Origin of the sequence: Paenibacillus sp. yr247, from assembly GCF_900103825.1 — a bacterium.
Lineage (GTDB): Bacteria > Bacillota > Bacilli > Paenibacillales > NBRC-103111 > Paenibacillus_E.
Genome location: NZ_FNIF01000005.1, coordinates 229,001 through 278,233 on the forward strand (window position 1 = coordinate 229,001; position 49,233 = coordinate 278,233).

The 49,233-nt window shown below is 44.0% G+C and carries 58 protein-coding genes, 1 tRNA gene, 1 riboswitch and 1 other annotated feature (1 of these 61 running past the window's edge); of the genes, 5 read left to right on the plus strand and 54 right to left on the minus strand.

What is annotated here, in order from left to right:
* From BLT91_RS13490 to BLT91_RS13615, 27 genes are all read right to left on the minus strand, one after another.
* Positions 1–814, minus strand: partial view of a phosphatase PAP2 family protein gene (locus tag BLT91_RS13490; RefSeq protein ID WP_254776925.1) — the 5' portion only. The gene continues 113 nt to the left of window position 1, outside the view; the window shows 814 of its 927 coding nt (coding positions 1–814); it begins with the start codon at positions 812–814; its stop codon lies off the left edge, out of view.
* Positions 815–909: 95 nt separating this feature from the next.
* Positions 910–983, minus strand: a tRNA-Pro gene (locus tag BLT91_RS13495).
* Between the two features lie 157 nt (positions 984–1,140).
* The gene (locus BLT91_RS13500; protein ID WP_090821660.1) at positions 1,141–1,413 is read right to left on the minus strand and encodes an HU family DNA-binding protein; all 273 of its coding nucleotides are present in this window, start codon (positions 1,411–1,413) and stop codon (positions 1,141–1,143) included.
* Between the two features lie 248 nt (positions 1,414–1,661).
* Positions 1,662–3,140, minus strand: a complete 1,479-nt coding sequence (spoIVA, locus tag BLT91_RS13505) for a stage IV sporulation protein A (RefSeq protein WP_090821662.1) — start codon at positions 3,138–3,140, stop codon at positions 1,662–1,664.
* Positions 3,141–3,440: 300 nt separating this feature from the next.
* Positions 3,441–4,190: a hypothetical protein gene (locus tag BLT91_RS13510; protein ID WP_254776926.1), complete on the minus strand. Its 750-nt coding sequence runs from the start codon at positions 4,188–4,190 to the stop codon at positions 3,441–3,443.
* Positions 4,191–4,214: 24 nt separating this feature from the next.
* The gene (locus tag BLT91_RS13515) at positions 4,215–4,586 is read right to left on the minus strand and encodes a 2Fe-2S iron-sulfur cluster-binding protein (RefSeq protein WP_254776927.1); all 372 of its coding nucleotides are present in this window, start codon (positions 4,584–4,586) and stop codon (positions 4,215–4,217) included.
* A 7-nt stretch (positions 4,587–4,593) separates the two neighbouring features.
* Positions 4,594–5,148 carry a nucleotidyltransferase family protein gene (locus tag BLT91_RS13520; RefSeq protein ID WP_175532287.1) on the minus strand — a complete coding sequence of 185 codons (555 nt, stop codon included), beginning with the start codon at positions 5,146–5,148 and terminating at the stop codon, positions 4,594–4,596.
* Positions 5,149–5,208: 60 nt separating this feature from the next.
* Complete coding sequence (locus BLT91_RS13525; RefSeq protein WP_090821668.1) at positions 5,209–5,502, minus strand: 2Fe-2S iron-sulfur cluster-binding protein; 294 nt, start codon at positions 5,500–5,502, stop codon at positions 5,209–5,211.
* Positions 5,503–5,523: 21 nt separating this feature from the next.
* Complete coding sequence (locus BLT91_RS13530; protein WP_090821670.1) at positions 5,524–5,703, minus strand: DUF2768 family protein; 180 nt, start codon at positions 5,701–5,703, stop codon at positions 5,524–5,526.
* 103 nt (positions 5,704–5,806) lie between these two features.
* On the minus strand, positions 5,807–6,073 hold the full coding sequence (locus tag BLT91_RS13535) for a stage VI sporulation protein F (protein ID WP_254776933.1): 267 nt from the start codon (positions 6,071–6,073) through the stop codon (positions 5,807–5,809).
* A gap of 92 nt (positions 6,074–6,165) precedes the next feature.
* On the minus strand, positions 6,166–7,209 hold the full coding sequence (locus tag BLT91_RS13540) for an NAD(P)H-dependent glycerol-3-phosphate dehydrogenase (protein WP_090821674.1): 1,044 nt from the start codon (positions 7,207–7,209) through the stop codon (positions 6,166–6,168).
* 90 nt (positions 7,210–7,299) lie between these two features.
* Entirely contained in the window at positions 7,300–7,908 is a 609-nt protein-coding gene (gene plsY, locus BLT91_RS13545; protein ID WP_254776928.1) for a glycerol-3-phosphate 1-O-acyltransferase PlsY, read from the minus strand.
* Positions 7,909–7,921: 13 nt separating this feature from the next.
* Positions 7,922–9,247 carry a ribosome biogenesis GTPase Der gene (gene der, locus BLT91_RS13550; protein WP_090821676.1) on the minus strand — a complete coding sequence of 442 codons (1,326 nt, stop codon included), beginning with the start codon at positions 9,245–9,247 and terminating at the stop codon, positions 7,922–7,924.
* A 131-nt stretch (positions 9,248–9,378) separates the two neighbouring features.
* A complete protein-coding gene (locus BLT91_RS13555; protein ID WP_090821678.1) occupies positions 9,379–9,558 on the minus strand; it encodes a capping complex subunit for YIEGIA in 180 nt (59 codons plus the stop codon).
* A 7-nt stretch (positions 9,559–9,565) separates the two neighbouring features.
* Positions 9,566–10,471, minus strand: a complete 906-nt coding sequence (locus BLT91_RS13560; RefSeq protein ID WP_090821680.1) for a YIEGIA family protein — start codon at positions 10,469–10,471, stop codon at positions 9,566–9,568.
* Positions 10,471–11,097: a YphA family membrane protein gene (locus tag BLT91_RS13565; protein WP_090821682.1), complete on the minus strand. Its 627-nt coding sequence runs from the start codon at positions 11,095–11,097 to the stop codon at positions 10,471–10,473. Before BLT91_RS13565 ends, BLT91_RS13560 begins: the two co-directional genes overlap by 1 nt.
* 134 nt (positions 11,098–11,231) lie before the next feature.
* A complete protein-coding gene (gene fni / locus BLT91_RS13570; RefSeq protein ID WP_090821684.1) occupies positions 11,232–12,290 on the minus strand; it encodes a type 2 isopentenyl-diphosphate Delta-isomerase in 1,059 nt (352 codons plus the stop codon).
* A gap of 32 nt (positions 12,291–12,322) precedes the next feature.
* On the minus strand, positions 12,323–13,633 hold the full coding sequence (gene rpsA, locus BLT91_RS13575) for a 30S ribosomal protein S1 (protein WP_090821686.1): 1,311 nt from the start codon (positions 13,631–13,633) through the stop codon (positions 12,323–12,325).
* A 150-nt stretch (positions 13,634–13,783) separates the two neighbouring features.
* On the minus strand, positions 13,784–14,365 hold the full coding sequence (locus BLT91_RS13580; RefSeq protein WP_090821687.1) for a lysophospholipid acyltransferase family protein: 582 nt from the start codon (positions 14,363–14,365) through the stop codon (positions 13,784–13,786).
* Position 14,366: 1 nt separating this feature from the next.
* On the minus strand, positions 14,367–15,050 hold the full coding sequence (gene cmk, locus BLT91_RS13585; RefSeq protein WP_090821689.1) for a (d)CMP kinase: 684 nt from the start codon (positions 15,048–15,050) through the stop codon (positions 14,367–14,369).
* Between the two features lie 139 nt (positions 15,051–15,189).
* Positions 15,190–15,414, minus strand: coding sequence for a hypothetical protein (locus tag BLT91_RS13590; RefSeq protein ID WP_090821691.1), 225 nt, complete (start codon positions 15,412–15,414; stop codon positions 15,190–15,192).
* A gap of 110 nt (positions 15,415–15,524) precedes the next feature.
* Positions 15,525–16,187 (minus strand): flagellar brake protein, encoded by a 663-nt coding sequence (locus BLT91_RS13595; RefSeq protein WP_368086802.1) that lies wholly within the window; start codon positions 16,185–16,187, stop codon positions 15,525–15,527.
* A 95-nt stretch (positions 16,188–16,282) separates the two neighbouring features.
* A complete protein-coding gene (gene ypeB, locus BLT91_RS13600) occupies positions 16,283–17,659 on the minus strand; it encodes a germination protein YpeB (RefSeq protein ID WP_090821695.1) in 1,377 nt (458 codons plus the stop codon).
* A gap of 108 nt (positions 17,660–17,767) precedes the next feature.
* A complete protein-coding gene (locus BLT91_RS31585) occupies positions 17,768–17,923 on the minus strand; it encodes a hypothetical protein (protein ID WP_175532288.1) in 156 nt (51 codons plus the stop codon).
* A 69-nt stretch (positions 17,924–17,992) separates the two neighbouring features.
* Positions 17,993–18,688 carry a glutamic-type intramembrane protease PrsW gene (prsW, locus tag BLT91_RS13605; protein ID WP_090821697.1) on the minus strand — a complete coding sequence of 232 codons (696 nt, stop codon included), beginning with the start codon at positions 18,686–18,688 and terminating at the stop codon, positions 17,993–17,995.
* A 381-nt stretch (positions 18,689–19,069) separates the two neighbouring features.
* Entirely contained in the window at positions 19,070–19,675 is a 606-nt protein-coding gene (locus tag BLT91_RS13610; RefSeq protein WP_090821699.1) for a genetic competence negative regulator, read from the minus strand.
* Between the two features lie 246 nt (positions 19,676–19,921).
* The gene (locus BLT91_RS13615) at positions 19,922–20,233 is read right to left on the minus strand and encodes a hypothetical protein (protein WP_090821702.1); all 312 of its coding nucleotides are present in this window, start codon (positions 20,231–20,233) and stop codon (positions 19,922–19,924) included.
* 177 nt (positions 20,234–20,410) lie between these two features.
* Here BLT91_RS13615 and BLT91_RS13620 point away from each other — a divergent pair, with 177 nt between their 5' ends.
* Positions 20,411–21,256 (plus strand): polysaccharide deacetylase family protein, encoded by an 846-nt coding sequence (locus tag BLT91_RS13620; RefSeq protein WP_090821704.1) that lies wholly within the window; start codon positions 20,411–20,413, stop codon positions 21,254–21,256.
* A gap of 56 nt (positions 21,257–21,312) precedes the next feature.
* Here BLT91_RS13620 and BLT91_RS13625 read toward each other — a convergent pair whose 3' ends face one another.
* The 3 genes from BLT91_RS13625 to BLT91_RS13640 form a co-directional block, all read right to left on the minus strand.
* Positions 21,313–21,501 carry a stalk domain-containing protein gene (locus BLT91_RS13625; RefSeq protein ID WP_090821707.1) on the minus strand — a complete coding sequence of 63 codons (189 nt, stop codon included), beginning with the start codon at positions 21,499–21,501 and terminating at the stop codon, positions 21,313–21,315.
* A gap of 230 nt (positions 21,502–21,731) precedes the next feature.
* Positions 21,732–21,935 (minus strand): hypothetical protein, encoded by a 204-nt coding sequence (locus BLT91_RS13635; protein WP_090821711.1) that lies wholly within the window; start codon positions 21,933–21,935, stop codon positions 21,732–21,734.
* On the minus strand, positions 21,932–22,540 hold the full coding sequence (locus BLT91_RS13640) for a CPBP family intramembrane glutamic endopeptidase (protein WP_090821713.1): 609 nt from the start codon (positions 22,538–22,540) through the stop codon (positions 21,932–21,934). The genes BLT91_RS13635 and BLT91_RS13640 overlap by 4 nt, the downstream gene beginning before the upstream one ends.
* An 89-nt stretch (positions 22,541–22,629) precedes the next feature.
* Here BLT91_RS13640 and BLT91_RS13645 point away from each other — a divergent pair, with 89 nt between their 5' ends.
* On the plus strand, positions 22,630–23,550 hold the full coding sequence (locus BLT91_RS13645) for a hypothetical protein (protein ID WP_090821715.1): 921 nt from the start codon (positions 22,630–22,632) through the stop codon (positions 23,548–23,550).
* Positions 23,551–23,588: 38 nt separating this feature from the next.
* Here the strand turns inward: BLT91_RS13645 and BLT91_RS13650 are convergent, their stop codons facing one another.
* A complete protein-coding gene (locus BLT91_RS13650) occupies positions 23,589–23,915 on the minus strand; it encodes a rhodanese-like domain-containing protein (protein WP_090821717.1) in 327 nt (108 codons plus the stop codon).
* Positions 23,916–24,157: 242 nt separating this feature from the next.
* Positions 24,158–24,390, plus strand: a binding site (T-box leader).
* Between the two features lie 72 nt (positions 24,391–24,462).
* Here BLT91_RS13650 and serA point away from each other — a divergent pair.
* Positions 24,463–26,043 carry a phosphoglycerate dehydrogenase gene (gene serA / locus BLT91_RS13655; protein WP_090821719.1) on the plus strand — a complete coding sequence of 527 codons (1,581 nt, stop codon included), beginning with the start codon at positions 24,463–24,465 and terminating at the stop codon, positions 26,041–26,043.
* A 134-nt stretch (positions 26,044–26,177) separates the two neighbouring features.
* Here the strand turns inward: serA and BLT91_RS13660 are convergent, their stop codons facing one another.
* From BLT91_RS13660 to BLT91_RS13770, 23 genes are all read right to left on the minus strand, one after another.
* Positions 26,178–28,064, minus strand: coding sequence for an ATP-binding protein (locus BLT91_RS13660; protein ID WP_090821721.1), 1,887 nt, complete (start codon positions 28,062–28,064; stop codon positions 26,178–26,180).
* Between the two features lies 1 nt (position 28,065).
* Positions 28,066–28,779, minus strand: coding sequence for a response regulator transcription factor (locus tag BLT91_RS13665; RefSeq protein ID WP_090821722.1), 714 nt, complete (start codon positions 28,777–28,779; stop codon positions 28,066–28,068).
* A 37-nt stretch (positions 28,780–28,816) separates the two neighbouring features.
* Positions 28,817–30,076, minus strand: coding sequence for a cytochrome c biogenesis protein CcsA (gene ccsA / locus BLT91_RS13670; protein ID WP_090821724.1), 1,260 nt, complete (start codon positions 30,074–30,076; stop codon positions 28,817–28,819).
* Positions 30,073–31,734, minus strand: a complete 1,662-nt coding sequence (locus tag BLT91_RS13675) for a cytochrome c biogenesis protein ResB (protein ID WP_090821726.1) — start codon at positions 31,732–31,734, stop codon at positions 30,073–30,075. Before BLT91_RS13675 ends, ccsA begins: the two co-directional genes overlap by 4 nt.
* 35 nt (positions 31,735–31,769) lie before the next feature.
* Positions 31,770–32,303 (minus strand): redoxin domain-containing protein, encoded by a 534-nt coding sequence (locus BLT91_RS13680; protein WP_090821728.1) that lies wholly within the window; start codon positions 32,301–32,303, stop codon positions 31,770–31,772.
* Positions 32,304–32,388: 85 nt separating this feature from the next.
* Positions 32,389–33,135, minus strand: coding sequence for a pseudouridine synthase (locus BLT91_RS13685; RefSeq protein WP_090821730.1), 747 nt, complete (start codon positions 33,133–33,135; stop codon positions 32,389–32,391).
* A 71-nt stretch (positions 33,136–33,206) separates the two neighbouring features.
* A complete protein-coding gene (locus BLT91_RS13690) occupies positions 33,207–33,740 on the minus strand; it encodes a spore maturation protein (protein WP_090821732.1) in 534 nt (177 codons plus the stop codon).
* 6 nt (positions 33,741–33,746) lie between these two features.
* Positions 33,747–34,346: a nucleoside recognition domain-containing protein gene (locus BLT91_RS13695; protein WP_090821798.1), complete on the minus strand. Its 600-nt coding sequence runs from the start codon at positions 34,344–34,346 to the stop codon at positions 33,747–33,749.
* A gap of 139 nt (positions 34,347–34,485) precedes the next feature.
* Positions 34,486–35,679, minus strand: coding sequence for a D-alanyl-D-alanine carboxypeptidase family protein (locus tag BLT91_RS13700; RefSeq protein WP_090821734.1), 1,194 nt, complete (start codon positions 35,677–35,679; stop codon positions 34,486–34,488).
* A 165-nt stretch (positions 35,680–35,844) separates the two neighbouring features.
* A complete protein-coding gene (ytfJ, locus tag BLT91_RS13705; protein WP_090821736.1) occupies positions 35,845–36,345 on the minus strand; it encodes a GerW family sporulation protein in 501 nt (166 codons plus the stop codon).
* Positions 36,346–36,462: 117 nt separating this feature from the next.
* Positions 36,463–37,164, minus strand: coding sequence for a DUF2953 domain-containing protein (locus BLT91_RS13710; protein WP_090821738.1), 702 nt, complete (start codon positions 37,162–37,164; stop codon positions 36,463–36,465).
* A gap of 131 nt (positions 37,165–37,295) precedes the next feature.
* On the minus strand, positions 37,296–37,901 hold the full coding sequence (gene scpB / locus BLT91_RS13715) for an SMC-Scp complex subunit ScpB (RefSeq protein ID WP_090821739.1): 606 nt from the start codon (positions 37,899–37,901) through the stop codon (positions 37,296–37,298).
* Positions 37,885–38,676 carry a segregation and condensation protein A gene (locus BLT91_RS13720; protein ID WP_090821741.1) on the minus strand — a complete coding sequence of 264 codons (792 nt, stop codon included), beginning with the start codon at positions 38,674–38,676 and terminating at the stop codon, positions 37,885–37,887. Before BLT91_RS13720 ends, scpB begins: the two co-directional genes overlap by 17 nt.
* 15 nt (positions 38,677–38,691) lie before the next feature.
* Positions 38,692–39,333, minus strand: a complete 642-nt coding sequence (locus BLT91_RS13725; RefSeq protein ID WP_090821742.1) for a site-2 protease family protein — start codon at positions 39,331–39,333, stop codon at positions 38,692–38,694.
* Positions 39,333–39,803, minus strand: coding sequence for a 6,7-dimethyl-8-ribityllumazine synthase (gene ribE, locus BLT91_RS13730; protein ID WP_090821744.1), 471 nt, complete (start codon positions 39,801–39,803; stop codon positions 39,333–39,335). The genes BLT91_RS13725 and ribE (BLT91_RS13730) overlap by 1 nt, the downstream gene beginning before the upstream one ends.
* Positions 39,804–39,854: 51 nt before the next feature.
* The gene (locus BLT91_RS13735; RefSeq protein WP_090821746.1) at positions 39,855–41,081 is read right to left on the minus strand and encodes a bifunctional 3,4-dihydroxy-2-butanone-4-phosphate synthase/GTP cyclohydrolase II; all 1,227 of its coding nucleotides are present in this window, start codon (positions 41,079–41,081) and stop codon (positions 39,855–39,857) included.
* Between the two features lie 66 nt (positions 41,082–41,147).
* Positions 41,148–41,819 (minus strand): riboflavin synthase, encoded by a 672-nt coding sequence (gene ribE / locus BLT91_RS13740; RefSeq protein ID WP_090821748.1) that lies wholly within the window; start codon positions 41,817–41,819, stop codon positions 41,148–41,150.
* Positions 41,820–41,835: 16 nt separating this feature from the next.
* Positions 41,836–42,945 carry a bifunctional diaminohydroxyphosphoribosylaminopyrimidine deaminase/5-amino-6-(5-phosphoribosylamino)uracil reductase RibD gene (ribD, locus tag BLT91_RS13745; RefSeq protein WP_254776934.1) on the minus strand — a complete coding sequence of 370 codons (1,110 nt, stop codon included), beginning with the start codon at positions 42,943–42,945 and terminating at the stop codon, positions 41,836–41,838.
* A 229-nt stretch (positions 42,946–43,174) separates the two neighbouring features.
* A riboswitch (FMN riboswitch) is annotated at positions 43,175–43,355 on the minus strand.
* A gap of 319 nt (positions 43,356–43,674) precedes the next feature.
* A complete protein-coding gene (locus tag BLT91_RS13750; protein WP_090821750.1) occupies positions 43,675–44,106 on the minus strand; it encodes a peptidylprolyl isomerase in 432 nt (143 codons plus the stop codon).
* 187 nt (positions 44,107–44,293) lie between these two features.
* On the minus strand, positions 44,294–45,625 hold the full coding sequence (gene lysA / locus BLT91_RS13755) for a diaminopimelate decarboxylase (protein ID WP_090821752.1): 1,332 nt from the start codon (positions 45,623–45,625) through the stop codon (positions 44,294–44,296).
* A gap of 160 nt (positions 45,626–45,785) precedes the next feature.
* A complete protein-coding gene (locus BLT91_RS13760; protein ID WP_090821754.1) occupies positions 45,786–47,459 on the minus strand; it encodes a spore germination protein in 1,674 nt (557 codons plus the stop codon).
* Positions 47,444–47,866 (minus strand): stage V sporulation protein AB, encoded by a 423-nt coding sequence (locus tag BLT91_RS13765; RefSeq protein ID WP_090821756.1) that lies wholly within the window; start codon positions 47,864–47,866, stop codon positions 47,444–47,446. Before BLT91_RS13765 ends, BLT91_RS13760 begins: the two co-directional genes overlap by 16 nt.
* A complete protein-coding gene (locus tag BLT91_RS13770) occupies positions 47,863–48,528 on the minus strand; it encodes a stage V sporulation protein AA (RefSeq protein ID WP_254776929.1) in 666 nt (221 codons plus the stop codon). The genes BLT91_RS13765 and BLT91_RS13770 overlap by 4 nt, the downstream gene beginning before the upstream one ends.
* 139 nt (positions 48,529–48,667) lie before the next feature.
* Here BLT91_RS13770 and BLT91_RS13775 point away from each other — a divergent pair, with 139 nt between their 5' ends.
* Positions 48,668–48,877: a DUF378 domain-containing protein gene (locus BLT91_RS13775; protein ID WP_090821760.1), complete on the plus strand. Its 210-nt coding sequence runs from the start codon at positions 48,668–48,670 to the stop codon at positions 48,875–48,877.
* 130 nt (positions 48,878–49,007) lie between these two features.
* On the plus strand, positions 49,008–49,233 hold a 226-nt coding region (locus BLT91_RS13780), incomplete at its 3' end, for an HTH domain-containing protein (RefSeq protein ID WP_368086800.1).

The following is a 49,233-nucleotide window of genomic DNA, read 5'->3' on the forward strand; positions in this document are numbered from 1 at the left end:
CCGTTGCGTAGGCAAACAGCATGCCGGCGAATACATCGACAAGCCAATGAATTTGTAAGTACAAGGTTGAGAAAATAATTGACGCGCAATAGGTAACCATCATCGTTTTGAAAATGCGATCCTTCTCTCTCAGGGCCAGGAGAAGCATAGCAAATGAAATGGATGTATGCATACTAGGGAAACAATTCATCGTAGCCACAAGTAACGAATTTTGATCAGCGAATACACGGTGTAACAAATCCGGCTGCTTATTGACATACCATACTTCATGCAACAAAATTAAATTGTAAAAAGGTAAAATAAGTGGAAATTGCAGCATATGACCGGATAATGCGTAGGAAAGCATTTTCTTAATACTGCGTGTCCAAAAGCTTCTCACAATACAAATCCATAAAGATAAAACAAAGCCATAATTATAAATCCACACCATTGCTTTATCTAGAGAAGGAGTGGCAATCCATCTCGCCCATCCGCCAGTGTTCAGTGGGATCGCATTCATATAGTCATCCCAATGCCATGGATGACTATTATTTTCAAACATCCAATTGGCGATCCTCCACCAGAAGCTATTTCCGCTTCCGTAAAAGTAATAAAAAACACCAAGCAGTGGAATACCAAAAATGAAGAATCGTTTCCAATCAACGTCAACCTGATCCTTACGGACACCTAGCAAACAAATCAGCAGCAAGATCCAACATTCTTTACTCCAGTTCCCGACAACACCGATACGCCAAACCAAGTAAATGGAAGCAATTATGCCGAACATCGCCCAATCCTGAGATTTCACGAGCTCGTTTAGTTTTAACTTATTCAAGACTGTTCCCCCTAAATCATCTAAGAAGTGCTATCTTTTTTGGAACAAGCCTCTTCAAGAGAAAAAGACATCGGCTGACGATGTCTTTTTCATAATCGGAGTAACACGATTCGAACGTGCGACCTCACCCACCCCAAGGGTGCGCGCTACCAGGCTGCGCCATACCCCGTTCGTAGCATAGGCTAACTTATTCACTTTTGTAATTATAGTAGGAGAATTTCGAATTGTAAAGGCATTTTATCTCATCAATTAAGAAAGCCGCGACGGCTGTTTAGCGGTCACGGCTTTGTTGTTATATAACGTTCAATAGTATGTAAAAAACGCAATTATTGAATGCCTTCTTTAAGTGCTTTACCAGGTTTGAAAGCTGGAATTTTGCTTGCTGGAATTTCGATTTCATCACCAGTCTGTGGATTACGTCCTTTACGAGCAGAACGTTCACGAACTTCAAAGTTACCGAAACCAACTAATTGTACTTTATCTCCGCCTTGCAGCGCTTCGGAAATTGCATCAAAAACAGCATCAACTGCTTTAGTTGCATCTTTCTTGGAAAGCTCAGAGGTTTCAGCAACCTTGTTAATCAATTCAGATTTATTCATGCCATTCACCTCCCCCCAAGATTTCTCACTTCCGTTACTTCCTGTTTTCACCGTTTCCTCAGAAAATATACATTATCCAATGAAAAATCGTTGATTTTCTTAGCAAAAATGAACTTCGAAAGCAGACGAATAAATTCATAGTAATACACTCCGACAGCAATTTCAAGTATCGTTTTCCATTTTATGTGGGTATTTTTGCTAATAAACGACAAAAAACACTCTTTCGAGTGTTTTTCTTGTCTGCTTTTCTACAAAATTATGGCAATTAGGCCACCAGAGCCTTCATTAATAATTCGGCCAAGTGTTTCTTGGAGTTTATAGCGTGCATTGTCCGGCATCTGGGCAAGTTTCCCTTGAATCCCTTCACGAACAATCGAATGAAGCGATCTTCCGAATATATCGGACTCCCAAATTTTAAGCGGATTATCTTCGAAATCCTGCATGAGATAACGGACCAGCTCTTCACTTTGCTTCTCAGTACCAATGATAGGTGAGAACTCCGACTCCACATCCACACGAATCATGTGAATAGACGGTGCTGTAGCCCGTAAACGGACACCGAACCTTGAGCCTTGACGTATTAACTCCGGTTCATCCAGCGCCATCTCAGCGAGCGTCGGAGGCGCTATGCCGTAGCCTGTCGTTTTGACCATTTCCAGCGCTTCCGCAAATTGATCATATTCTCGTTTCGCATGAGTGAAATCCTGCATCAACTGGAGGAGATGATCTTTGCCGCGAATTTCGACCCCGACAACTTCGACCAGGATGCGATCATAGAGTTCATCCGGCGCAAATAGGTCAATCTCCGCAACGCCTTGCCCCATATTAAGTCCAGCCAAAGCGGCTTTATCAATGAACTCATATTCGGCAAACTGGCTGACGACACGATCCACATCGCGTAAACGTCTGATATCTTGAACCGTATCACGTACGGAATTTTCGAATTGCGTGCGCAGCCAGTGATTCTCATCAAGAACCATCACCCAGCTTGGTAAATTCACATTCACTTCATGGACAGGGAACTCGTAAAGCACTTCACGCAGGACAGAGACCATTTCCTCTTCACCTGCACTAGCTACACTCATTGTCACAACAGGCACGTCATAGCGGCTTTGCAGTTCACTGCGCAGCTCAAGCGCCGGCTCACTATTCGGTTTCTGTGAGTTAATGATGACAATGAATGGTTTGCCTACTTCTTTCAGCTCATTAATGACTCTTTCTTCTGCAAGTACATACGAAGACCTCGGAATATCAGAAATTGTTCCATCGGTAGTTACAACCACGCCGAGTGTAGAATGTTCCTGAATGACCTTCCGTGTTCCGATTTCAGCAGCTTCCTGGAAAGGAATCGGTTCATCGAACCAAGGGGTATTGATCATACGCGGGCCGTTCTCGTCTTCATAGCCTTTGGCGCCATCGACTGCATAACCTACACAATCAACGAGGCGAACATTCACATTCAGCCCTTCGGCCACGGAAATTTGAACCGCCGTATTCGGTACGAATTTCGGCTCCGTTGTCATAATCGTGCGGCCAGCAGCGCTCTGCGGGAGTTCATCGGTAGCCCGGATCCTATCCGCTTCACTTTGAATGTTAGGAAGCACTACAGATTCCACAAAACGCTTAATAAAGGTTGATTTTCCTGTTCGGACCGCTCCGACAACCCCCAGGTAAATGTCCCCTCCCGTTCGTTCTGCAATGTCCTTAAAGATATCCACTTTCTCCAAGAGAATCCCTCCTACAGTTTGGTCGTCAACTGACTCTTCTGACGGTAACAATTGACTACTCGTACATTCATTTGGACTAGTAAGAAATATATGTACTTTCGATAGAAATATGATAGATGCGTAGATCTTTTTTTGCCGCTCATATTTTATGAAGCACATACGGCTTTCCTTATAGAACCATATAGGGATCTTTGACACTAGATCAAAGTCTCACCACATTGAAAAAATATATGATTGACTGGCATTGGTTATTCTGAAAAATCAAAAAAACCTCTTACAAGTTTCTGTAAGAGGTTACGTTTATGATTTGTTTTGAGGCATAGGTTGATTATTTTGCCATAAATACGCATTACTGCGTATCGGCACGAAGTAGGATTTATTCACGAGAATCTCTCGCAAATCCTGATCAGACTTTAAGGAACTCGCTAACGAATTACTTTGAATAAGCTGCATGATGTCCATCGCATAATCAATGGCAACTTCGCCTGTTTGCTTATTCACCAAGTAGGTTATGAAATTCTTGCGATTGTAAACAGACTTGATTTCAGGTAATTTCATACCCAGTTTATCAAAATCCACATAGTCAAAAGCTTCATTAATAGCAATACCCGGAGGAAGCTTCCCATCATGCTTCACTTTGTAATCATTGATCTTCTTCTGGACATCTTCAACACTCTGATAAGCGGACAAATCCATCAACTTAACCGTTGGCTTTGTTTCCACATCGACAAGCACATAGATGAAAATACCGCCGCTTTCGAAAGCATTAGCCGGAACCGTACTAAGCAGGTTCGTTTTTTTCAATTTAGGAAAATCAATCACATATTTCTCATAGAGTGGTGTTGTCATATCGCTATTCTTGATCGGCAGCACACCGGTCTTCTCGTGGTAGAGAACAATGGCCTGTTGAACGACAGTAATGAACTCCGCAGGGTTGATTTGATTCTCTTTACGCATTTCCTGCGGATATGCACAACCACCGAGCAGCAAGACTATACAAATGGCGATGAATACCCATCTACCATGTAAAAGGCTTAGAGCTATTTTCACGAATCAATCATCCTATCTTTTTTTCTAAAATAAATCGTCTTCTTCCGCCTGTCTTGCAAGCTGGGCGCGAATGACTGCCTTTAATGGATCTTCAGGTACCGTAACTTGAACAGAGCCAATCACACGGGCCTGGCAAGCAAGCCGATAGCCTTCATCAGCTTGAGAGCCAAGCTTTAAACGTTCGTTCACATTCATAGGTGCAAGACCGCTAGGTTCGCTTACCTTCACCTTACACATGAGACAAGCTGCCTTGGCTCCGCAGCGCGTGCGGATGTGAACCTTGGCTTTGCGCCCTGCATCCAGCAATGTCGTTCCAGGGCGGACCGATATTTTTTTGTCATCCGGCCAAAAATACACTTCTGGTCCATCCATCGCTTTCACCTTCTTATATGCCATCTTCCTGCTATCTGGGTGAATCTATCAATTGTTCAAGCTTCCTTTGGAACTCTGTTCCCCAGCTATTTCTAACCACTAAATCGTTTAAAGCTTGCATGTGAAGCTCTGGATAAGCTTGCATGGTTTTCATAATCGCCATATAGCGATCGGGCCGATTACGAAGTAAATTAAATAGGAGTTCATGGGCTAATGGCATAACTTTGACTTCCTGCTCGCTTATCCTAAACGAATGGCTGTGATTTTCCCACAGATAAGCCGCTTCAACTTGATAGGAAGAATGTAGGGCCTTAACTCTGAAATCACCAACCACTTCAACGGCATTTCCATCGATATGATAGTGACTTAGGATCGAAGCATATATGGGTGTTTCGCTATAATTCGGCATGTCCACTGAATAATCTCGTAAGGAAGCATGGACAGCAGTTACATCGTTGTCATCCACATAGATATCGAGGTCTCTTGGACTTCTTCCAATATCAACGTCTTGTAAAAGTAGTCCGCAGCTTCCACCGATGAGCCACCGTGCGCCAGGAGCTTGCAATAATTGTGTATGAATGGTCATAATTGTTGGTAGTAACGGCTCCAGCAGGACCAAGATGCCCACACCTTTCAGGCAGATATTTTAGAAATAAGGCTTATGTGTAACCGAAATGGAACCGGATTGCTTAACGATACACTGACAAGCTAACCGATAGCCCTGAGCAATCTCCTCAGGTTCCAATCGGCTTTCTTCCTCATCCGAAGGTACTGACAGCAGTTCCCGACCTGTTGCTACATAACACCGGCATCTGGCGCAGGTTCCACGTGTACAAGAAAATCCCCAATCCATATCTTCCTTAAGCGCATGGTCCAGAATAGTTAATCCGAATACCGCCTGTATCGTTTTCTGTGTTTTGCGTGTTTTCAATTCTAACATCGATATCTCGCCTCCCAGTTGTTAAAACAAAGATAGCAGCATATAAAGTAAAATGGGAATAAATAAGAAAAAAGCAATAAGGGATAACACGACACGAAGAACCCCTTGAGTTCGATTTCTTGCATAAGAAATTAATAATGACGCGACAACCATTAGTCCAATCGCCACGAAAGACGCCCACATTTTGTCCAAACTTGACATTTTCATAACTCCTTATGTACAAAACATTAAAATTGATCACCAGTAAGTATAGCATAGGATGAGAAAAAAAGCATGAAGGGCGGCAAGCTCCCCTTCATGCTTTTTATTTTTTACCCATCATCATGCTCATTAATTGCTGCATGTTATTGGTATCGAGTTTGCTGCTTTTGACCGCCTGAATGATATCGTTGATCGTCTCTTCCGATACCTTGACGTTCACTAAACCAGAAACTTGTTTGATAAGTTGCCGAAGTTGAGCTTCACTTTGCAGGGTAGAAGGTTTCACACCGCTGGCTATTTTCTCAATATCTTTAGATGTAACAGACTTACCCGTTTTCTTCTTTACCACATTTAATACGTCCTTCGACATATCCTTATTCGACAAATGTGCCGCCTCCCTATACCTCATAATGACTAGAGTTTATAAGATATAGTATGAATGCGGGCAGGATGTGGTGTAGGCTACTTCAACACTTTTGTTGCTAAGTCACTGGCTACCTCTTCAATCTCGTGGGTTCGGACTCTTCCCATCAAATCTTGCGCAGCTAACTGAGGTGATTTCCCTTCGAAAAGTACATTATATAGCTCATTAGTAATCGGCATTGTCACTTCAAATCTACGGGACAACTCATAGGCCGCTTTCGTTGTCTTCACGCCTTCTACGACCATTCCCATCTCGTCCAGCACCTCGTCTAAAGGTATGCCCTTCGCTAATTTATTGCCGGCACGCCAATTCCTGCTGTGTTGACTTGTACAAGTCACAATCAGATCGCCAATCCCTGCTAAACCAGCAAATGTCAGTGGATTGGCTCCCATAGTTGTACCCAAACGAGCGATCTCGGCCAATCCTCTCGTTATAAGAGCAGCCTTTGCATTATCGCCAAAGCCTAGACCATCTGTTAGACCAGCGCCTAGCGCAATAATGTTTTTCAGCGCCCCTCCAACCTCCACACCCGCAACATCAGGGTTTGTATATACGCGGAAGTAGGAATTAATCATTAAATCCTGAGCCGCTTCAGCCGCTCCCAAATCTTGGGCTGCGACAACAACAGTCGTCGGACATTTACGGATAACTTCCTCTGCATGACTAGGGCCGGAAAGGACGACGAGCCGCTTGGCATCGATTTCAGGGAGCTCATCGGCAAGAACCTCGGTCATACGCTTAAGCGTTCCGGTTTCAAAGCCTTTAGTTGCATGAATAACTAGCGTATCCTTTTTCAAAAAAGGTCGTATTCGTGACGCTACCTCGCGCATGCCGGAGGAGGGTACGACCAAAATGATCGCATCGGCATCCTCAACCGCCTCCTGCAGCGAGTTTGTAGCAACGATCAACGGCGATAGCACCATATCTTGGAGAAAACGGCTATTACGGTGTTTCTCGTTGATTTCTTGAACCTGCTCCTCATTGCGAGACCATAACAGCACTTGCTTTCCATTATCCGCAAGTACCGAGGCGAGTGCCGTTCCCCAACTTCCAGCTACTAGAACCGATACTTTGTTTGACAAAGTGACCCCTCCTAAGAGTTTTCGTAAGAAAACTGGCTTCGTAAGCATTGCTGAGTTTTGCTTTAGCAAAACTGGCTTCGTAAGCATTAGCTAAGCTCTTTTCTGACCCAGCTTGTTCTCTTTGCCTTGTATGAGCTTCACAATATTCGTACGATGACGCATAAAGGCAAATGCACACAGCAAAATGCTAATCCACAAAATCGGTAAAGGTCGGTCCATCCCCCAAATAAGAAAAGGTAAAAGTGCAGTAAGTATAAGGGAGCCGAGCGATACAAATCTGGTAATAGCAATGATGACTATGGCAGCTAAACCTGCAATTAATGTCGGAATGAAGCAGAGTGTAGCCATAACGCCGATCGTGGTTGCAATTCCTTTACCACCTCGAAAGCCGAAAAAGACTGGCCAATTATGACCGACGATAGCTGCTAGCCCACACAATACGCGAATCCAGATGTTATCAGGTTCGGGAGCTGCCCAAATCCCAATACATACCGCAGCAACTCCCTTCAAGGCATCAAGCAAAAGAACTAGGATGGCAGGACCCTTACCAAGAACGCGAAGCGTATTTGTCGCCCCCGCATTGCCACTGCCGTGCTTACGGATATCGATGCCTTTGAACCATTTCCCGAATAAATAACTAAAGCTTATGGAGCCTAATAAATATCCCACTACAATTGTTATTATGGAAATTGAAAGCAATCTACAACATCTCCTATTCTTTGTCCGATGATTTCCTACGGCTTAAGATACGTATTGGTGTTCCTTCAAATCCGAAGGCAGCACGAATTTTGTTATCCAGGTACCGTTCATATGAAAAGTGCATGAGCTCAGGCTCATTCACGAAGAGTACAAAGACAGGAGGCTTAACAGCTACTTGTGTAACATAATTGATCCGCAGGCGTTTACCTTTATCCGTTGGAGGTGGGTTGTAAGCTACCGCATCCGAAACAACATCGTTAAGGAGATGCGTCTGAACACGAAGGGCATGATTCTCAGCGACTTGAATGACGACCGGCAACAGCTTATGTAAACGTTGCGTCGTTTTAGCTGAAACAAACACAATCGGTGCGTAACTCAAGAATAAGAAATGATCGCGAATGGTTTGTGTAAAATGCTGCATCGTTTTATCGTCTTTATCCACGGCATCCCATTTGTTTACGACAATAACAATCGCTCTTCCTGCTTCATGCGCATATCCGGCAATGTGCTTGTCCTGCTCGATAATACCTTCTTGACCGTCAATGACAACCAGCACAACATCAGCACGTTCGATCGCCTTCATTGCACGCATGACACTATATTTTTCCGTGTTCTCGTAGACACGGCCTCTCTTACGCATACCAGCCGTATCTATGATAACGAACTTCTGTCCATCCCGTTCAAATGGCGTATCGATCGCATCACGCGTCGTTCCTGCCACGTCACTAACGATGACCCGCTCTTCCCCAAGAATGGCATTCGTCATCGAAGATTTTCCGACATTCGGGCGACCGATAAGAGCGAATTTAACGACTTCCTCGCCATACTCATCATCCTTTTTGTCGGGAAAAAGTGCACAGACAGCTTCGAGCAAATCGCCGATACCAATTCCGTGTGAACCTGAAATGCCGATAGGATCACCAAATCCAAGAGAGTAGAACTCATAAATATCGTCCTGACGCGCAAGGTTATCCACTTTATTAACGGCAAGTACGATAGGCTTTTTGGAACGGAATAGCAATTGGGCAACCTCTTCATCCGAAGGTGTTACTCCCGCTTTGGCATCAACCATGAAAATAATAACATCCGCTTCTTCAATTGCAAGCTCTGCTTGAATACGAACGGATTTGAGGATAGCATCCTCCCCATCAATCTCAATACCACCTGTATCAATGACGCTGAATGACGTATTGAGCCATTCACCCACGCCATATAATCGATCACGTGTAACACCCGGTTTATCTTCCACAATCGCAAGGCGATCGCCTACGATCCGATTGAAAATGGTGGACTTGCCGACATTCGGTCGGCCTACAATTGCAAGAATAGGTCTAGCCACTACTCATTCACTCCTTCGAATTCCATGATCAGCCATGGAAAAATACGCAACTTACATCATAACAAAAAAGACACGAATTGGCTAATCTCATTTGAGATTCCGCTTGGTAGAATGCGGGCACACCGGCTATTTCAGGTATGCTTGACCAAAATCATCGTGCCATTTTTCAAATCGTGAGCATTCGCATCCAATATTTTTTCTAATGAGAAAGAAACCCTCTGGAGTTCATCTTCCTTGTCCACCACAAAGATTGGAGCACCTCCAGCTATTCGTTCCTTCGTTAAAGTCACGATGGCAATGATTTGCGACATCGATAATTCAGGCCTCCTTCCTTTTATTTACTCCGGCTTCAGACGGCATACGCACAGCACTTTCCAGCACTGGTACCCGATGAAGAGCGACAAATGCTTTCTCTACATCCCTCTCCTGTGGAAGAAACAGAACGCCTATTGTACCGTTGTTCATATCCAGTTTGGCCATTGGCCGCAAAGAAGGCTCGCCTTCATCTCGGAATACGCCAAATAAGGTTGAAATATCATGAAGAATAGCCTGTCTTTGGCCTAAATTAGCTAAGGTCACGCGTGCATTGCGATTTTTGGGTTTAATTAAGAAGCCAAGTCCGTGTTCAAGAATCTTGTTACGGCTATCCGTTAGCCCAATGTTCATGATATAGATAGAACCAACAAACAGATCCGGACCATCCATTCGGATAGGAATGTGTTCGATATCTGCAATAGCAGCTAGCTTTTTACCCGATTTAAAACAGTTAGCAATCCATATTGAGAAAATACCAGCAACAATCCCCCAATACCAAGCAAACAAAATACTGAATAAAGAAGCAAGAAAGGACGAGAAAATAACTAGATAATTTCTCCCCTCGAACACCATCGCTATCCCTTCAATATATGCCGCGCCTCTAGGGACTAGTTCTAATTCATCAATCTTGGATAAGCTTTGTCTTTCCATATTGCGTACATCTCGAAACTGTTGGGCAGCAAGCGATAAGAATGTGACCGCTGTATAATTTTTCTCGAGCAAAGCAGGAACAGCAACTGCACCTAATGCTGCAGCAATGACACCTAGGGATATATGAATGATTTTACCATGAGGATAGGTAGGATATTGCCGATAGTCCGTTCTGAGCATATTGAGACGCGCAAGAACACCAAAAGTAACACCCACGACGACGCCTATCGTATAACGATGCGAATACAACCAGTCCATTACTTCCTCCAGCCTCCTTTTCGTTCCATCCAACTTCTAATGACGCTTCGGAAACCGTTATAAACAGTTTGAAGGATAATCGTCATCGTACGAGCAGCAAAGACAGACAACCACCATTGATCTTGAAAAGTCCCATTACCCAGATGATGATAGCCATCCTTAGGATGAATACCTGCCTGATACATATCTCCGAGTAAGTACCCAATCGAGAGCGCCGCGATCTGCTCCAAGGCATTTCGCTGTAAAATAACGGCTACTAAAGCAAGCAATAAGGCCGTATCCCATTCCGAGTCACGCACAATGAGTATAGGATCCATTTCTAGCAGCTGCTGCAATAAGAAGTGCAAAGAACCAAGTAGAAGACCAATGGAGAGCAAATGGAGTTTATGTATGAATCCTTGCGTGACATAGAGAATACCCAAGCTGATAAGAAAAACAACGACATAGACGAGCTGAACTTGAACCTGCTTTACGGTTACCGTTAACCTGGAAAAAACAATCCATGAGACAAAAAAAAGAAGCATGCCCTTGTGCGATATACTTCTGAGGTACAGCTCCTTCCATCCGCTGGCGAACAAAATCAACGTGATACAAAGAAGAATTAGAGACAAATAACCGGAATTCATAATCTAACCACCCTAGAATGCATAGGAGAGCAGGTGACACGCGTCACCCGACCTGCCTGCGGATCTTCTCAGGCTTCCTCTTCGAAATGATGAGGGAAGCACCGCCTGTGATCCTTAGTATGGCAATAATTCGATTATTTACTCCGATTGGCTCTTTCTGCATATGAAGTTAAGTTAATTCCTCTAGCAAGACACCATTCTGCCGTTTCTCCCATGATGACAACCGGGCAGTCCGCTAAAGCTTGAACCGTTTTCGCGCCTAACGCTGTCATAATAAGAATAAGTCCTTGATGAAGCTCGTCCGTAAAATGATGCAGCGCATCCACACCATCGCTGCGCAGCACCTTCAAAAATGCGCCTGCCATGCCTACGGCCGAGGCGCCGAGAGAAAGCGCTTTGGCTGCTTCCAAAGCGTTCGTAATACCACCCGAGGCAATTACCGAGCCTCGCGAATAAACCGAGAGCGCCTCCAAGAGCGCGATGCTTGTCGGTGTCCCCCAGTCGTTCAGCCACTCCATGGCGACTGGACGTCTGGCATTCTCAATAGCGGCGAAATTCGTGCCGCCAGACCCGCCGACATCCAATATGCGCACGCCAATGCTCTGCAATTGTTTGGCGTTATCCTTGAGGATACCGAAGCCAACTTCCTTCACAATGACCGGTACTTGGACATGACGGACAATAGCCTCAATGCGGTCGAGCATACCCACAAAGCTGCGATCCCCTTCTGGCATGATTAATTCTTGCATGACATTCAAATGAATTTGAAGCCCGTTCGCTTCAATCATATCTACAGCGCGGAGCGCCTGCTCAACGGAAGCCTCGCTGCCTAAATTCGCAAACACGATACCTTGTGGGTTCTCGCGCCGCACAACTTGATAGCTCGCTGCTACCTCGCTGTTTTTAATAGCAGACATCTGGGAGCCAACGGCCATAGCCATGCCCTTCTCCCTTGCTAAAATAGCTAGTTCGCGATTGATGCTTTCTGTCTCCTGAGCGCCGCCCGTCATGGCATTAATTAAAATCGGCGAACTCATAATGAGATCGCCGATTTCGGTTGTTAATGCAATGTGATCCGTCGAAGTCTCAGGTAAACAGTTATGCACAAGCTTGATATCCGACAGCCCCTGCTGCCGTGATTGTCCAAGCTCCAGCGCATAATGGACATGCTCCATTTTGCGTGAGATGCGCATTCTTATGCTCCCCCTAGAGATGTGGTATCACTTTATTTTTTAAATTTAGAAAGTTTGTCGCCAAAACGCTCGCCTAATGTCATAGATAACCCTTGATTGCTCAAGGACACGTTCTCATTACCAGCAATCTCTTTTTGATGACTTGCGCTGTTCCCGCGGTCACGATCGCCTCTTGGTTGTCTTTCTCTATCAGGTTTACCTGCAGATGGAGCAGCTGCACCAGCTGGAGCCTCAGGAGCTTCTTCTGTGTCTTTGATGCTTAAGCTAACGCGTTTCTCAGCCGTGTTGATTTCCAAGATTTTCACTTGAACTTCTTGGCCTTCTTTCAATACTTCATGTGGAGTACCGATGTGACGGTGTGCAATTTGGGAAATATGCACTAGACCTTCAACACCTGGAGCCACTTCAACGAATGCACCAAAAGCTGCAAGACGTTTCACTGTACCTGTTATAATATCTCCAGCTTTGAATTCACGCTCAACATTGGACCAAGGACCTTCTTGTGTAGCTTTGATGCTTAAGCTGATTTTATCATTAGAAGGATCAAGTTTAAGGATTTGAACCTTTACTTTATCGCCTTCTTTAACTACATCGGAAGCTTGTTCAACATGGTGCCAAGCCAGCTCGGAGATGTGCACGAGACCGTCGATACCACCGATATCAATAAACGCACCAAATTGTGTCAAGCGTTGAACTGTACCTTCCAGTACTTGACCCACTTGAAGACCTTCGATGATTTTCTTTTTGTTAGCTTCGAATTCTTCATCCAAAACATCTTTTTGAGAAAGGATCACTTTGTTTTTCTCACGATCGATTTCTTTTACACGAAGACGCAACGTGCGGCCTTTGTAAGAGGAGAAATCTTCAACGAATTGACGCTCAACCATGGAAGCAGGCACGAAACCGCGTACGCCAATATCCACAACAAGACCGCCTTTTACAACTTCAGCTACTGTAGCTTCAAGAATTTCTTTGCTCTCAAGCTGACCTCGCAAAGTATCCCAAGCTTTTTCACTGTCTACTACACGTTTGGACAGAACCAAAGTTTCTTTCGCATCGTTAATAGAAACGACCTTTAGTTCAACTTCTTGACCCAGTTGAACAGCTTGGCCTGCATCGTCTAAGCTTACGGAAGAAAGTTCGCGAACAGGGATAACACCATCGTATTTGTAACCGATATCCACGAAGGCTTGATCTGCGTCTACCTTAACGATTTTGCCTTTCACGGTAGCGCCTTTCTTCAGCACAGCAACGTTGTTAAGAGCGTGCTCAGCTTCTGCTTGCGATACGGCTGTTTCTTGTGCTTCTTGCGATTGATCTTGAACTTTTACTTCATCTGACATGGGATTACCCTCCTCTTATTACAACCAACAATAAATAATTTATAAGTCACAAAGCAGTATGTAAGCTTCTACTCTGTTTCAAACAAAACAATAACTTCCATTCGCTTTAACGATAGTATAATTCCAAGCTTTCGATTCCATACATGATCATTAACCTTTGCTATAAGCGGTATGTAACCGGCGAATTTCATTCATAATGGCTTCAGTGGCAAGCTCTAAGTCTTCGGAACTTGCACCTGCGTATGCGCTTAGATCAAGCGGCTTTCCATACACGATCGTCATGCGTCGGAATAAGGAATAATTACCAATAATAGCAACAGGAACAACTGCAGCTCCTGATTTCAGTGCAAGACTGGCTGCGCCCTTCTTGCCCATTCCCCCGGCGTTGTTACGCGATCCTTCCGGGAAAACGCCCAACATATTACCGTCACGGAGCAATTGTACTGCGAGTCGGATAGATTCTCTGCTGACGCCTCCGCGTTTAACAGGAAAAGCGCCTACCTTAGAAATTATTGAACCCAGCACAGGAATGTCAAACAGCTCTGCTTTCGCCATGAAATGAACCATACGCTTAAGCGGAGTTCCTAATAATGGCGGATCCAGCAGACTCGTATGATTCCCGCAAAGCACGACCGCACCATGTGTAGGGACATTCTCCGTACCTAAAGCCCGCATACGGTAAAACATAGTGAAAATAAAACGAAATAAGGCCCTGCCGATGCGATATAGCATCTTATTTGCCACCTCCGACTTTGTCTTTGCAAAGCCCAAGTATTTCGTCCACAACTTCTTCAATGGTCATTGAGGTACTGTCCATTAACACAGCATCATGAGCACGTCTAAGCGGTGAAATCTCTCTATCTTGGTCAAGTTGATCGCGACGAGCAATGTCCTGTTCCAGTTCGGAGAGCGTAAAGGTACAAGTGCCGCTGTTTTGCATCTCTTTGAATCGACGCTCTGCTCGTTCCTTCACGCTAGCTGTCAGAAAAACCTTGATTTCCGCATCCGGCATAACATGAGTACCGATGTCTCGTCCATCCATGACTACGCCTTTGGATATGGCCATTTGCTTCTGAAGTGTTACAAGCAGCTGGCGGATAGCTCCATAGCTAGCGATTTGGGAGACATGGTTCGTGATGGCTGTCGTACGGATTTCTTTGGTCACATCGACACCATCTACGATAACTTGTTGTCCTTCCTCACGAGGAATAAGCTCAATCTGCATGCGATTCGCCAAAGCAGCCACTTCTGTTTCTTGATCAGGTTGCAGCCCTTCTTGCTGTACTTTCCACGTTACTGCCCGATACATGGCTCCTGTATCCACGTAAACGAAACCAAGTGCTCCGGCAACTAACCGAGCAATGGTGCTTTTACCGGCTCCAGCAGGACCATCTATGGCAATATTGAACTTTTCCAAGCTGCTGTTCCTCCCAACAATACATCACAGTACCTTACGAACAAAAAAGCAGGCACTGCCTGCTAATTAATTCAAATTATACCACACTAAAAAGGCATATGCAAAACTTGGACGCATAATAAATTACGTTCAGATGTGCCTAAGAGCGCTCTCCCTTCCCATTTTGAGGCAGTATATAGGGCTTACCTTCTAATGGTTCTACACGGGTAAAATGCTTTCGTATGTAGGGAATTTGGAGCAGTGCTTGGACGCAAATAAGTAAAATCAAAAATACGAGCGTTGTCCGAATGATCACCTTTTCTACTTTCGCAGAGAAGAGGATAAACAGCTGCTCGTATGACTTATGTTCTTGATCTGTTGACATGAGATGCCTCACCTACTCGCATTGACATTTTGTTTGGTAGTATGCCCATACGAGGAAAATCTCATGCTTACAAGCAGAGTGACTTTTGACTTCGACAAAAGATCCCTATATTATCTTTTCCGAAAATCCATTTGTCTCTCAAAGCAAAAACGGATTAATTTCTGACGTTCCCGGTCAGCAATGTCAACAAACCTTACCATAGCCAATTGTTTGCCCGAGTCCAGCTGTTTAATGCGCACAACCTCACCATTAAAAGGAATATGCTCTATATTGCCGTTCTTATACGGAGCAAGAACCCAACATGAAATAGCGGCATTCATTCCAAGCGGAATATGACCATCACAGATAAACGATATGCCACCGCCGCCAACATCATCCGTTACACCAATGAATTGAATTTGGTCCGACAATTTCACGGCGATTTCAAGTTCCGCCAACACCCTTAGAAAGCTTCTGCGTTGAACATGCGTAATGGCTTCAGGTTCTGGCTTACGCAATTCCACTAAGCGAATCACGTCTTCTCTGAAACCAGTAACAGAAGTTGTAAAGTAATGCTTCACCCCGCCCTGACCTAAGAAAAATGTGCTTAATTCATCACCATGATACAACTTTTTAAGTCGACCTGTTTTCTCATTCAATGGAATCTCTATGACAATTGAGCTATTCGTCACGTCAGCGATTCTGGACTTGTACTCAATTTTGGATTCTTCTTCATCAATACTATTCACTTGTATATGTAATATCTGGTTGACCTTAGGAAGCAATTTCTGCACCTCCGAGAGATAATATGACACAATTATACCACGACCTATTAATTAAGATAGCAAAAAAAAAGAAGCTAGGATTGGATCCTGCTTCTTTTCTACAATTATTTTGCTGCTTCAGAAGCAGCTTTTGCCTGTTCGGGGCGAATTGTCTCAATTTTCTCTTCTGTACCTAACTCACTATTCACATAAACACGATAAATATTATTGTTCATGGTACCGATAAATTCGTGGCAAAGTACTTCTTCGTCTAATTCATTTTTGATAACCGCCAAAGATTCACCGGTTACTTTCATTTTTGGACTAAGCTGCTTGCGTGCTTCGGCCGCAGTTATTTTTGGCTGTCCTATTGTGCGGTGTTTTTGGCCAAATATATAGTCTGTAGCCTGCACGCCAATGACTTCTAAGGTGTCCAAAGCAACTTTTACGCTTACCTGCTGCGGATAAATTATAACATCCTTTTCGCGTTTTGCGAAAATAATGTTGGCGATGTTTTGATATTGATCGTAGCTAGCCGCACTCATGTCTTTATAGTCGTGTTGATCTAAGAACTCATTTGCTATATCTCGCGCTTGTCTGAGGTCAAACTTAGCTGCTTGAACGGTTCGAGGCTTCATGAAGTAAAGGAGCAGACCGCCTTTTTTGGTAAAATCCATATGGATATCATTCTCGCCGCCTTTACCTCCTCCAGGTACCACAACACTGAAACTTTGATATTCAGGAGCACTGCCTCCATTCTCAACGACCTGCATAGTGGAAGAATCTTTCAGCCCAAGAAATTGAGCAGCTTTCTGCTTAATTTGTTCAGGAGTCATGTCATTTCCGGAAAGGGCACTCACATCATTTTTGGAGAGAATATTCAAATTTCCGGGTCCCCAATTTAAGTCTTTATAGGCCCCCACTTTTTTGTCGACAGTTGAAAAACCGTCTATGATCGCGTTATCGTGCATTTCCTTTTCAGAAGCTAACGCAACCTCAACATCCATCCACCGCAAATTTTTGGAAATAACTTTATCTTGGACACCGCGTATTTCCTTTGTAATCTCTGTGGAATGGTCATACAAAGCATTCAATGTTTTGATTTCACCTTCATTTAGAGGCTGTTTCGTCATGTCACGAACAGACATCCGATAAGAAAAATTAGCCATATTGGCTAAGAAATCCTCGGTTTTGTTGAATGGCAGAAGTGTCAACGGAAGTTGAGTAATATCGCTCTGTGCCTGGCTTGTAAGGCGCCAAACATTCACCAAACCCTTGCGATAAGAAGGTTCAGAAGTTGCATTAACAGCCAGTGTATTACCAAGTTCCGTATGGAGCTTGTCCACATGGAAGGAGAGATCATGAAACGCCCGCTGGTATTGGTTCTCTGCTTTGATCAAAATCGTGTTCTTCTCCTGATGTTCTAAATACCCCCACACCGAAGCGCCTATCAAGGCCAGCAAAAGAAAAGGAAACATGACAATACTTAATCTTTTATACACGCGATTACTCCTTTCATTCCCAAACTTGCGCTTAGTTTTTACGTGGAAAGACAGGTTTATACAAGATTGACAACAAAAAGAGGCCTATTCTTTGAGAATGGCCTCTCGTTAATCATCGGTCTCCATGTCAAAATCATGCTCATTACTACAGATGCATTGACGGAATCCCGTTTCAATTTTACCTTTTTCCTTTTTGCCTTTCAGAACAAACTTTTCACCGCATCTCCGACAGCGGATCTTCACTTTCACTCGTGTTGTGGACATGTACACCCTCCCGGTAGTTCCCGGCCAAAAGCCAAGAATTGCCATCTATACAGTCCATTATGACCCATTTCAACTCATTTTAATCTTCTCGTCTGTTGCCGCAACTCGCAGTGGGGAATGCGCATTCGCACGGTCAACCCGCCATATGGTACGAATCCATAGAAAGGCCATGACGGGAATCATAATCCAAATCCAATTTGATTTGAAAAAAAGCAAAATATAATCAAATAATCCATGCCAGAAAATAGGCAGCAGCAACGAGATCCATAGATACCTTTGTGCTTTGAGCGGAATAAACTTTGCTTTCCCCATGTAGTAGCCCATTATGACGCCGAACAGCGCATGCCCAGAGACAGGCAGCAAAGCGCGAATCATAAGTGCAGAGAAAGATGTTGCATTAAGGAAAGCATAAATAATATTTTCCAATGTCGCATAACCTAAGCTTACCGCTACTGCATATACAATCCCATCATAGGGCTCATCAAAGGCTTCATGCCTGTAAATTAAATGATAAATGACAAACCATTTCAGAAATTCTTCAATGCCACCAGAAAGGAAAAAGGCCGAGATGAACGTTCCCTCTCCAATCTCTTTAATCAACGACTGCTGAAGTACCATTGTAGGATAAACGAGCAGAAAACCGAATAAAAACATGCGGATAACTAAGTGAATCGGTTCCGTTTCGTATCGATCCTTTAAATAAAAGTACGTGAGCAATGAGAGACCTGGGGCTATGGCTGCCAGTACAATCGGCAGAATTTGCAAATGCGGCTCCCCCTTTTTGTCCAATCACATAAGAACCGCAAGGCGATTACATGTGTAATATGAATATTATAGTAGTTTTATAATGACTTTTCTATGATTTATTCGATGAACAGCGCACGATCATTATGGAAAATGAGAGGGATATTCCCTATTATGCCAATCTGATTATTCGTTAATACGAGCAATGCTGATAATCAATCGTTGTATCCATCGTACATTCAAGCCTCCGAAGAACATCATGTCCAACTTAATGAAGTCTCGTTCAGGGCAAACTAAAACTATACGTTTCATTTCCCTGTTCAAACTAAAAAAAGCATCCACAAAAACGGTCGTTTTTGAAGATGCTTGTTTCATTCAACAACAAAAAGTAAGAAAGAGGCCTTATTTGAAGTGTCGGCAGAGCACCTTTACTGCATCATCTGCAATAATCGTCTTTCCGTATTCTTCGAGTACAGCTTGAGTAACTGAAGCGGCTTCTCCAAATTCGGATAGAACAGCGATCAACGCTTGATACTTCGATTCTTCGAGGTCAACAGGCTCAAGCTGTAAAATATATTTCCCTTTATAGGAATACAGAGTACCGCCTTCCATAAGAAGCGGATTAATTACTTTGGATACACGCAGCAGATCTTCAAAATCACGGAAAGCATAGGAGACTAAATCGCTTTGTTCAAGCGTTACTTCCATTTCATACACTTCTTCGGCTTCATGATCGTCATATGCATCAGAACTCGCATACAAATCAAGCTTACCTCTGGTTACAATGACAACCATACCTTGTGCCGGAAGCGCAAACACCTCGACAGCAAGAGGGCCGGACGGGTCAAATCCGAGCTCTGAGTAGGCTTGATCCATCATTTCACTGAATAATTCGTGCACTTTGGGAATTTCTCTCCACATGTCATCCTTTTGAATTCCGCGTTCAGTTAAGTCATCGAATGTTAGGAAAATCCGTATCTTATCCTGACTTAAGCGTTCTATTTTCATGATAGGATCCTCCTTTGAGCTTTCCGACAGGAAAGCTTGCATCGAAAGCATGGTCATCTTATTAAAACAGAATATGATAAAAAAAGAAAAAGGTGAAGCTTTTAGAACGAATTGGACATGTATCTTCTTACGTTTTCACCTACCATGTTAACATTAATTGAAAGCAATTGCACGCTCAAGTTATGTATATTAAGAAAAAGCACAGCCGGCCCCGTGGATATGCCTGACTGCGCTTATATCTTATCATTATTGGAGAGTCGATGTATTTTCCTTGTTATCGCTCAATATTTCATTAACCGTAGCTTTCAAATGCGGGTCTTCTTTCACAATTTTTTCCACTTGGTTCAGACTATTTGTGCTTGTATTTGAAGAACTTTTGGCAGCTGAATTACCAAATGATTTGTTCACAAATGTGTCCTTCGCTTTATCAACAACTTTACCCATCGATTCGCTGGTTGAGCTAAACGCTGAGAACAACATCGATTTACTTTTGCGATTGAGATATATGACCGCTGCAGCGCCAGCAATACCGCCGAGCAAAAATGTACCTATCTTCATTGAGTCTCCCTCCATGTCAATTAGTATGATTCCTCCATAGGTTGTGCGAGTTTCTTAGAGGGCATACGTGAACTTGAGAGGAAAACTAAGGAGAAATGTTATCAACGAAAAGTGGTGTGAAATGTGGTAATATAAGTAGGGACCAACAAGTTGAGAACCTGAGGAGAACGAAGAAGGATGAACAAAAAAGCCAGTGTACTGCTGATTAGTGTCATGATGTTATTAGCTGCATGCAGCGAGACTCAAACAAACACAAGCCCTATTTCCACCACAAGCTCTACACCAGTAGCCGTTGCCACAACATCACCGAGCCCGGCACCTTCGGCTACAGCAGTTCAAACCCCTGCACCGGAACCAACAAAACCAATTCAAGAAGCGGTCAAGAAGGAATATCATATGAACAAAAATTATGATATCGTTCCTAATGACCCAAATGCAAACAAGAAAATCGTTCTTTTAACCTTTGATGACGGTCCTAAGGAACAAGCTATGAATCAAGCTTTAATTGATACGCTTAAAAAACATAACGCCAAGGCGATCTTCTTTTTGAATGGATACCGGATCAAACAGAAGCCTGAGCTAGTCAAGCTAATTCATGACAGCGGCAACATCATAGGCAATCATGCTTGGGATCATGATAATTTGAAAGATATGACCAATGCAAAAATTGACCAACAAGTTGATGACGTACAAAAAATCGTAAAAGAATTAACCGGACAAGCGCCGCAATTTTTCCGACCTCCTTTTGGTTCAGGGAATGACTACTTGAAAGCAAAAGTGAAGGACAATAAGATGCTGTATATGACATGGTCCAACGGATCATTAGACTGGGATATGACCAATAAAAACAATGACTCTGGCAAAGTCATCGAAAACGTGATGAAGCAATTACATGGTGGGAGTAATATCTTGATGCATGAACTCCCCTGGACAGTTAAAGCTTTGGATACACTTCTTACCCAACTTGAGGAAAAAGGATATTCTTTCGTAGATCCGAATGCTATCGAGCTTGAAATGAAATAATAAATAAGAGCCATACAAACCCACATTTCAATGCGGGGTTGCATGGCTTTTTCTTTTTAATAACTAATATACACTGTTCTTGTGCTATGCTCTACCCTATTCCAGCTATAAGCATTACGGTTCGTGTAGAAGATAATGGTCTTATCTTTTTTCTTGTAGACAGCAGCCTTCTGCTTGTCGTCCCATTCAACCGTTGCGCCTAATGCCGCGGCGAGATCTCTAAATGTAAAGATACGAAGTTCCATCTTGAATATATGGCTTTTGCTTCATTGGATAAGGAATCTGATCAAGCATATACTTATCTTCGGTTTAAACCGGATGATACTAGATTTACTAAACGAGCAGTATAGTTCCCAGGCAGCAAATCAGCTTTTGGACGATATACAAATAACCTTCATATCGCTGAATCCTCCCAGAAAAAACTATATTAAAACATTTGATTCACAACTTAACTCTATTGGCATATTTTAGACGATTACGAAGAATACTCAATACCCCAAACCGTTAAACTTACCACAAGAATAATGAATAACCAGAGTAAAGTGACATAGAAAATGCGTGTCCACTTTCCTTGCTCAGAGGGATGCACTGCTTTACGCGGCGGTAAGTATGTATCGTTATCCTGAGTCTCTTTTTGCCCTCGATCAGTCCGTAAAGGCGTCCTCTCCCCTACATTCATGTGCCCTGTTCTTCCTCCTTGCTGAAACGAAGTATGCAGCCCATCACAAAATCAATGATAAAATGAGCGATAATCGGGGTCCACAGGCTCCCCGTTTGGATGTAAATCCAACCAAGTCCATAGCTTATGCTGAAAACCATTCCTGTCATTAGCCAGTGCTGCAAATACCGAATATGGATCGCCGCAAATAAAATACTGGTCCAATAAGGCCCCCACGCATGCTGAATTGCACCTCGAAAAAGCATTTCTTCACAGATTGCAACGACAATTGAAATGATAGCAATATGCCATACGGCTCGTTGCCCGAATATCATTTCATTTATTCCGCCGTCATCTGACACTTCCTTGGGCACCCACCTTGAGATCAAAACATCGATACCAAGGACAAGGAGAGCAAATAAACTTCCCCAGATCGGAATCATCCAGCCCCCCCGAATAGTGAACATGGAAAGAATCTTGTTATTGCTCTGAAAAAACAAGATGATAATTCCGATAATAAACGTAAGAACTTGGGTTATGTAAAGATTAAGCAATAAAGTACGGTCATTTAATTCACTCACATCGACTTTACCGAATCGGATGTTCTTAAAATCGAATTTTTTCATGGATACTGCCTCTTTCCACACATATTCCCTTTTATAGCTAATTCACCTATACTAAGTTAAAAGAAAAAGAGAGAATAAGGAGCTTGATTATGGATAAGCGTCTTACCCGCACTGATTATTTATTCGCCCTCATGTTTATCTTTATGCTTGTTTGTACACTTGGCGCCTTTTTCTATGGGTTGAGAGTCGGCCAAGAGAAATCGGATCAGAAATACGATAAAATATTACACGCCGACAAGGCTGTCGTCCAAGAAATCGGAGCTTATGACCAACAGGTACTCGTTTCATATTACCATACCATCTTTTTACCCTTTAGGGAATTTCAGAATAAATGGTTTGAATTGATGAGTCAAATCGAACTTGGCAACTCAACTATCGATGCCTCTGCTGTTCTTAAAGAGTTGAACAAATTAGCAGATGAGAAATATAATGTGCTGCAAAGTAAGAACATGCCGGCTTCATCACCGCTGCTCGTTCAGTCGCACCAAGGTTACCTCAAAAGCCTGAAGCTCTTTGCTGATACTTTAAAAAGTTTCCAAAGCAAAGCCAATGGGCTTAGCGGTTCACAGCTTCTAGAAGCCATTCAGAAGGACGCCTACTTCCAAGAAGCGAAAACACAAGCTTTGACTGCTCAGAAAAATTACTTTGATTCCATCGTAGCTTGGAACGGAACGATGGATCATGATATTGAGTTTATCGATACGAATAACAATGCGAACTTGGATCAATGGCGTGCCATGAACATTAATGTCAAAAATCTTTACATCACAGCAAAATTGCTCAAAAATAAGGCATTTACCCCGTTTTTCCCGCAAGATCTAACGATTCGCATTGATGAGTTCATTGCTTCAGGACAAGCTAAGAAAATGAACGTGAACGATGTTAATCAAACGATGGATTTGCTGCTAAGTACAAACGCCGTTCGATCAGGCGACTTTGTTAAAGGTAAGGCGAAATGGTATACAAACGAGCTGCTTCCACAGCTTCCCTTCTTCTCCGATGTTAATTAAACCAAAAGCCGGGCGCTTATACGCTCGGCTTTTTTCATTTAATCGTATTGGAATCCGCGAAGCATGGCAACAGCTGCCATGCCCCCTTCAACATTAATAACTCGGTCGATGCCGTTTTCCTGCAAATACTCAGCAACCCGATAACTGCGCACCCCATGTGCACATACGAGATAAATATCCCGATCATCCGGCAGTTCACCCATACGTTGGGGTATTTGCTGCATCGGGATAAGCTTCGCTTCTTCCAAATGATAGTACTCCCACTCATGCGGTTCCCTTACGTCAATGATGATGCTATCTTTCAGACCCTGTTGGTCCAATGCTTCAAGAAATTTTTGCGGATGAATGCTGGAGATGTCCATCATAGCACTTCCTTCCCATCATACTGCTAAAGCAATTCTATCTATCCAGTACAATAGCGAAAATCAGGCTAAAATACAAGCAAAATGGCATTGCTTTCTAAGCGTCCTTGCTTTAAAATAAACAAAAAGCTTTGGAAATCAGATGTTCAAATGTTAATTATGACTATCATGTGAAAATGATTTGACATGTATTGACACGGTTTCGAACGCATGGTAATCTAATGAAAATTAAAATTCTATCATACAGTAAAGCGTTGACGGAGCCAAGCGAGATAAGTAGCTTTCAGAGAGCCGGTGGTTGGTGAAAATCGGTAGCGAACATTTTGCGGAGCACTCCAGAGTTATTGCATTGAATTCTAGTAGATGCAATCGGGATCGGAACACGTTACAGTTCCAGGTCGCAAGACCAATTGAGGCTTCCTGTGTGAATGGGCAGCGAACTAGGGTGGTACCACGAAAGCAATCTCTCGTCCCTTTGGCTACAGACATACGTGTCTGTACCTGAGGGCCGGGAGTTTTTTTATGTTCATATTCTAAGGAGGAACGAATTATGTACAAAGTTCTAGTATCCGATCCAATAAGTGACATGGGAATTCAAATGCTTTATGATGCAACCGATGTAGAAGTGGTTAAGCAATCCGGCCTATCTGAAAACGAACTCATCGCCATCATTAGTGAGTATGACGCCCTTCTCGTTCGCAGTCAAACTAAAGTTACTGAGAAAATAATGAATGCGGGCACTAAGCTGAAGGTTATTGGCCGCGCAGGTGTTGGTGTCGATAATATTGATTTAGATGCAGCAACAAAACGTGGTATTATCGTTATCAACGCACCAGACGGAAACACGATTGCCACTTGCGAGCTTACATTTGCTATGATGATGTCAACAGCTCGTATGATTCCGCAAGCATACAAGAAAACGGTTGGCGGCGATTGGGATCGGAAATTCATCGGTGTTGAGCTTCGCAACAAGACACTTGGTATTCTTGGAATGGGACGTATCGGCAGCGAAGTAGCCAAACGCGCCAAAGTGTTCGGTATGGAAGTCATCGGGTATGACCCTTTCTTGACGGAAGAGCGCGCTGAGAAAATTGGCGTTAAACTTGGAACGGTCAATGAAATTGTCGCACAAGCAGACTTTATCACTGTTCATACGCCACTTACGCCAGAGACTCGCCACCTTATCTCCAAACCGCAATTCGATATTATGAAAAAAGGCATGCGACTCATCAACTGTGCACGCGGCGGCATTATTGATGAAATGGCCATGGTGGAAGCGATTAATCAAGGGATTGTAGCCGGAGCTGCTTTCGACGTGTTCGAAGTCGAACCTCCACAAAAGGATCACCCTTTCTTAAACAATCCGAAAGTTATCGTGACCCCTCATCTTGGCGCATCTACAATTGAAGCTCAAGAAAATGTTGCGATTGACGTTTCTGAGGAAGTCCTTCATATCCTGCGTAATGAACCGTTTAAAAATGCAGTTAACTTACCGCCCGTACCAGCGAATGTATTGAACAAACTTCAACCATACTTTGGTCTCGGCGAAAAAATCGGTTCTATTCTTGGTCAAATCGCTCAAGGCGCCGTTTATGAAATTGTTGTAAACTATGCAGGCGATCTGAATGATGTTGATACAAGTCCATTAACACGTTACATTGTAAAAGGTGTGTTCCAGAACCAACTTGAATCAATTAATATCGTAAATGCGATGCATTTAGCTAAATCACGTGATGTGAATATTGTTGTTCAAACGTCAAACACATCCATCAGCTTTACAAATCTAGTTACGGTCACAGTAAAAACGAAGCAAGAAGAGAAAACACTTGCTGGTACATTGCTTGCTGGCTACGGTGAACGTATCGTACGTATCGATCAATATCCGGTTGATTTTGCTGCTGAAGGTAATTTGTTGTTGATTTCCCATAATGACAAACCAGGTATTATTGGTCGTGTTGGTACGCTTCTAGGAAGTAATAATGTGAACATTGCTACAATGCAGGTGGGTCGTAAAGTCGTCGGCGGCTCGGCCATCATGGTCCTGACCATTGATAAATCCGCTCCTGTTGAAGTATTGGCAGAGCTTGCAAAACAAGCCGAAATCGTGAATGTTCGTGCTCTTACGGTGTAGCCTAATAGCTATTAGGTAACAAATTGTTTCACGAACAACAAGATTTTGTCTGAATATTCTACAAAATTAAAGGCGTTTGCTGTGAGTTTCCTCAGCAAACGCCTCTTTTTATGTCGAAATTGGTTATTCAAAGCTTATTTAGGACCACAAGGTAATAATAAGGTGAAGGTTGTTCCCTGTCCGACAATACTTTGTGCAGTTACACTGCCATAATGCGCTTCAATGATGTTTTTCACGATGGCGAGTCCAAGCCCCGTACCGCCCGATGAACCGCGTGTACGGGCTTTATCCGCCTTGTAGAAGCGTTCAAAGATGAACGGCAGGTCGTCGGCAGGAATCCCCTGTCCCTCATCGGAGACCTCAATCCGGATCGCCGGCTGATCCTTGTAGACGGCCGGCTCTGCCTTCATGGCAATACGAGCCCCTGAAGCCGTATGCCGGAAAGCATTGTCGAGCAGGTTCGTTAGCACCTGCTCAAGCCGATCCTCATCCCCTCGCTGGAGGATGAGGGGCTCCTCAGGCAGCGCAGCGCTTAGCGCGATGCCGCGCTCTTTGGCAAGCACCGAGAATTTACGGTGCATGCGCTTGACCAGGGAGTCGACTTCGACCTCCCTGAAGTCCAGCTCGAGATGGTTGGCTTCCATCCGCGCCAGATCTAGCAGGTCACGGACGAGGCGCCCCATGCGGAGCGACTCGTCGTGAATGACCTGCACCAGCTCCACGCGCTCTTCCGGCGTGGAGGGAATGTCATCCAGCAGCGCTTCGCTATAGCCCTGCAGCATCGAGAGCGGCGTGCGCAGCTCGTGCGACACGTTCGCGACGAAGTCCTTGCGCAGCTTATCAAGGCGTTCCTCCTCCGTGACATTACGGAGAACGGCCACAGCACCGCGCACTTGATCGCGCGTGTAAAGCGGCGTCATTGCGACGGACCACACGCCGTTCTGCACGTGAAGCTTCGTAGCAGCTTCCGATGATTCGTCCACGACCGCTTCAAAAAGCGGAATCAGCGGCACAGGAATCGGACTTGAGTAAGGATTGTTATAGCTCGTTAATCCCCAATCCCCCAGCGCTGTATCCGGTTTACGGAAGCGTCTCGTCTCCTCATCATCCTCTGACCATTCAATTGTACTCCACTCTTGCACAATTTTCTCACCCTGCGGATTGGTGAGCATGACAGATCCGTTAGCATCCAACGTAATCACCGCATCAGTCATGCTTCGCAAAATGCTGGATAAATGTTCTTTTTCCTGACTGAGGGCACGAATGCTTTCCTGCATCTTCTCTCCCATATGATTAAACGTTTTGGCGAGCTCGCCAATTTCATCCTTGGATTGAATTGGAACACGTGTGCCATACTCGCCCATCGTAATGAAATCAGCTGCTTTCTTTAGCTGCTGAAGCGGCCTTGTAATTCGAGAGAACAAGAAAAATGCGAAGAAAGTCGTCATAAGAAAGCCGACGATGGATACGTAGATAAACAATCTCAACATATAAGACTGTGTCGCTTCTAATGATTGTAAAGATTGATATAACAGGGTTGCGCCAACGATGTTACCTTGAAGATTCTTCAACGGTACGGCAACAACAAGATACTCATCTCCTGCCTTTAATCGTCCTAGCCCCGTCTTGTTAATCTGTTTCGAGATCGTCTGCCCTGCAAATACTTGACGAAGCTCAGCGCCTGTGTAGAAGTCAGATGCATGGAAACTAACTAATGGACTCCCTTGTGTTGATGGGATGACCATTTCCTTCAAATCAGTGGAGATCACAAGCATTCTTGCGTCCTGAAAACCTAACAGTTCATTACTCAATTGGTAGAACTGTTCATTGTACATGTGATGTGAGGCTTCTTCCGAGAATTTAACTGCCAATTTCTCCATGTTATCTTTTTGGTCATTGGCTTGAGAAAAATAATTTTCCAAGTAATTCACAAGAAAAAAACCTAGTATGAGCAGTACAACCCCAACTAGGCCAATAATTGTTAACCAGAGCTTACCTACGACACTTCTGAATATAAACACGTTATTTTGGCACCTCTAACTTATAGCCTACTCCCCATACCGTCGTGATCATCACTGCAGCATCCGGGGATACTTTGTTTAACTTTTCACGAAGTCTTTTAACATGGGTATCTACCGTTCGTAAGTCTCCAAAAAACTCATAGTTCCAAACATCCTTCAACAGTTCCTCACGCGAGAACACTTTATCAGGAGAAACGGCTAGATAGTGCAGCAGCTCGTATTCCTTCGGAGTCAAAGCCACTTCCTGTCCGCCTGCCGTTACCCGATGTGCATCATGTTCGATAATCAAGTTAGGAAATACAATATTGTTGCTTGAGCTTGCATCCTTGGACAAATACGCAGTCGCTGAGGAACGACGCAGAATCGCTTTAACCCGATAAATGACTTCACGCGGTGAGAAAGGTTTCACGACATAGTCATCTGCACCGACTTCAAATCCGCTTACACGGTTCGTTTCTTCCCCTTTGGCAGTGAGCATGATGACCGGCGTGGACTTCACCTGACGAAGGCGAGCGCACACTTCAATCCCATCAATACCTGGCAGCATCACATCCAACAGTACTAAGTCAAAATCAGTTTCTGTGGCCATGCGCAGCGCTGTCTCACCATCCTCTGCTTCTTCAATGATATAGCCCTCTTTTTCCAAATACATACGGAGGAGTCGGCGAATCCGTTCCTCATCATCAACAACGAGTATGCTTGCCTTCATTTCCATGTAGCGTCACATCCTTATCTAAATAAGTTCGAATGATTTATACACCTGCATAAGAGTGAAGACCTGCAATGACAAGGTTCACCCCAACTAACGTAAACATAACAACTATAAAACCAATAACGGTTAACCATGCTGATTTCTTACCCTGCCATCCTTTGGACAGACGAAGATGTAAAAATACCGCATAGAACAACCAAGTTATTAAGGCCCATACTTCTTTGGGGTCCCAGCCCCAGAAGCGTCCCCATGCCTCTTGAGCCCATATCATTGCAAAAATCAATGCGCCCAGTGTAAATATCGGATAACCGATCGCAATGGCTCGATAGCTAATTTCATCCAGATCCTCGGGATCCATTCCTTTAACTATCGGTCCAATCGCTGCACCTAACGGCTTGCGTGCAACTATTCTTGCAATTCCATAAAGCAGAAGTCCTCCAAGAATGGACCAAATAACTGTGTTCAGCTTACGTCCAGCACTTGCTCCCTCCATCCAGTATGGAGCTGTGAATAGGGGTTCAGACATCCCTAAGAACGGCATCATTTCAACAACTTTCGTATCGTATGGCTTCACGATTGGAGGCAATACATACGTTTCGTTTTGAGTGTTCGTTTGTTGTTGGCCTTGTGAATCAGTCACGATGACTTCTTTGGAGAAAACAGCTTTATATCCAGAACCGTTAAAAGTAAATATAGAAGCAATGAAGGCAATTAGCATCAGGATGAAGAAGAGTGTAAGTTCAACGCCTCTTTGTTCACGCTTATCCACTTTGGATGTTCCTTTGTAATCGACAGCGCGAAGCAGATACATTAATCCGCCGGCAAAACCGACTCCAAAGAAGGCTTCTCCTGTTGCTGCGGTAGTTACATGGATCTTAAGCCAGTAACTTTGCAAGGCCGGAATTAAAGGTTGTACTTCACTCGGGAATACAGAAGCATAAGCAATGATGATAAAGCCGATTGGTAATGCGAATACACCAAGGACAGGTGTGCGATAAATGAGATACACAATCAAAAAGGCAAACATGATCATCATGCCCAAGAAGGTCATGAATTCGTACATATTCGATGTCGGGATATGATTCCCTTCTGCCCATCTTGTAAAAAAGAAAGTCACATGGCAGGCGAAACCTACAACTGAAGCAATGAAAGCGACAAAGCCCCATTGTTTCGTATGTTGTTCCGGATCACGGTTACTCCATTTTCTACCCGTAATCGAGAGGACAAACAGTAAAAATGCTGCCAGGTAAACGAAAAAGGCTATAAGTAAAAAGGTGCTGCTAACTGAGTTTACATTCACCCCTGGTTCCCTCCATTATCTAATGATTTCGGTGAAACTTCCATATTGTTCTTCGTTAATGCAGCTGCTACTTCATTCCTCAGCCCAAACCAGTTCTTATTCGTATGACCGCCTAACGTTAACTTCCCGTCATCGATGCGAATCCAGATGCGGCGATGCTGCCAATAGAAGCCCATAATGACACCAATCATGAATATCGCGGAGCCAACCCAGATATAAGGCATAGCCTTATCCACGCGAATGTTCAGGTAGGTCGTATAATTGGCAAATTGAACACCTTCCATAGAGCCGACGGCAAGCTTCAGCTTTTGGCTAATAGGTCCGTTTATTGTATCTTGGGAGAACGATTCCTTATCTACTTGTCTTGGGAAGTACAGATAAGGTTCTCCGTTAGCAGCCAGACCAGGACCTGTGATGCTAAATATAAAAGCAGGCGCTTTCGGCTCATTCGACTTGCTGATAGGCTGTCCTTTTTCAAGACCAAACTCAGGGAAGTACCCTTTCAGCGTCAGCTTATAAGGTCCTACTTGATATTCATCCTTTGGATTGTTCATTGGCAAATCGAAGCTTCCATACGCCTCACCTGTTGTCGGATTGCTAAGTGTCGGCTTCACTGAGATGAGCATTGGAGTGGACTTATAATCAAATTGATACGCTTGAAGACCTTTGTAATCAAGGGGATGATTCACGATGATGTTAGCCTTATGTACTTCTGTAAGTACCGGCTCTTTCGATGAATCCTCACAATTCGCGGAACAATGATACAGAACAGCCTTAGTTTCATAGGTTTTCGGTACAATTTGTCCCTTCGCCTTAATACTTTCAGGTAAATCTTTCTCGTCATACAGCTCCAAAGTGAATTTCTCATTTTTGATAAAATAGGAAGTATGGGGTATTGGCTTGGTTTCCCCTTCCAGAATGCCCATATACTCATCCATATGCCAGCCTGGAATGCTTCTCATTAAGACACCGATCAGAAAAATAATGAGGCCAATATGATTGATGTAAGGCCCCCAGCGGCTAAAACGGTATTTCTCAGCAAGCAGCGCTGTTCCGTCCGTATGTACACGGTAATTTTTTTTACGCAAAAGTATGCCAAGCTTACTTGTCCATGCTTCCTCATCCGTTTTAGGCGGCAGCTTGGCGACAAGCGTCACTTTCTGCCTTGTTAGAAAATTCTCGTGCTTGCGAATTTGTTGCTTGGATAAAGCGCGATACAATGGCAGCACACGATCCAAACTACAAATGACAAGCGATGTTCCTATCATGAATAACAGTGTGATGAACCACCATGAATTAAAGGTGTGAGACAAGCCAAGAAAGTGATAGATGGTCCCAAGTGTACCATAGTTTTGCGAATAATACTGAGCAGGATCCATATCTAAGAATGTATTTTCTTGTGGAAAAATAGTGCCTACTGCAGATGCAACAAGCGTTCCAATAATAATCCATACCGCTATTTTAACCGAGGAAAAGAAATTCCAGACTTTATCCAGTACAGAAGGGTTCGATTTCTGTGATCGGCGGGCCATCCCGTCGTAACGCATTTCCAGAATATCTCTTCCCTCCGTATCAATCAGCGGATTTCCACAAGATTCACAGAGCGTAGTTCCTGTGGGGTTCTGATGCCCACAATCGCATTTGGTGTTGTAGAACATGATGACCTCCTGAAAGCTTTAAGCATTCATTCATTTTAAGACTTTCCACTTAATTTAGTAAGCGTTTCATCAACAAAAGCCTCTGACATCTGACCGATTTTTTTCACGACCACTTTACCATCAGCGCCAATAAAGAAAGTTGTCGGATAATCCATGACGCCATATTGCTTGCGTACGACTTCCTTAGCATCCAGGAGTACAGGCATATTTAACTTGTATTGATCCATGAAGCTCTGAACCGTTACTTTATTCTTGTCAACGTTTACTTCTAAGAAAACTACCCCTTGATTGCCCCATTTATCATACTGTTTTTGAAGAGCAGGCATTTCTTCTTTACACGGCGGACAGAAGGTTCCCCAGAAATTAATCAAAACCGGTTTCCCCTTATATTCCGATAATTCATGCGTTTTTCCATCTAAACCGACTAATGAGAAATTCGTCGCTTTGTCTCCAACTTGCGGATACTTCTTGCTGTCTGAAGCCGACAAATTCGTAATAATGGTAAATACGCCAATAATAAGCACAATCGCAAAAATCGCAATCTGTACCCATTTCTTATTTGCACCCACGTATAATCACCTTCGCTTTTTTTAGACAATGTTAGTTTTTTCACATAGGGTAATACCTTTATTATAACGAAAAGAAGGCCAATTCTTATTGGCCTTTTTGAACGTTATGTGTCTTGAGAGCTTCGTTCCTAAGCTCCTCAACCTCTTTAGGCGTCAAGTGACGATACTTGGCTCTAGGCAGGCCAGTTAAAAAGATTGGACCAAATTTAATTCGCTTCAATTTGATGACAGGAAAGGAGATTGCCTCAAACATTCGTCTGACTTGTCGATTCCTGCCCTCGTAGATCGTAATTTGAATGATGGATTCATTCTTTTCCATATTCACATCCGCATACTCTACCTCAGCCGGTGCTGTTAACCCATCCTCTAACTGTATACCCGTTTTTAGCTTGTCTAATAACGTTCCGTGCGGTACTCCTTTTACAGTCGCTTGATAGGTTTTGGGCACGTGATGTTTCGGATGCGTGAGTAAATGTGCAAATTCACCATCATTCGTCAGTAAGAGCAAGCCTTCCGTATCATAATCCAATCGTCCGACCGGATAAACCCGTTCTCTAATCCCAGGTAAGAAATCCGTTACTACTTTACGCCCCTCAGGGTCCGTAGCACTTGTAATAACACCTTTGGGCTTATTCAAAATCACATATATCTTCTTTTGTTGACCGATGGCACGTCCATCGACCCTAATTTCATCTTCGTCCGTGTTCACTTTCACACCAAGCGTGGTGACAACTTCACCATTCACCTGAACACGTCCCGCTGTGATAATTTCCTCACATTTCCGGCGGGACGCGATCCCCGCTTCGGCTAATACTTTTTGCAGTCTTTCCATTATCCGCTTTCACCTCACGTTAATGATAACGGAGTTGAATGCAAATCTCAAGGGCGAAGGCATATTGAGATTTACGTAAATACCAGAAAGCAGATGACGATCGATGCGACGAAACCTACTAAATCCGAAATGAGTCCTACTTTCAATGCATAACTTGCTTTACGTATTCCGATAGCACCGAAATATACCGTAATTACATACAAGGTCGTATCTGTACTCCCCTGTACGGTAGATGCTATGCGACCGATCATGGAATCAGGGCCAAACTGTTCGATGAGATCCGTCGTAAAAGCCAGCGATCCAGCTCCTGTAATTGGGCGCAGAATCGCTAAAGGCAGTACTTCGGTTGGAACACCGATGCTTTCAAAGAATGGACGCATCCAGCCGATTAACAAATCCATCGCTCCCGATGCACGGAACACAGAAATGGCTACCATCATTCCTACTAGATGAGGAATGATTTTGATCGCGGTGTCGAAGCCTTCCTTAGCTCCGTCTACGAACGATTCATAGACAGTAACCTTACGATAGGCCGCGTATAAAGGAATGAAGACGATCATGATAGGGATTGCCCATGCGGAAATGAGCGAAACGAAGGCATACATTCGTAATCATCCTTTCAACGGAGGGATGGGTGAGCGAGACCTTCGATACCATCGATCTACAAAAATAGCCACAGCCGTCGAGATAACAGTTGCAATTAGAGTAGTTCCTACGATTTCTGCAGGATTCATGGAATTGTAATTCATACGAATCGCAATTAACGTTGTCGGTATTAGTGTAATGCTTGACGTATTAAGTGCCAATAAGGTGCACATAGCAGTACTAGCGGTGTCTTTATCCGGATTCAACTTTTGCAGCTCCTGCATCGCCTTAATTCCCATGGGTGTAGCCGCATTACCAAGACCGAGGATGTTAGCACTCATATTGGACATAATGTAGCCAATGGCTGGATGATTCTTTGGAACACTTGGGAATAAAAATCGAACCGCAGGCTGCAGCAGCCTGGCTAGCTTGCTCAGAATGCCTGCATCTTCGGCAATCCTCATCATGCCCATCCAAAAGACCAGCACACTAATTAAGCCAAAGCAGACCGTCACTCCGCTCTTGGCGCCATCGAAAGCGGCTTGTGTGACAGCTTCCACATTCCCATTTAGAGCAGCGACGACGAACCCAACAACTATAAAAAACAGCCAAATCCAATTCACCATTTCGTTGGCCTCCTTAGAGTTTTGCTTTAGCAAAACTGGCATCGCAAGCATAATCTTAGAGTTTTGCTTTAGCAAAACTGGCATCGTAAGCATAATCTTAGAGTTTTGCTTTAGCAAAACTGGCATCGTAAGCATAAGTCTAATCTGCCCACTCGGATCTAGAGACAGTAAACAGCTGCTGGACTAACATTCTACAGATGTATCCATAGTTTGAAAGCAAGGTTTCTTGATATGCTTTACTTTCTTTAAAGGAGAAAGTTGACTGACTGGAGGTTTGCAGTAACGGACTAGTCTTGTCATAGATAGGTACCGATTGAATCGACTTCTGTTGTAGTGAAAATTGCAGAGTCCCTCGCTCTGCTAACCGGTATGCCGTAGAAGCAGGATCAACTAAAATCACTTTCTTAGAAAGCTGCTCAGCTTCTCCTTGAGCTAATGGATAGGAAAACGTTCTTCCCACGACCCACGGAGTACTCTCCACAGCATCGCCTTTCTTTACAATGGTGTGTAGCGGAAAGTACTTAAAGCCGTATTGAAGTAAACGAGCATGATCGCTCCAATCATCAGAATCATTGAGAGTAACAACGGCGAGCTGTTGGCCATCTCTGGTAGCCGATGAAATTAGACATCGTTTGGCGAGCTTCGTATAACCTGTTTTTACACCGTCAGCACCTTCAAAGAGAGAAAGCATCTTGTTTTTATTAAGCCACGAGTAATCCCAAGCTTCATTCGGGTTCGGCACTTTCTTAATCTTCGTAGAAACAATTTCTTGAAATATGGTATTTTTTAGCGCATAAGCCGTAAGCTTGGCCATATCGTTTGGACTGGAACGGTGACCTTCTCCTTCATCGAGGCCAGAGGGATTCGTGAAATGAGAATGGTCCATACCGAGCATCCTCGCCTTCTCATTCATCAAATAGACGAAGCCTTCCACACTCCCACCGATATGCTCAGCAATAGCTGTCGCTGCATCATTTCCAGAACGCATCATCAAACCGTAGAGCATGTCATGCAGCCGCATCTCTTCGCCAAGCTTTAAGTAAATCGAAGAGCCTTCTTTGCCGAAGGCATTTTTACTTACCTTCACTTTATCGTTCAAATTACCTTGTTCGATTGCAACAATAGCAGTCATAATTTTAGTCAAACTGGCTATTCGCATAGGCGTGTCCCCTTTTTCACTATAGAGGATACGGCCTGACTCCACATCAATGAGCGAGGCGCCTACAGCATTCGTATGGATGCCAGGCGGTGCTGCTTCCACTTGCGACCAAGGTGCAACTAGTAAACTAATAAGTGTGCTGCAACATAAGATGAACCTGACTCTTTTTTTCATCGTTATCCCCCTACACAAAAGAACTTGTACCTAAATAGCCAAGACAAAACTTTGTACAAGTATATGCTTATGGAATGGGGATATGTCCAAGTCTTGTTATTAGACATCGTCTGGGCAAAAAGAAAAAGCTGTCCACAAAGGACAGCTCAAACGAAGGCCGATCAGCTACACGATAAAATTTTGATTCTCGATATTGGTTACATTGCCTGTTCCGGTTGTTCCAAGCGTACTCGCCGGTGTCTTTGAATTAAAGCCTTTGATCATGCTCTGAATTCTGTCCACGACTTGCGGGGCCGAATCAATCAGACGTTCTAGGATATGCGTTTGGTTGTCGAGTGGAACTACCTTTACTCCATTCTTGCCTACAACGAGGAAGGCAATTGGTGTAATGGACACCCCGCCGCCGCTACCGCCACCGAATGGAAGAGCAACCTTGGCATTAATCGCATCGCTCTTATTCATAGAGCCGCCTTCGATTTCAATTTCGGAATCTGTCACGAATTCGCTGCCGCCTGCGGCAAATCCGAAACCTACTTTTGAAATCGGCATAATGACACTACCATCCGGTGTTTCAACCGGGTCACCGACAATCGTATTGACGTCGACCATCTCTTTGATATTTTCCATGGCGACTTTCATGAGGCCTTGAATCGGGTGTTCTGACATGTTAGAATTCCTCCTTAGCGTTTTTCGCCAGAAAAACTGGCATCGGAAGCACAAGCGTCAAAGTCCAGTATTGGTTCTTTTGTAGAATGCCCTTAGTAGAATATCCTTATGTACACATCAAGAAGCCGTTTTAAATCTAGACCTTGCTTTTAGGGCAATTTGAATCCATGTGCGGATACCGCCTTTGACTTTGGCTGCCCTAGCCAGCAACCGTACAGCAGCAAATACAGCAAACCACATGCGAATACGTCCTGCAAAACGGAACTCTGTTGAAAATTGCTTTTCATTATACTGCGGGATGACATCGATTCGCGGCTTAGCTATTAGATTCACATAACGAATGGAAAAGCCAAGCAGCGAAGATTTGATTCCCCAAATAGCCCCAGTGGTAATCGCTGTTTCAGGAGCATCACCGACACCAACGCGAGTAATCCACCTCAACTCTGTACACTCTACTTTTGCTAATGTCTGCTTCATCCAATCATATAGATTCAATGTATGTACAAGTGCTTCCTGGGCTGTTTTGTAAAAGGAAAGAACTTTGTCTTTCGTGATATGATCTTTGGTTTCATCTTTGAGTTTGGAGCTTGTTTTGCCCACCTTTTCCGATTTAATCATAATCCCCTTCGTAAAGCCTTTGAATTGAATAATGGGTATGACAAAACGATAGCGTATAAGCCCGAACAACGCCCGCATTTCCATAGAAAGCGTGTCGTTATCTTTCACTCTTGAGAAATAAAACTCCCCCCGAATAAAGCTGAATAGGACAACAATGATCGCAATGATGACAAAAAGAACCACAATCCCTACCCACAACAACTTAAATTCCCCCCTTAGCAAAAAAACTCCAATGCAAGAAAAAGTCTTCTCGCCAATGGAGTTAGTATGATCTTAAAAAGGAAATGAAATGCATGTAGGTCAACTAGCACGTATATGAACTCAAACAAGGGTCATTCTTTAGATCCATCACTAACATCTTCAAGGGTAATCTGTTTCTGATCCCCGCCTAATCGGTCAAATAATAAACGTGTCTCTTCTTCAAGATCGAAATTCCCTTGGAAACTCGCAGAATCCGGCAGCTCTTGAATCGAACTTAGCCCAAAATATTCAAGAAATTGTTTGGAGGTTCCGTACAATATAGGTCTTCCAACCGCTTCGGCGCGTCCGACCTCCGTAATCAAGTCTTTACCTGTTAAGGTAGCAAGGGCCCTATCGCATTTCACGCCGCGGATTTCTTCAATTTCTACTCTTGTAATTGGCTGTTTATAAGCAACGATGGATAACGTTTCTAACGCAGCTTGCGATAGTGATGAACGCGAAGGGGTATAAGCGAGCCGTTCAAAGTAGGGTGCATGCTCAGCCAAGGTCGTTAACTGATAAGCTCCTGCCACTTCGACAATCTGAACTCCTCGCCCCTTCCGTTTGAATTCGGTCCTCATATCTTTAAGGAGATCACGAACCAAATACAGATCAAGCTCCATAACCTCAGCTAACTGTTTGGCATCCAAACCTTCGTCACCGGAGGCAAAGAGCAGTCCTTCAATAATTGATTTCATCTGTGGGAAATTGAGTGTCAATGTTAGAAACCTCCTCTTTAGCTTGGATGACGATGTCTTCAAATAGTTGGTATTGATAACAGACGACTTTTTTCATTTTCATTAATTCGAGAATTGCTAAGAAAGTGACAACAATTTCTTCCCGTGTCATTTCGTAATCAAATAGTTTTGAGAAAAGCAGCTTACCGCCTTTAACTTTAAGTAAATCGATGACCTCTCTAATGCGGTCTTTAACGGAAATTTCATCTCTGCGAATTCTCGTAATCACATTCCGATTAGCCAGCTTACGTAGTGTTCGTTGAAAGGCAAAAAGCAGATCGGCAACGTCAAGTCCTTCAACAGGGTTCTCTTGGATGTGAGGAAGGAATGAAGTCAAATCCTCCGGTTCGCGCGTATAGACCAAACTGCGCTCTACCTCTTTATCCCTTAGCATGTCGGCAATTGACTTATACTTCCGGTATTCAATCAGTTTTGCAACAAGTTCTGCACGAGGATCAAGCTCGTCGTCCATATCGTCAAAATATTCATCAAATTCAATAACAGGAGGCTTAGGCAATAACATCTTGCTCTTAATAGAGAGAAGCGTTGCTGCCATCACAAGAAATTCACTCGTGATATCCAGCTCCAACTCATGCATAGCTTGTACATAACCTAAGTATTGATCTGTAATTTCTTTGATTGGAATATTATAAATGTCGAGTTCATTTTTATCGATAAGATGAAGCAATAGATCAAGGGGGCCTTCAAAAGCTTCTAACTTATATGTTACTTTCATTCATTTTCCCCCTTGTCATAGTGAAAATATATTCATAACAAACTGCGCGGCAAGCGGATATATATGTTCGAGCGCCCATTGACCAGTTGGTGTAATCATTAGAACAATAACTAGAATAAGTGCATAGAGTTGATTGCGTCCAAACCATCCTTGCTTTCTTGCGGGAACAAGCCCTTTTAGAATATACCAACCGTCCAGCGGGTAAAGGGGTAACATATGTATGATAAAAATCATTAAGTTGACAATGACGCAGTACTGCAAATAGACTCGCCATTGTTCCACGGTCATCGACTCCGCTGTTTCTCCAACCAAAGCCGGAAGAAAGAAATAGAGCCACCAGAAGAATAAAGCGAGCAGCATATTTGTAAAAGGACCCGCTAAATATACTAGTGTATTTGATAGCCTAGGCCTTTTTTTAAAGTGAAAAGCCTCTATCGGCATTTTCTTCGACCAGCCATAAGGCCCAAAAATGATCATAGCCAACCCCAAGGCATCTAAATGTGCCAAGGGGTTTAGCGATAACCGTTTGCTTTCCTGAGCTGTTCGATCTCCGAGTAGCCAAGCGACACCCGCATGCGCCGCGTCGTGCAGCGTCATTGCGATCAGAAAAGCGAACAACCTGGGCAGCAATGTTTCCAGATGATAATAAGAAAGCATTAGGAAGTGAATTGCTTCGTCAAATTAGCCATTTCAATTGCCGTTACGGCAGCTTCCCAGCCTTTATTTCCAGCTTTCGTACCCGCACGTTCTACAGCTTGCTCGATAGAATCTGTTGTCAGAACACCGAAGATTGTAGGTATGCCCGTTTTCAAGTTAATGGCAGATACACCTTTGGCAACTTCACTGCACACATAATCAAAGTGAGGAGTTGATCCTCGAATAACAGCACCAAGTGTTATGACAGCATCGTATTTCCCGCTTTCAGCCATTTTTTGAGCAATAAGTGGAAGTTCAAATGCGCCAGGCACCCATGCAATATCAATTTCATTTTCTTGAACGCCGTGACGTTTCAAAGCGTCCTGTGCTCCGCCCAATAGTTTTGATGTAATAAATTCATTGAATCGACCTACAACGATACCATATTTCAAGCTTTGCGAGATTAAATGTCCTTCAAAAATGTTTGCCATGATAAGTTTCTCCCTTTCTCTATTGAACACGTTTTTTTTGGAATGATTAAATTAAATGCCGCTGCCGGAGTCATGGAATCTTAGCATATGCCCAAGCTTTGACTGTTTCGTTTGTAAATAACTGAGGTTATCTATCTTACTCTCCATTTGAATCGGAACTCGCTCAACGACCTCAAGACCATAACCTTCTAGACCTCTTATTTTGCGTGGGTTATTCGTTAAAAGACGAAGCTGTGTGATGCCAAGATCTTTCAGTATTTGCGCGCCAATCCCGTAATCCCGAAGATCTGGAGCAAATCCAAGCTTAATATTCGCTTCTACCGTGTCTAATCCCTGCTCTTGTAAGGCGTAGGCCTTCAATTTATTGATTAAACCGATTCCGCGACCTTCCTGTCGCATATATAATAATACACCATTGCCCTCTTCATCAATCTGTTTTAATGCCGCGTCCAGTTGTGGACCGCAATCGCAACGATGGGAATGGAAGACATCCCCTGTCAAGCACTCGGAATGCACGCGTACCAACGTTGGCTTAGAAGGGTCTATAGAACCTTTTATAAGAGCAACGTGTTCTTTGTTATCAATTTGGTTCGTGTAAGCAATGGCTTTGAAGATACCAAAATCAGTTGGAAGCTTAATTTCAACCTCACGTTCAACTAATTTTTCCCGTTGATTCCGGAATTGGATTAAGTCCTGTATCGTGATAATACGCAGATCATGTTTCGATGCAATCTCCATCAAGTCAGGTACACGCGCCATCGTCCCGTCTTCCTTAATGACTTCGCAAATGACCGCTGCTGGATAAGATCCGCACAGGATAGCCAAATCAACTGCAGCTTCTGTATGACCAGCTCTGCGGAGTACGCCGCCCTTTTTTGCAATTAAAGGGAAAATATGACCCGGTCTACGTAAATCCTGCGGTCTAGCTGTCGGATCAATCAAACCCATAATCGTTCTTGAACGCTCATGCGCAGATATTCCCGTACTTGTATCTGCATGGTCAACAGAAACTGTAAACGCTGTTCCGTGATAATCCGTATTCCGGGCAACCATGGGAGGGAGCTCAAGTTCTTGTGCACGTTCTTCCGTAATCGGCGCACATACGAGTCCGCGTCCTTCCTTGATCATGAAATTAATGACTTCCGGCGTTGTTTTATCGGCAAGTGCGATAAAATCCCCTTCGTTCTCACGATCTTCATCATCCACAACAATAATAACTTTACCTAACATAAGATCCTGAAGTGCTTCTTCAATTTTGTTGAAGTTTATTTGTGTCATATTCACCTCTCCTAAGAGTTTTGCTTAAGCTTTGAGTTTGCATAAGCAAAACTGACTTCGTGATGTTTACATAAAGCCATTATCGGCTAGAAAGCTTGCGGTTAGCGTACTTTGCTTTTTCCCGTTACCATTCGAAGATTCGGAAGGACCGAAATTTAGTAACCGCTCCATATATTTCCCTAGTACGTCACATTCCATGTTGATCGTATCCCCGGGTTTTTTATCATGCAAGACCGTTTGGGCAAGTGTATGCGGGATAATGGAAACCGCCACTTCACGCTCATTGACATCAACAACGGTAAGGCTTATGCCATCAATTGTGATAGAACCGCCTGAAATGATATATCTGAAAATATGCTTATTCTCCGGTTCGAACCGGTAAACGACCGCATTTTCTTCGGGTATGCGGGAAAGTATCGTTGCCGTTGCATCCACATGTCCTTGAACAATATGCCCGCCGAACCGACCATTCGCCGACATCGCCCGCTCCAAATTCACACGTGCACCGGCTTGCAGCTTGCGAAGATTCGTCTTGCGGTACGTTTCTGGCATAACATCTACGGAGAATGAATCACTATCAAAGGCAATGACAGTCAAGCAAACACCATTCACAGCAATGCTATCACCGAGATGGACATCTTCGAGAATTTTCTTAGCGCCAATCGTTAACACCATGGCTTGCCCTTGACTATGAATGCGGCGCATGTGGCCGATTTCTTCAATAATGCCGGTAAACATGGCGGCCCTCCATTCGTTAGCTCTTATAGATCGGATAGCCGGTTAGGCAAATATCCGGTCCGAACTGCTCGACCTTCACCCGGTCGAGCGTAATTGCATCATCCATCTTCGCGAAGCCCTCGAAGCTGATGTTCACAGGTGCTGCACTGCCGCCGCCGATAATTTTCGGCGCAAACATCAGCACCAGCTTGTCTAACAGGCGCCGCTCCAGCATGGCGCCGCTTAGCTTGCCTCCACCCTCCAGGAGGATGGAGCCGATTTCGCGCTCGCCGAGCTGCCGCATGGCGAGCGTCAGGTCCACCTGCGGGCCGTCCCCGCAGGTGAGGACTGTGATGCCGCGTGCTTCCAGCGCGGCACGCCGCTCTGTCGGCGCCTGTCCGCTCGCGAGCAGGATCGTCGGTTGACGATCCTGCTCCGTGAACACCCGGGCGCTCAGCGGGATTCGCAGCTGCGAGTCCGCGACGATCCGCACCGGCTGCACAGCCGGTACGTCACCTCGCGCGCTCAGCAGCGGGTCGTCGGCGATGACCGTGTCAACGCCGACCATGATACCCTGGTGCCGATGGCGCAGGGTATGGACAAAGTCGCGCGACGCAGGCGATGTGATCCATTTGCTGTCGCCGGTTTTCGAGGCGATGCGGCCGTCCAGCGTACTCGCGGTCTTCATCGTCACGAATGGCATGCGCGTGACGATGTATTTGTTGAACGCCTCGTTCATAGCAGAGGCCTCCTCCCCGAGCAGCCCGACGCTAACCTTGATCCCTTGAGCACGCAGCTTGACGATGCCTGTACCCGCAACCTGCGGGTTGGGGTCGGTTCCGGCAATGACAACACGTGTCACCCCGGCTTCAATGAGACGGTCGCTGCAAGGCGGGGTCTTGCCGAAGTGACTGCACGGCTCAAGCGTCACATATGCCGTACTTCCTTTAGCTTCCTCGCCTGCCATTTGCAAGGCGAGAACTTCGGCATGCCCATGTCCGCGCTTCAAGTGCGCCCCCATCCCTACGATGCGTCCATCCTTCACGAGGACACACCCTACAACAGGATTAATCCCTGTCTGGCCAAGAGCACTTTCAGCCATTTGCAGAGCGAGCCTCATGTAAGCTTCGTCATTCAATACATGCACAATGTTCACCGCCCTTCCACTCGAAATTCGAATGCAAAAAGGCCCCTCCGTGTATCGGATAGGGGCCAGAGATTGTTTAGATAACACGAAGAAGCTTCATCCATACCTACTTGCCACATTTTTGATCAAATCAAACAACAACGACGTATCTGCTTCGAAAAACAGACCTGCCGAATTTTTGTTTACGTGAAAAAATGAACAAGCATGCATAGCGAATATCAAGGTTCGCGTTTTCCTTCTCCCATCCAGACTATACTGTCGGTCCCGGAATTACACCGGATCAGCCGTAGCGAAGCTGCGTCAAGTACCGCTAGCTTCAAAACGGGTCACGGACTTATCGAAAACATGTATAAAGAACATGCCGTCGAATCACCGCCGGTGTGGAATTTCACCACGCCCCGAAGGTTTTGCATACATATGAAAGTAACTAACAACTAAGAACTAGCTAATAATTACTTTGATAATGAAAAATTTATCACTCACACATCGAAAAAGCAAGGGCTTTTTTAGCTTAAGATTTAACATTGACTTGGCCTAAGCAGACTCAACGCGTTTCCGACCCAGACTTTTCGCGCAATATAGTCGCTAATCTGTTTGCGCAACAAGTGTTAACTCGTCAAATTTAGAATGTAAATGTTATATGGCCAAAACAATTGCTTTGTATATGCCTATCACAAAAAAAAGAATCCGTTGATTAGAAATCAACCGATTCTTTCCTTCATTCACCAATTAAACTTCAACAACTTCAACTTTCTCCATTACATCTTTGCCTTTGAAAGCATCGACTAACTCCATACCTTTGGTTACTTTACCGAAAACAGTATGTTGTCCATCAAGGTGAGGTTGCGGTTGGTAAGCGATGTAGAACTGGCTTCCACCTGTATTTCTGCCTGCATGAGCCATAGCCAGAGAGCCGCGCTCATGTTTGTTTGGGTTGATTTCACAGTTAATTTGGTACCCTGGACCACCAGTTCCTGTACCAGTTGGACAACCACCTTGTGCTACGAATCCTGGAATTACACGATGAAAATTAAGTCCGTTGTAGAAACCGGAGTTTGCTAATTTTTCAAAGTTGGCAACTGTGTTTGGCGCGTCTTTTTCGAAAAGATCGATAACGACTTCGCCGCCGCCAGCGAGTTTAATGTTTGCTTGTTTGGCCATGTGTGGTCCACTCCTTTAGACAATATGATCTTATTTTACTATGAAAACTTCCATTTCACAAACAATGCTAAATATCCAACTCAATTGTTCCTTAAAATCGGCATTACAGGTTGGTTTGAAGGTATAACAAGGCAAAGAAAGGAAACCCCGCGAAAATCTGAAGGTTTCCTTCTTTTATTTGATCCAATTAAATGGTTTTGCTCACTTGTTTCATTCTTGCAGGCATAATGTCGTTACCTACGATGTTATCGAAAGATTCACGTTTCACGACAAGATCAATTTGACCATCATTCACGAAGACAACGCCTGGACGACGAATACGGTTGTAATTGCTGGCCATAGCATAGTTATATGCCCCTGTACAAGACACAGCCAGAACGTCACCTGATCTCACTTTCGGCAGGTTCAGGTCCCAGATCAGCATATCTCCGCTCTCACAGCATTTGCCAGCAATTGATACTACCTCTTCCACTTGCTCTGTTGCACGGTTTGCGAGCATCGCCTCATAAACAGCCTCGTACAAAGCAGGTCGCGGGTTGTCAGTCATACCGCCATCTACGGATACGTATTTACGTACGCCTGGAATATCCTTTGTTGTACCTACAGTGTACAGGGTAGTACCCGCGTCACCAACGATGCTGCGACCCGGTTCAACCCAAATTTCAGGCATCGGATAATCGTTGCTGCCGAAGTTTTCTTTAACCGCATCTGTGATCGCTTTAACATAAACAGCAACCGGAAGTGGTGTATCTTTATCAACATAGCGAATTCCGAAACCGCCGCCAAGGTTAATGACCTTGAACGTTACGCCTGTTTCTTTTCGAACTTGAACCGCAAAGCCAGCCACTTTCTCGGCAGCAATGCGGAAGCCTTCGACTTCAAATATTTGGGAACCGATATGGGAATGTACCCCCAATAGTTCCAAGTTGTTCAACCCTGAAGCTTCTTGAATCGCGCGGAATGCCGAACCATTGCCCAAATCGAAGCCGAATTTGGAATCTGTTTGGCCTGTAGAAATATATTCATGCGTATGCGCCTCAACGCCCGGCGTAATACGAAGTAAAATGTTAACCTTTTGGCGTTTCTCACCTGCAATTGCATTCAACATTTGCAGCTCGATAAAGTTATCAACAACGAAACAACCGATTTTTGCATCTATCGCCATTTCAATTTCATCCATTGTTTTGTTATTGCCGTGGAAATGAATACGGTCAGCTGGGAAGCCCGCTTGAAGAGCCGTATAAAGCTCGCCATCGGAAACAACATCAAGGGACATACCCTCTTCTTCTACTATGCGGCACATAGCCATAACGCAGAATGCTTTGCTGGCATAAGCTACTTGGAATTTTAAACCGGATGCTTTGAAAGCTTCTACGAATTCACGGCAGCGCTGGCGTACTAGAGCTTCGTCAAATACATATAAAGGAGTGCCGTACTCAGCAACTAACTTCGTTGCGTCGACACCACCGATTTCGAGGTGGCCTTGATCATTTATTTTACTTGTACCGTGTAAATACATAGCTTATTTTCCCTTCTTCCTGAACCTTCTTCTTGCCGTTTTCCGCGATTGCAATTAATGTGCATTACTATTTAAAGTACCATAGGAAAAGCGCTTTTGACAATACACTTTTCGACATAAAAACAAAAAAGGACAGGAGGAATCCTTGCCCTTTTTTCTTTTATTCAGGTTTTGGTTGACGAGTGCCATCGATTGGCTTTGTAATGCTTAACCGCGTTTTGCCAGCTAGCACTGGACGACGAACTAGGATTGCAAAGAAACTTTTGGCATTAAAAGGAATAAACGGCCACATATAGGGTGCATGGAATGATTTCCTTGTGGCCAGCAGAATCACCCATAACGTTGATCCTATTACAAAACCGGGCACTTGGAAGATCGCCACCGTAATTAAGAGAGCAAGCCTTATTATTCGATTAGCTAGCCCCAATTCATAGCTTGGTGTGGCGAACATCCCAATAGAAGCGAGAGCCAAATACAGGATAACCTCATTGATAAATAAGCCCGTTTTTACCGCGATATCTCCAACTAGAATAGCTGCAACCAAACCCATTGCTGTCGCGAGTGGTGTTGGTGTATGTACAGCCGCCATACGCATGAGATCGATCCCAATATCCGCAAGCAAGAACTGTACCAGTAAGGGAAGGGTTCCTTCCTTCTGTGGACCGAGGAATTCTAAGCCTGGTGGCTTTAAGGAAGGATCCTGCACCATCAGAAACCATAGCGGGAGCAAGAAAATCGAAGCTATAATTCCAACAAATCGCACCCATCTTAAATAAGTTCCCATGAAAGGTGTTTGTCTATATTCCTCTGCATGCTGCACATGATGGAAAAACGTTGTCGGCAGAATCATTACACTCGGTGACGTATCTACGAAAATACACACATGACCTTCGAGCAGATGAGCGGATACAACGTCAGGCCTTTCCGAATAACGAACCATCGGATAAGGGTTCCATCCCTTATTCACAATCGCTTCCTCCAGCTGCTTTTCGCCAAGAGGAAGACCGTCAATTTCCACTTTTTTTATTTTATCTTTCACCGCTTGAACTAAATCAGCGTCAGCGATGTCATTGATATAACCTATACACACATCCGTCTTCGTCCGTTTACCGATTTGCATTATTTCAAGCTTAAATCTCTCATCACGTATTCTTCGTCTAACGAGGGTAACGTTCATTAACAGGGTTTCTACGAAGCCGTCTCGTGAACCGCGGACAACCCGCTCTAAGTCCGGCTCAGCGATCGAGCGTACGGGGTAATTCTTAGCATCTATGGCTATCGCAGCCGTCTCACCTTCAATGAAAAACGCTGTTCCCCCCATCAATACTTGTCCTACGACTTCAGACATTTTATTGTAGGACTTTACTTGAATATGTGGAATCAGCTTGTCAATGAATACTTGCAAGGTATGATGTGAGATTACTTCTTCGTCCGCGTATGTTAGCCGTGTAATAATATCGGTTAACACGGTATCCTTGGCAAATCCATTGCAATAGAAGATGCCTACTCGTTTGGATCCGAAGACCATTTCTCTGAGTTTCAGATCAAAGCTTCGATTCAGTCCAACGCGTTCTTCCAGCACCCTTTGAACTTCTCGGATGCTTCTGGGAATGTCCTCTTGAATTTTTAGCGCCTTCTCTTCAGGTGTCATATCCGTTATTGGATTGTAAGTGGATAAATTCCCTTCCTCATCTACGGCCAGTTTTTCAGCCTGATCCTGTGATTCGTTCGATTCGTTCGATTCGTTCGATTCATTCTTTTCGCTTGCGTCTTCTTTTTTCAGAATAAATTTCACTTGCGCGCCTCCTTCAACACACATTAATAAAACAACCATTCAAACAAGGATCCAAAGACTTTACCGAAAATCATCGCCATAAGCAGCAAAATCATATAAGAACCCATTCCAACACGCTTGGCCAGGATTGGCAGCACATTAATAATTTCAGTCAGCGCAGCCGCTAGCATACCAACAAAACATCCAGCAAATAAACCTACAAAAGCCGTTCCCATAGGAAAGAAGTGCAGCTTTAGATCGCTGAAATCAACCCATGTAAATAATAGTGAACCCATGACAACAGCCGATTCATAAGCGTGTATTTTCGAGAACGAACGTGTGATCTGTGCCAGCCTTGGAATAATATCCAGCACAACAAGGAACGCGACCACGCCACTGCCAACAGCAATTCCCCCAGCTAACCCGATAAAAGCTGTTAAGAGGGCTTCCCCAAGGAGGGTAATCACTTCGTATCTCCTTCCTCATGAATTTTCATATATTCTTCGGTTATCACATAATGGTTTATATTTTCCTGGTACATGAACATTTCTACTTCCAATGGACTTGGTTCTTCATTGAATTTCTTCTTGAACAGATGGTTGAAAAAAATGACCATCCCAACACCGATCCCAAGTGAATAAGGGATTTGCAGAATGAGCGGATGCTCGACCTTTTTCCCCGTCATTAGCTCATAAATTCGTTGGTGAACCTGAAGCATCGAAACATCCGCATGAAAATTCATAATCGCAAGACCCGAACCTATGAACAAGAGCATCCATACCAAACCAATAAGAACGGGACTTGGTTTCTTATAATCGGTATAGATCTCGAGGAGCACATGAGGTTCTCCGAAATGTTCAATTTGCAACAATGGATAAAGTTCTTTCACTTTACGAACGATCAGCATCATGTCAATCAGAACACGATTGCCATCCTCATGCTGTGGTTGGTGAATAATCAGCTTACTAAGTTCTTTCTCATATTCAGGCTCCACAAATATTTGCGCGATATCACTCAAATGCACAACATTTCCTTTGCGAACGCTGGCTTTACGGCGAAGCCGGATATACAAACACGAAGCTCCAGCCTGGACCATGGCCTCACTCCCTTCAGAGCTTACATCATCCATGTATAGGAATAGTATGCAAAATCTTTCCTTCCCGTAAACACCTGATTTGATGGTAAATTCTCCAGGTATAAGCGTTCCCTCAATTTGGCATAGTAAGATCGAATAACGATAACTTATTCCATATAAAGAAGGTGATAAAATGGCAAAATTCGCGTTAACACTAGTGATAATTGGTGCGCTGAATTGGCTCTTAATCGGGCTCTTCCAATGGGATTTAGTTTCTGCTCTACTGGGTGGAGATTCTCATCGAGCATCTTCTGGTCTAAGTCGAATAATTTATACAGTAGTCGGCTTATGTGGGATTTACTGCGTAAGATTTTATTCCGATGACAAGCATGCTGTTCGATAGATGCTTTAGAAAAAAAAAGCCGCCATACCCTGAATACACTGGTACCCATAGTCTGGACACTTTGAAAAAGTGTTCAGACTGTGGGTACCTTTTTTTGTATACTAGAGTAAGCACCGGAGGGGATTACATCATGTCTAAAAAAATCTTTAACGAAAAAGACCGAATGAAATTATCAACCAATAAATATGTTGTCAAGATAAGTGAGAAAGCAATAACCTATGCTGATGAATTTAAACAGTTGTTCATCGATCAATACATGGAGGGGAAAACCCCTTGGGAAATCTTTGAATCAAACGGTTTTGATGTAAACATAATTGGAAAGCAACGTGTAAAAGCATGCGCCAAGCGTTGGAAGA

Bases quoted from the DNA above. Each gene is read 5' to 3' on its own strand.
- BLT91_RS31585 (WP_175532288.1), bottom strand. From the start codon at position 17,923: ATGTCCACAACACGAGTGAAAGTGAAGATCCGCTGTCGGAGATGCGGT.
- BLT91_RS13650 (WP_090821717.1), bottom strand. From the start codon at position 23,915: ATGATGGACATCTCCAGCATTCATCCGCAAAAATTTCTTGAAGCATTG.
- serA (WP_090821719.1), top strand. From the start codon at position 24,463: ATGTACAAAGTTCTAGTATCCGATCCAATAAGTGACATGGGAATTCAA.
- BLT91_RS13620 (WP_090821704.1), top strand. From the start codon at position 20,411: ATGAACAAAAAAGCCAGTGTACTGCTGATTAGTGTCATGATGTTATTA.
- BLT91_RS13560 (WP_090821680.1), bottom strand. From the start codon at position 10,471: ATGGACTGGTTGTATTCGCATCGTTATACGATAGGCGTCGTCGTGGGT.
- scpB (WP_090821739.1), bottom strand. From the start codon at position 37,901: ATGAAATCAATTATTGAAGGACTGCTCTTTGCCTCCGGTGACGAAGGT.
- BLT91_RS13520 (WP_175532287.1), bottom strand. From the start codon at position 5,148: ATGACCATTCATACACAATTATTGCAAGCTCCTGGCGCACGGTGGCTC.
- BLT91_RS13500 (WP_090821660.1), bottom strand. From the start codon at position 1,413: ATGAATAAATCTGAATTGATTAACAAGGTTGCTGAAACCTCTGAGCTT.
- fni (WP_090821684.1), bottom strand. From the start codon at position 12,290: ATGCGCATCTCACGCAAAATGGAGCATGTCCATTATGCGCTGGAGCTT.
- BLT91_RS13565 (WP_090821682.1), bottom strand. From the start codon at position 11,097: ATGAATTCCGGTTATTTGTCTCTAATTCTTCTTTGTATCACGTTGATT.
- BLT91_RS13515 (WP_254776927.1), bottom strand. From the start codon at position 4,586: ATGGCATATAAGAAGGTGAAAGCGATGGATGGACCAGAAGTGTATTTT.
- BLT91_RS13590 (WP_090821691.1), bottom strand. From the start codon at position 15,414: ATGTCAACAGATCAAGAACATAAGTCATACGAGCAGCTGTTTATCCTC.
- BLT91_RS13530 (WP_090821670.1), bottom strand. From the start codon at position 5,703: ATGTCAAGTTTGGACAAAATGTGGGCGTCTTTCGTGGCGATTGGACTA.
- BLT91_RS13555 (WP_090821678.1), bottom strand. From the start codon at position 9,558: ATGTCGCAAATCATTGCCATCGTGACTTTAACGAAGGAACGAATAGCT.
- BLT91_RS13725 (WP_090821742.1), bottom strand. From the start codon at position 39,333: ATGCTTTCTTATTATCATCTGGAAACATTGCTGCCCAGGTTGTTCGCT.
- BLT91_RS13640 (WP_090821713.1), bottom strand. From the start codon at position 22,540: ATGAAAAAATTCGATTTTAAGAACATCCGATTCGGTAAAGTCGATGTG.
- BLT91_RS13645 (WP_090821715.1), top strand. From the start codon at position 22,630: ATGGATAAGCGTCTTACCCGCACTGATTATTTATTCGCCCTCATGTTT.
- BLT91_RS13760 (WP_090821754.1), bottom strand. From the start codon at position 47,459: ATGGTTGTTTTATTAATGTGTGTTGAAGGAGGCGCGCAAGTGAAATTT.
- BLT91_RS13615 (WP_090821702.1), bottom strand. From the start codon at position 20,233: ATGAAGATAGGTACATTTTTGCTCGGCGGTATTGCTGGCGCTGCAGCG.
- rpsA (WP_090821686.1), bottom strand. From the start codon at position 13,633: ATGTCAGATGAAGTAAAAGTTCAAGATCAATCGCAAGAAGCACAAGAA.
- lysA (WP_090821752.1), bottom strand. From the start codon at position 45,625: ATGTATTTACACGGTACAAGTAAAATAAATGATCAAGGCCACCTCGAA.
- BLT91_RS13775 (WP_090821760.1), top strand. From the start codon at position 48,668: ATGGCAAAATTCGCGTTAACACTAGTGATAATTGGTGCGCTGAATTGG.
- ribE (WP_090821744.1), bottom strand. From the start codon at position 39,803: ATGGCAAACATTTTTGAAGGACATTTAATCTCGCAAAGCTTGAAATAT.
- BLT91_RS13690 (WP_090821732.1), bottom strand. From the start codon at position 33,740: ATGTATGCCTTCGTTTCGCTCATTTCCGCATGGGCAATCCCTATCATG.
- ytfJ (WP_090821736.1), bottom strand. From the start codon at position 36,345: ATGTCAGAACACCCGATTCAAGGCCTCATGAAAGTCGCCATGGAAAAT.
- BLT91_RS13770 (WP_254776929.1), bottom strand. From the start codon at position 48,528: ATGGATGATGTAAGCTCTGAAGGGAGTGAGGCCATGGTCCAGGCTGGA.
- BLT91_RS13610 (WP_090821699.1), bottom strand. From the start codon at position 19,675: ATGAAAATAGAACGCTTAAGTCAGGATAAGATACGGATTTTCCTAACA.
- BLT91_RS13580 (WP_090821687.1), bottom strand. From the start codon at position 14,365: ATGCTATATCGCATCGGCAGGGCCTTATTTCGTTTTATTTTCACTATG.
- BLT91_RS13675 (WP_090821726.1), bottom strand. From the start codon at position 31,734: ATGTTCTACAACACCAAATGCGATTGTGGGCATCAGAACCCCACAGGA.
- BLT91_RS13695 (WP_090821798.1), bottom strand. From the start codon at position 34,346: ATGGTGAATTGGATTTGGCTGTTTTTTATAGTTGTTGGGTTCGTCGTC.
- BLT91_RS13750 (WP_090821750.1), bottom strand. From the start codon at position 44,106: ATGGCCAAACAAGCAAACATTAAACTCGCTGGCGGCGGCGAAGTCGTT.
- BLT91_RS13635 (WP_090821711.1), bottom strand. From the start codon at position 21,935: ATGAATGTAGGGGAGAGGACGCCTTTACGGACTGATCGAGGGCAAAAA.
- BLT91_RS13700 (WP_090821734.1), bottom strand. From the start codon at position 35,679: ATGAAAAAAAGAGTCAGGTTCATCTTATGTTGCAGCACACTTATTAGT.
- BLT91_RS13735 (WP_090821746.1), bottom strand. From the start codon at position 41,081: ATGACACAAATAAACTTCAACAAAATTGAAGAAGCACTTCAGGATCTT.
- BLT91_RS13665 (WP_090821722.1), bottom strand. From the start codon at position 28,779: ATGGAAATGAAGGCAAGCATACTCGTTGTTGATGATGAGGAACGGATT.
- BLT91_RS13720 (WP_090821741.1), bottom strand. From the start codon at position 38,676: ATGAAAGTAACATATAAGTTAGAAGCTTTTGAAGGCCCCCTTGATCTA.
- BLT91_RS13685 (WP_090821730.1), bottom strand. From the start codon at position 33,135: ATGGAAAGACTGCAAAAAGTATTAGCCGAAGCGGGGATCGCGTCCCGC.
- ribE (WP_090821748.1), bottom strand. From the start codon at position 41,819: ATGTTTACCGGCATTATTGAAGAAATCGGCCACATGCGCCGCATTCAT.
- BLT91_RS13535 (WP_254776933.1), bottom strand. From the start codon at position 6,073: ATGTCGAAGGACGTATTAAATGTGGTAAAGAAGAAAACGGGTAAGTCT.
- BLT91_RS13625 (WP_090821707.1), bottom strand. From the start codon at position 21,501: ATGGAACTTCGTATCTTTACATTTAGAGATCTCGCCGCGGCATTAGGC.
- BLT91_RS13525 (WP_090821668.1), bottom strand. From the start codon at position 5,502: ATGTTAGAATTGAAAACACGCAAAACACAGAAAACGATACAGGCGGTA.